The sequence below is a fragment of the Dictyobacter halimunensis genome (assembly GCF_036245075.1).
In genome coordinates, this window is record NZ_BSRI01000001.1 from 1440355 (window position 1) to 1498025 (window position 57671).

A 57671-nucleotide genomic window follows, 5' to 3' on the forward strand; every position below is an offset into this window, starting at 1 on the left:
TCTTATGAGCCCTCAGGCTGACACTGCTCTAGAAACATTTAGATTGGTCACAAATAAAATCATAGGGATGCCGTTTCACCCAACTGCTGTGATTGAAAGGCCTGATGATGCCTTTGATGCAGTTTCTAAAAGGCTTGTGGAAAGCGGAAAATATAGTGGAATATTTATAATCGCCGATGAGTTCACGCATTTATTACAAAATTTAGCCGAATCATCGGTAGCTGCACCAGATATCAAAGCGATAGACAACCTTGCTGAAACAGCCGCTCGCTCTGGCAAAAACCAGATCCACTTCTATGTTGTAAGCCTCCATGGCTTTTCTAGTGCTGGTAACCAGGCAAATACGGTTTCATCACAAACTGCACTAGAAAGAACTGGTGGACGTTTTATCCAGGGTCAGGTATCTTTACGATCCCAGTATATGGAGGAACTTATTAGCGCAGCTATCGTAAAAAAAGTTCCTCCCGCATCGCTTTTTGAAAAAGATATTCAACAGCAAGATGAGCTTCTTTCCTTAACAATGGGCCTATGGGGGCAGCATTCGGAAAAACGCGATCGAGAATGGATGAAGGAGACAATTGTACAGGGATGCTTCCCACTTCACCCCTTGACAGCCTACTGTTTACCTCTCCTCAATAATAGGTTGGCTCAAAACGAGCGTACAATGTTTAGCTTTTTATGGGATGAAAACCGTGGGCTTAAATCTTTTATAGACACGGCACATTTAAGATCTAATGATGGGCGGCTCAACTTACTTTCTTTAGATCAGCTATTTACGTACTTTGAAGGTAGCTTGAGAGAGAAAAACACCGAACTTTACTATCTCTATCAACAGTTCAGCTCAAAACTTACACCCGAACAAATACGTATAGGACTAGAAGGGCGCTTGTTAAAAGCCCTTATCTTACTCGACATGATTACTGGTGATCCCTCTAGTGTTTCATCGAATTTACGCACTAATCGGGAACTGCTGCGCCATGCTCTAAACCTTTCTCGAACGCAAATGACTGAACTCAATACTGCGCTTCAACAACTAGAGCAGGCGGGCATCGCTTACCCAAATCAAGCAGGATATTATCAATTAGTGAAACAGGGGCAAGCCAATCCCAGTGAATTACGAGGAAGAGTTGAACAGTATGCAAAAACCATGCCGTTCCTGACGCTCAATGAATTAAATAGCCAGCATCTATTAATAGATATAGATGCCACAACCTATAATAAGCGGCATGGCACAGATCGCAAACTCATAGCCAAATTCGTCAGTTCGGCTGATTTAACAAACCCCGCAAGCTTACTCAAAGATCTACCACAGACAGATGGTCTACTATGGTATGTTATCGCTTCTACAGAGGCAGAGCGTCGACAAGCCTGCATAGAAGCCATTCGATTAACAAAAACTTATGATCAATTAGTCATCGCGATACTACGCTCACCTACTGATATTATTGAGCGCCTTAAGCGAAAAATAGCCGTAGAGAAACTTTCCCATGATCCTGAGTATGATAAACCAAGCTACCAGGAGCTATTGAATGAAAATGGCCTGGTGGGCTCTGACTATTATTCCGCTTTCAACAAAGAGTCTCAACGATTTGAACAGTATGCAGAAATTGAATGGTATCAACAGGGGAGAGCAACTACAGTACAAACACGGCTACAGCTTGAAGATCTAGCGACAAGAGTGATGGAAAAGGTGTTTCCTTACACACCAACACACAGTACGAGGCAACATCTCTCAAAGGCTCCCCGCAACACCACCAAATTGAAAGAAGCATTAGATGCATTAATAAGTGCCCCATTTAATCGGCCAGCAAATACCAGCAAAAAATCTATCACAGATGCTATTTTGATTAACGGCGCACAAGAATTGGACTTAATAGAATATATTGACCAGAAAGGCGGTTACAATGTCTATAATGTGTGTGCGCCAGTCAATGATCACAGTAAAATAGTCTGGCAATATTTAGATAGCCAACTACAAAAGCAGGGAGTAAACTGGGCGGAGATTGTAGAGCATTTACAAAGTCCTCCTTATGGTTTGTACAAACCAGTCATACAGCTTTTTCTCGCAGCCTTTTTACGATTGAATCGGGACTATATAGAAATCTACACAACAACCAATAATTATGGAATGCGAAATTCTTATGGCCAACGTATAGATGTTACGGGAGAAACCATTATCAAAATGGTAGATAATCCCAAAGACTACCTGATCAACTATAAACCCTTACCTCCGCAGCAAAAAGAGTTTCTTATGGGGTTAAAAGACATTTTAACTTCAAGCGTAGCATTCGCCAATTATAGAGATATAGAAACAGAGTCATTACGCAATCAGGTTGCGACATGCCTACATAGAGGAATAAAAGCCATTCCAATTCTCACTCAAGTTCCTTCGATAAGTGAGCTAAGTAGTATATACTCAGACATACCAGAAAAAACTATCAAAATAGCTCTATCTCTAATAGAGCTAGCACAGCAACCAGATGAGAAATCAAGAGCAGCATCTCTGCTTGAAACATTGCCTCCCAAACTAGGATTATCTGCCAATTATACAGAGTGGACCAGTGCTACCATTCATCAAGCATTATCATTATTTGGAAGTGCTTATCCCCTACTTATCCAGGCGTCAAAGAGACTACGGCAATCAATCACGATGTCCCTCAGCCAATCTTTGGGCTTACCAGAACCAACAGAAATTGAGCAGGAGGTTTTTAAAGCTGCCCGACAATGGCGAAAAGAAAAAGTAGGCACAGTGCACACAACAGATATGGAATACAGATCAGACGCTCGCATGCTACTTCAGCTACTTGATGACCCTCATAATTTTGAGCAAGTCTTTCTTAATGCTCTGCCAGCCAACTGGGGATTAAATCCTGTTAGCCAATGGCAAGCACTTAGTACAAGAACGCTCTATTTAAATCGCCTTAAACAAGCAATACAAACCATTGAGCATAAAGCAGCTACCCAAAGAATACAATCAACAGGTAGGGTTCCTGCAACCAATGAGGGGCAGGTAACAAATCTACCCAAACCTACTCCGTCTCCTCAGCCTGATATAGCTAGAGGAAATTCATCAGCTATTAATAATTTACCACCTCGCACATCTTTGCCACCTAAACCAATAGCAAATGATTCAGCCATCAAGCAAAATCAGGTCAACCCACCACCAGCCAACTCAGCTTTCAATAATTATTGGGCGCCAAAAACGCAAATAATAATATAGAAAAAGGTCTAAGCAATATACAGCAAAGACATAATGGTAGTTCCATAGAAGATGCTTTTCAGGCGATACGAGCTATCGTTGAAAACCTTACTCCAGCAAACCAACGCTTGTTATGGGAGAAGCTAGTTGAGGAGTATGACCCCCGATGATCACCATTTACTCCGACTTCCATCAACTCAAACAGATAAAACGGACTGGATATACTTTCATTGCAAGTAGAATACAAGATTATGTGCCACTCCGACAGCAGCTACGCCGTGCACTCGACGAAACACATAATGATTACGATATATATATACAACTTCCAATCTTAATACATTGGCTGGAAGATCTCCGCGCCTATAACCCGCAGTTAATTGTCTGGCGGGAAATACGGCTGGATTCATACTTTGAACAAAAATTTGGTTTTTCTCCTCCAGAGGAATTAACCGAAACAGCACAAACAGACTTGCTAAATACACTAAAGCCAGTACGCACTGGAACTGTCACAGATCCCATAGGATGGATATTAGGAAGGAAAGTAAATCCCATATGGGAAGGTTCACCGTCAGATAAAGAGCATCTGGCCAATGTGGCAGCAAGCATTTTAAAAGGAAAAGCAATCCCAGCCATGCTCCTTCCGCTAGCCAGAAAACGTATAGCACAATGGGCTGAGCAAGACAACCGTTACCACATTTTTCTTGATGATACGCTGAAGGATGCGGCAGAAATGGTTTTCCTCGGCTGGGCTTTACGCAACTATCCATCCAACCCTCTAGGTGATCAAAATAGGAGTATAGCCTCAATAGAAGATTGCAGCCAGCATATAAGTATCTGCATAGAGTGCTTAAAGAAATACAATGCACAAATCAAAAGTTTTTGGTCTAATCAAATGAGAGCAGATATAAAGCCGGATTTAATGCAGATCTTGGGTTCAATGTCCGGTCTGGTTGATGCTGAACTGGAGTCTATTGACAGATCGGCCAGAAAACATACGGAACAACTCACGAATGCACTCATTGAGGCTATCAAAATACGCTTCTCGCATCTCCCGCGCACAGAAGACGTCATAGAAAAGCTAGAAAAAATTGTCACACCACCGGTTCCTGATGATCCGGTCGAGAGATGGCCAGCCGAACAATGGCTAGACTGGGTCACAGATGAATACATGCCTTATTTTGCGTGGGTACTCCGGACAAAGCATCGCCGTGATAAACAGATGCAATTGGCCCATCAATTTGAAGAGTGGTTAATAAGGGAATATCCCCTACTGTCACAAGATCCTCAAGCTCCATTTTCGCCACATCAGTTGGACAACATTAAAGAGTCCTTTAAGTCTCATAATGTTGATATTGTCTTCTGGTTTATCATTGATGGGTTAACATGGTGGCAAGGTAAAAAATTACTTGATTTTTGTACAGAACGAGGAATAAACAGCGTTCACATCCAACCAGCAATTTCAGCTCTTCCAACAATCACGTCAATCTCTAAAAACGCCTTGGTAAATGGCTATCTTGATGCATCAAAGATGAACCAACCAACAGTACAGAGTATTAAAAATCGTCTCACCAAAGAGATCACTAATATACAGGTATTCACACAGGTAAATGAGCTAGAGTTGGCATATGCAACGGATTTGACCCCGGGACTCTATACCTTGCTTTACAATGCGCTTGACCATCACAGCCATACGCTACAAGGCTTCACAGATGATGAAAGCATCAATGGACATCTCCGACTCATTGCTCGACTCATTAAGGAAGGGTTCGAACACTGTATAGAACAGGGGTTAAACCCACGGGCATTTGTTAGCAGTGATCATGGTAGCACCCTGTTGCCAGAGCAGGCTAGCGTGCTGAGAATTCCCCATTTTGCTTACTTGCTAGATGAAGAAAATGGCGCAGAAGAAATCTCAGCCGAGAACAAGCTAAAACCGTTCCAGCGCACACGTGTTTGTGCAACAGAGAATGTCCCCAGTGACGGTGATTTACGTCGCATTTCAGCCAATTGGTTTTTTTTACAAAAAGACATATTCAACTTACCAGAACAATTTTTAATCCCAAAGGGTTATAGTGCTGTGGAGAGGCGCCCTACAGGATGGACACATGGAGGAGCAACGCCCGAAGAAGTAGTGGTAGCAAGTCTTGAGTTACGGCCTTCATTAGAAGAACTGATTGCACCAGCACTACAAATAGAAGGGAACCTACGGCCAGGCACAACTAACGAGATGGAAGCAACAATCACAAATCCGAACAACTTTCCGCTCAAAATCGTACAGCTTTTCATAGAAAACGTACCAGTGCCCATAAAATTAACGCGTATAGGCTCCCACTCCACAATATCGACCCCTATCCGTGTACAGGTTACAAATAATCAATCAACCAAATACATTAAATGGCTTCTCTCATATGAAGCGAGAGGTCAACATTTAAGCGCAGAAGGATCAGTAAACATACACGTGCGGCTCTTGTATGCTAACACGTTAGACGATATGTTTGAGGAATAATAATGGCACTACAGTTCGAAGAAAAAGCACTCAAATATTATAGTGATGTGTGCGTAAACAAAGACCTTGTTCGTAAGGCGAGCATCGGAACCGAAAGCGTCCCTATGTATGTCAGTGAGTGGATCGTCTCACGTTATTTAACGGATGGGCAAGTCGATGCAGCAGCACGGCAAAAGATGAGAGATTTTGTTAATAAGCACTTGCCATCGAAGGATCAGAAAGAACAATTAAAATCTAAACTAAAAAATGGCGGAACGCTTCTCATTCTGGATACGTATAGTGTGGAGGTAAATCTTCGCACAGATGAATATATTCTCAAGATCCCCTGTCTGGATGAAAATAGAGCAACCATCGAATCATATATTGTTGAAAATTATCCTCTTCTACTCAATGGGGGTGTCTGGGGTGTTGGTCGCCTAGAATATCAATCCCCTAATGGGAAGGAGAATCCATTTGGTCAAATACGTATGGTTGACTTTCGTCCAATGCAAGCAGCCTCCATTGATCTCGACCTCTTTTGCGAGCAACGCAAACATTTCACACTAGAAGAATGGAGAGATCTGCTTATAAGCAGCATGGGATACAATCCCACATTCTACACACCAGAGCAGATGATGCTCCTGCTTACACGCCTCATCCCAATTGTGCAAGAACGAGTCAATTTAATAGAATTAGCACCAAAGGGTACGGGAAAATCGTTTGTGTACCTCAATTTATCGCGCTACGTACGCTTAATCTCGGGGGAAAAGTTACCGCCGCGGTTTTATTTCATAACAATGCCACCAATCAATCAGGGCTGCTGACAAGATTTGATGTTGTCGTTTTTGATGAAGCACAATCTCTTTCTTTTGATAATCCAAACGAAGTCATTGGAGTGCTTAAAGATTACCTGGAATCAGGGAGCTTTTCACGCGGAGGCAAACAAAAAAACGCGGCAACAGCAGGTATCGTCATGCTCGCTAATATACCGCTGGCAACCGATGGCAATCCGCGTTTTGAAAATCTTTTCTTAAATCTGCCGGATTTTTTACGAGAGACGGCTTTTATCGATCGCATACATGGAATAGTGCCTGGCTGGCAACTGCCAAGGATTGAAGAAGGCTCTATATCAAAACAGATAGGCTTTAAAGCTGATTTTTTTGGAGACATAATTCATACTTTACGGCATACCGCGGGATATGAAGACTACATCAAAGCACATGGAAAAATTATTGGGACGCATGATGTTCGAGATAGGAATGCTATTATTCGTTTAGCCACCGGTTATTTAAAACTACTCTTCCCCGATTTAAAGGTAAGTCAAGATGATCTGGTAAATTATTGTTTACGTCCAGCTGCTTCGTTACGACAGCTAGTACGTGACCAGCTAACCATCATGGATCCAGAATATAAACCCTCGTTCATTGATGTAGCAGCTATTTAGCAGGGGTGTAAACACTAAGAGTGTGTAACCCAGTCCTTATCGGAAAGAAGGAATATATACAAGCTGATTTTTTCGCTGATCGTCAGTCAGCTTTTTCAAGAGTATTCGCTACAAAAAATACGTATCAATAAAAAAAGGGAACTCAAACCATCATTTTTCTTAATGAAGGAGGAGCAGAAATCAAGAAAACTGCTCCTTGATATTTATATAGCTAATCTGTTAAAATAGCATCTGCCAAGAAAAGACGATCACTTGCATTCTTATTGAATTTATGGCAACTATAAATACTATACAATAAGCGATTAACAATGAATGTTGTTTCATTGTTAATCATCTTCCATGAATGAGTACCGTATTTTGCGGGTACTTTTTCTTATTCTTTCTACTTGAATGCTCCCTTATGATAAAAAGGAGACACAGATGTCTGCTGATGCGCAGTTGACAAAAAATCCCATACATATTCAAAATACTCTACTTGAAGATACCTCGCAAAAGGCAGATCTTTCATCCGCGGCGACGCAACATCCGCAGGCAGTATTTGCCCGTCACGAAACCTTTCACCCACGCTCTGGATGGATAAAGAAAGGTTTTGACCGCTCTCAACAGAATAGCAATATCTTTCTGAAAGACGATGCCACAACCATCCTCGGGGTTGGTAAAAATATGGTACGCTCCATTCGCTATTGGTGTGCGGCATTCAAAGTATTGGCAGAGATTCAGGAGAAGAATACGCGCAATAAAGAGATTGCACCCACTCCCTTTGGAGCGCACCTATTGGCTGATGATGGTTGGGATCCTTATCTCGAAGATCCCGCATCTCTCTGGTTGCTTCACTGGTATCTGCTCAAGCCATCCTGCATGGCGACGACCTGGTATTTTACCTTTACGTGCTTTAAACGGGCAGAGTTCTCTTCTGAGAGCCTCACCAATGCGTTAGATGAATACGTCCATCAGCAGTTTCCCAAAAATAATGTAGCGGTATCATCGCTACAAAAAGATATTTCTTGCTTGTTGCATATGTATGCTGGTGTCAAGTCACGTTCCAATTCGCTTGAGGAGACGCTCGATAGTCCATTTACCGCGCTTGGGCTGATCCAGCCCGAGAGCGATGGCAAGCATTATTCGTTCCACGTAGGCTACAAAAACACGCTCCCCCCTGAGATTATCGTGGCTGCTTGCCTGGAGTTTGCCGAGCAAGTTGGCAAAGGTGAACGCACGATCTCGATTCCTCGCCTCATGTATGAGGAAGGGAGTCCAGGTACGGTTTTCAAGCTTACAGAAAGCACTCTGATCGACGCCATTGAGCAGGTAGCGCAATCGGATCAACGCTTCTCGCTGTCAAATACGGCTGGCATTATTCAACTTGCTTTTACGCAGCACCCTGCCACTCTGGCTGAAGCGCTCTTAAATCAATATTATCAACACGATTAGCAAGAAGTAGAATCATGGAACAAAAACTCTCTGACATTATTTCTTTAAAGCGACGATATAATCGATCAATCAATCTGGAGCGTGATCTCTCACTGACCGAGAGTGTCCTTGGCTACATCCCAACGTCATGGGCTCTGGATACCAGCGAACACATTATGAGTGCATTGGTCACCGACAATGCGGTTCGGGCCTGGACCATTACGGGTGTTTATGGCACTGGCAAATCGGCGTTCGCCCACTTTCTCGCCGCCCTGGTCGCGTCCAAAAGTGATCCGCTTCAACACAACGCGCAATCGATTTTAGAACACTATCTCGGTCCACACCATTCATTCATCGAGACGATCATTGATCAGCTACCCGAAAAAGGATTGCTGCGCGCGGTGGCGACGGCCCAGCGGGAGCCTTTGAGCTACACCATTCTGCGTGCTCTACGCCGCGGCTGCGAACTGGTCTGGCCCCATGATTTCGAGCAGCAACCCATTGCCCACCTTCTGCAAGATCTAGAAGAGATCATGGAAGAAGATCAAAGGGTTTCTAATCAGGAAATCATCCAATGCATCCAGCAGGCGGCGAAAGAAACGCAGATGGGGATTCTCCTCATCATTGATGAGTTGGGTAAGGGGTTGGAATACGCGGCCTGGCACCAAGAGAGCGATGATCTTTATCTGCTGCAGCAACTAGCCGAGCTACCAGCTACCGAATATGCACCCAAGATCGCTGTGTTGGGACTCCTTCATCAGTCCTTCGCGGAATATGCTCAAAACCTCACCAAAACGCAGCGCAATGAGTGGAGCAAGATCCAGGGCCGGTTTGAAGATATTCCCTTCACCGCCACCAATGATCATATGCTGCATCTGCTCAGCCAAGCCATTGCCCATTCACATGACACTGATCTCTTGCCGTTTCTTGATAGCTGGGCGACCAGCTGGCAGAAGACCCTCCATTCGCATGATATCCATCAGGAACGCCTGACCATTGAGGAATTTGGCAACATCTATCCTTTACATCCTTTGGCCGCATTAACTTTGCCAATTCTCTGCAGTCGTTACGCCCAGAATGATCGCTCGCTTTTTACATTCCTGACCAGTCAGGAGCCCTATTCCTTCACATCATTCCTGCAGACAACGCCCTTGCAAGGGGAGCGGCCGACAACCTTAAAGCTCTATCGCATCTATGACTACTTTATGGAAGCTGCCAGCGTCTCGCATTCAGCCAAAGCATCAACCCAGCGTTGGGTGGAAATCCAGGGTCGAATCTCGGATGCCCAACATTTAGAGTCCGACCTGGTCCAGGCGCTAAAAACGATTGGTATTCTCAATCTAGTGGATACCGTTGGGATGCTGCGCGCGACTCCGCAGCTTGTTCTATTGGCATTATCGGAAGACCCCAATGATCTCCAGGAAGCGCAGCGCTGGACCCAGGCGATTGAGATTCTTGTTCAGCGTGGTCTGGTGACGCACCGCAAGCAACTCGATGAGTTGCGTATCTGGGAAGGTTCAGATTTTGATATAGAGCAGGCTACTGCCGCAGCAATCGAGAAGGAGCAGACATCGCTGGCCAGCTTATTAACTCAGGCCTACTCATTGTCACCCATCATTGCCCAACGCCACAGCTATACCACTGGTACATTGCGCTATTTCGAGCGTCGCTACATCAGTGATTACAACGAACTCGCCCAGATCAAGCCCACCAGTCCCGATAGTGATGGCGTCATCGCCTATTGGTTAGGCGAGCAGCTTCCCACCCAATGCCCACCGTCAACTACCAATGGCAAGCCGTTTGTATTGCTGGCTGGCAAAAATATTGAGAAGCTCGCCTCTGTCAGCCGGGAGGTGGCAGCGTTAGTCACCATTGATGCTACATCTCCGCAGTTGCAGAGCGATGGAGTGGCTCGTCGCGAGGTTCGCCAGCGCCTGACACAAACACGTCGGTTACTCATCGACTTGCTGGAGCAATCATTCCTTTCAGGTAAAGAAGAGGTCCCGTGCATATCGAATGGGGACCTGTTCCACCTGCGTACGCTTAAAGACTTTCAGCAACATCTCTCAAATCTTTGTGACCAGGTCTATCCAAAGACGCCTGCACTCTGGAATGAGTTGATCAATCGCCGCGAAATTACATCCCAGGGAGCTAAAGCGCGGCGCGAACTACTCGAAGCGATGTTGCGCAACGCCCATCTTGAGCGTCTAGGATTGGAAGGCAATGGACCCGAAACCAGTATCTATCTGTCCTTGCTGAATCATTCCGGCATCCATCGTTATAGCGATGGCCAGTGGAGCTTTGCGGAGCCCAAGGAACCGACTATTCTGGGAGTATGGAAGGCGATTGAACAGTTTTGTTTGGATGCACGTACGAAGCCAGAAACTCTCGATCAGCTCTACGCTATACTAGAAGCTCCACCTTATGGAATGAAAAAGGGGGCCATTCCGCTCTTGCTTGCCGCGGTGCTGCTTTACCATAAAGATGATGTCAGTGTCTATCAAGATGGTACCTTCATTCCATTGTTGGGTGCCGAGCATTTTGAGTTGCTGGTAAAACAGCCGGGCCGTTTCGCGGTCAAGCATTTCGAGATCGCCGGTCTACGCACGCAAGTCTTCAAAGAACTGGCCCTGCTCTTGCGCCGCCCACAGTCTTCTTCGACAGTATCGGCTACGCGCAATACTACCGTACTGAGTATCGTCAAACCACTGATTCATTTCGGCAATAGCTTGCCCGCTTATACCGTGAAGACCAAACAACTCAGTTCAGAGGCCATGGCGATCCGGGATGCCATCCGTGATGCGCGTGAACCCGATGAACTGCTCTTTACAACGCTGCCTCAAGCGTGCGGCTTAGAGCCGATTAGCGCACAAGAAGCTCATGACGATACCCAGGCTCAGCAGCTGAAAGAAATACTCATCCGTTCTTTGCAAGAGTTGCAGCTCGCATACGATCGCTTACTTGAAAAATGCAAATATTTGCTTTACAATACTTTTACCGTTCACAGCGATATTTCAAAAATCAGGGAAGACCTTCGTGTGCGCGCTCAATACCTAAAAGATAATTGCATTGAGCGGCAGATGCGCAGCTTCCTCTTTGCAGCCATCAATGATGCAGCTGACGAGCGAGACTGGTTAGAAGCACTCCTCATGGTTGTCGCAGATAAACCGGTGGCGTCATGGACCGACGATGATGTAACACGCTTTGAAGTTCGTTTAAGCGATCTGGCCCGTCGTTTTATCCACCTGGAAGCCATCAAAAAAGAAGTCTATCAGCAACCGGCTGGCTTTGAAGCCCGGCGCATTACCGTGACTCAACCTGACGGCTATGAGAGCAACCATATCGTCTGGCTCAATCATGAGCATCAAGAACAAATTGAAAAGCTTGTTGAAAGCATTTTGCACACCGACTTTATTCAAGACAATGAGCAGTTGCAGCAAGAACTTGTTGCCGCACTCGTTGAGCGCATTTATCAACCTACCACACAACAGCACAGTTCTTACCGTGCGCCTCAAACGGGAAAGGAAGCCTAACTCATGGGGACAAAAGAAGTTCGACATATCCTTGGCCTCTCAGGAGGAAAGGATAGTACAGCACTAGCGATCCTCATGCACAAAAAAGTTCCGCAAATGGAATATTTTTTCTGCGACACGCATAAAGAGCTCCCTGAAACCTATGAATACCTTGATCGCATTAAAGCTCGGCTTGGTATTAAAATCACGTATCTCAGCGCGGAACGCGGCTTCGACCATTGGCTCGACGTCTATGGTGGCTTCCTGCCATCACCGAAAATGCGCTGGTGTACGAAACAGCTCAAAATTATTCCTCTGGAACAATTTATCGGCGAGGATGACGCCGTGAGCTATGTTGGTATTCGTGCCGATGAGAAGCGTGATGGCTATATTTCTACCAAACCGAATATAAAGCCAATCTATCCATTTAAAGAGGCTGGTTTGGTTCATGCCGACATTGTACGTCTCCTAGAAGAGAGTGGTATTGGACTCCCAAACTATTATAAGTGGCGTTCACGTTCGGGCTGCTTTTTCTGTTTCTATCAGAGAAAATACGAATGGGTTATGCTCGCTGAAGAACACCCGGATCTGTTCGCGGAGGCCGTGAAATATGAAGAAGAGCACAGCGATGGCCGTAGCTTCACCTGGGTGCAGGGCGAGACGCTAACAGAGTTGCTGGCGAGAAAGGACCGCATTCTGGCCGACCACGAGAAGACGCTAGCTCGCAAGCAACTTCTGAAACCCAATAAGAACCTGGCTCAGGCGCTCTCAGACGTACTTGACGACGAGGACGACAGCCTTCCCTGCCTGACCTGCCATCTCTAAACATTCTTATTCAATGTATTGTATCGAAGTGGATGTAAAATGGTAAACGTTTTACATCCATGCTTATGTTGTGTGTATATTTGTATTTCTACCTTAAATACATAAGAAGACGAGGAATATGATGGCTTTTCATGACTCTGCATGGATACGCTTTCTCCGTCAATATGGCCCCGTACCAACTAATGACAATATGTATGACGAGTTTATTCAAAAAGCAGCTCGCAGCAAAAAGATGAGTCCCGTCTCTTTTACTGCAGAATATCTAGATGAACTCATTGATAATTTTCAATCCAATACACCTGTCTCGGTCATTCTCACCGGTACCGCTGGCGATGGCAAAACCTACTATTGCCGTCAAATTTGGACGGCCCTTAATGGCACCGAAGCTGCCTGGACGCAGAAGAGCAAGCTCCGCACCTTGCGCCTTCCCTCTGGTCGCACATTGATTGTGATTAAAGACCTGAGCGAGTTCTCTGCCGAAGAGGCACAGACGGAATTGCCCCAGATCGCGACATCCATCGATCGCCAGAATACTGAATATGTCTATCTCATCGCTGCCAATGATGGGCAATTAATGGAAAAGTGGCGTGATGTCACTGCAACCCCACAAATCGTCAAAGTACGTCAAGCTATTGAGGATCTGCTGGTCAATGAGCAGAGGGATAATCCAAACTTTGCGCTCCGGCTCTACAATCTGAGCCGCCTCCCGATTCGCCGCGTCTTCCCCCGCATACTTGATGCAGTGCTCAATCACGAAGGCTGGCAGACATGCGACCAGTGCCCTTTCCGGCAGGCGACCGCCTCTACCCAGCAGTGTCCGATCTGGGAAAATAAAGAGCGGCTGCAAAATGATGCCACGACGCGCGAACGCATCCTGCAATTACTTGAGTTATGCGAACTCAACAACGTCCACATTCCAGTCAGGCAGCTGCTTCTGCTGGTCTCCAATATGATCCTCGGTCATCCCAATACCAAGGACCATCTCATGACCTGTAAAGATGTTGTACAGATTATTGATAACGGCGATACAGCCCAAGCAAGTCTATATCACAATCTCTTTGGCGAGAACCTTGGGAAGCGTCGCCGCCAGTCCACTGAGGTCTTTGTGGCGCTCAATCGCTTTGGCATTGGCAACGAAACCAATAGCGGCGTCGATAGCATGCTGATCTTTGGGCAGGACGATCCAATGCAGAAAGAGAACTATCAGCGCTTCGTGCTTTCTGACACCTACTATGGGGCCGATCATTCATTCCAGAGCCAACAAAACGCTTATCTTGAAGGCGCCACAGCGGACAATGGAGAAAAGTTCCTGTCGATGCTGCGTGCGCAACGGCAGCGCTTATTCTTCACGCTCCCACCAGAAGCGGCGGCAGCAACCAAACTGTGGAGCCTGACCGTGTTCCAATATGCTGGCGAATATCTTGAAATCATTGAAAAGCTACGTCAGAGCGGCAAGATTACTTCAAAACAATCGCTCGCGCGCCTAGTCCAGGGCCTGAACCGCATCTTCACCGGGCTCCTCGCCCATGAGGCAGAGCATCTCATTCTGGCTACGTCAGGCAGCCATTCCCAGGCACGTGTTTGTCATGTCTTAGAAGACTATGTCTCCGTCTCCAAAAAAGCCGGTGTCTATGTCAACCTCGAACTTGACCATAATGAGCGTCCTCTTTTGACCGTTTCACTAGGGAAAGAGGATGGCCTCCAGGTGCCCCTACGCCTTCAATTAACACGCTTTGAATTTCTGTGTCGCGTTGCTGAGGGTGCTCTCCCAAGCAGCTTCTCACGTGAGTGCTACGAAGACATCCTATCGTTCAAAACCAACCTGCTACGCCAGCTCGATTATCGTCGCAGATTATACGATGACGATCCGGATGCTGAGCTAACATTGAACATGATCTACCTTGATAATGATGGGGATATCAAAGAGAGCTCGCTGGAGGTCCAATTTTCATGATTACATCGCCAAATACTTCCAACAATAAAAGTATCGATGTCGATATGCTGGTGGACGAAGAGATCTGGGGCCATCGCATCTATAACGAGCAAACACCCTGGCTCTGCTTCCTTGAGTTCCTAGGGGTCCTCTACGCCATTCAGCAAGATCCAAACCAGCAGGCGTTTGTCGAGGCCGAACCCAATACCTTGAGCTATCTTCCACAATACCGGCTCTACTTACGCAATATTCTCTTTAATAATCCTCGCCTGGTCGCTGTTGTGAAGGAAACAACAAACGAGGAGGGGCGCTGGCAGCGTTGGTTCAGCTATATGAAGGATAGCGGCGCTGGACTGAGCGAACAGCCTGACTTTCACTACTTACAGCAACGCTTCGAGAAATTTACCGATTTTGTGAAGGTGATCGATTTTCTCCGTGGAACAGCCATCGAAGGCGATAGCAACAAACGCTGGAGCTCAAAATTTGTCTTCCCTTACGGGCCTTCTTGCTTCTATGAAGATGTCGCCGTTTCTACCAAAGGATCGGTCACCAACGATAGACGGTTCTTTGCCCGTACCGGTGAAATTCTCTATCTGATGCTCTGCCGTAGCAATCGGGGATCGGAGTTACTGTCTGAGTTTGAAAAGATGCTCTTCACACCCAATAAATGGGATAAAATCGTCCGAGCGCTCCAGCCGGATGAATCTAAAGAACCCAACCCAAGCAAACCAAGGGAAGGAGCCTATCTCCCCGGCGGCACACGCCAGAGATACCAAAATCTCGCCGATGATTGGCTCAATATCTTCCGCTGCTCAATGCCGGGATATGATGCCCTTCCACACATCGTAACCATTATGGGTCTACATATGATCCTCTATATTCTCGAGCGCGCCTATGAAACCATCCAGCGCTCGGACCGCGTTACCTTTGTTCTGGAGATCATCAGTCCTGAAAAAAACAGTGTCCATCAGCTAGCCACCGCCTCTTATCAGGAAAATAACCGCCTGACGCAACAGGCCCTTGAAGCATACATCGATCAAAAAATCACGGCTGCCGACTGGCAAGAGGCGATCGCGAATAATGATATTGAAGCCTTACGAGAGCTGTTTGATGAAGATTTTGCGCTGAAAGATGCGGACAAAATTGATGCTAATCAGGACGCGGAAAAGGCCATTCGAGAATTTAAAACGCGCGTCTTCAGTCGACATCAGAAACACCTTGAGAAAGTCCATAGTGTTTGGGGCAGTGCGATCGGCCTCTCTTCCAGGCGCAACAGTCGCTACATCCGCTACACGCCAAAGGATATGTTGATCAAAACGCTTGTCCTATGCACTGTTTCGGGTCGCATGGAATTTCAAGAGTTCCTGCATCAGCTCTATGAGAAATACGGCTTTATTATTGGCCCTAAGCAGGCACTACAGTACTTCGATGCAAAAAAAGCTGAACAAGATGACTTTACGATGAATGCCAAGAGGCTGGAAGATCGTCTGGCGAGTCTCGGCCTGCTGAAACGGCTTTCAGATGCATGTGCTTACGTTGAAAACCCATTCGCCCAGGAGCGCCAATAAATGAATACACATCAGTTGATCGGTCTGGTCGCCGCTGATATCATCAAACAATCACTGGAAACGCGTGACGAGCAGGACACAACCGTTGCCCGCTTCCTGTTGGACCGCCTCACACACGCGCAGGTGGCGGAAATTTGTCGCCAGGTCCTAAGCGATTCTCGCCTGCATGATGTAGTAGAAATTAAGATCCCACAAGCCTTTTCTGCAGGGGAGCAGTTACCAGAGTCAATCTTAACCAATGAGCGTACCACTTACTGGCGCAATGCTCCCTGCGACAAACCCATTCTCATCCTGGCGAATAACGATGATGATCAGGGACAATCTTTAAATGAGCTCACCTCTCTCAATGCGAAAGAGCTCAAGTCCAGCATTAGTACCTGGATTATGGTTGCTAGCCGGATGCTTCCGTTGACTGAAGAGCAGAAAAAACAATGGGGTAAGGCCCTGACCGGATTACAGCAGGCGAACGAGTATACGCTGGAGATGTTTGCTGAATATGTGGTTCAAGTTCACAATTGCATCGAGCAAGAGCACCTCCCACTCGTTGATGCGCTTGGTTATGCTCTCCCTGTGCTGGAAATTCCAAGAGATACGGGATATTTCCAGGCCATCCCCGAGAAAAATCGCACCAATATCGCTAAGTGGCAGAAACTCTATCAGGAAGCCATCTCCAAGCGAGCAACCCTCCTGCGCAAGCATCTCCCCAATCAGCAACGCATTGAGGATGATGATCTCCAGAAACAGTTCAACAATGTAAAGGATGAGATCGTATTAGAGGCTCATCCAGTTATACAACGCTTCCTCACCGCGCCCGATGACTGGACTGAAGAGAGCGCTCAACTTGCCCAATTCGAGTGGGAGAAAGACGGCATCAGTGGACTCTTTACCGGTCTCAAAGTCAAGAAGTTAGATCTCGCCACCGAGACCAAGGAGTTCTTTGAAGACGAAAATCCAGATGAACTTACGCCAGACGATCTTAATTACCTGGAGACGCTCTCGAAACGGAAGACCCGTGAGCCAATTGATGAGGATAGAGAATTCTACGATCGGCACCATCTGACCCTGGATAAAAAACGTCAGCTCAAAGCGAAGTGGGATAAATTCGTCTATGGGAAACCGATCGAGTGTACCGATTTTATCGTTGGCCTGCTTGACTGCATAGAACGGCTGATCGCCCAAGCCGGCGGCGCTCAGGAAAAACGGCACTTCACAGTGAAAACCCAGTATGAAAAGGGGAAAAGCAAGTGGCTCAATGCACTCAATCAGGACGTTGGCCTCTATTTCTGTACCCGCTACCGGGGATTCGATACACTGACCAGTCCATTCATCGAGTGGCAAACCTTCTGGCTGTTTGAATATGATCAGCTCATTGAGGATCAAAAAAGCAAGACCAGCAGCAAAGGCGAGAAATTTACCCCGAATACGTCCGCCTCACGCGACGCCACACAGCTCAAGTTCCAGATCAGCCTAACCTATGTTCTGCATGGCAAGCAAGAAGTGGCAACGACCCAACTGATCTGGAAGTGCAATCCTGCCACCATTGGGATGGAACTCAATGATGACCTGAACCGCTTGAGCAAAAAACCATTCCTGCTGACATCGGTCAATCGCGAACCGGTCAGTAAAAAGGGACACCTGCAGGAAGTATCCTTAAGCGATGTCAGTACCCTTGAGGCGGCCTTCAGCCAGGATAGAGGCTCGCTGGTCAGCACTTCAACCAAGGCACAGGATGCGTCTAAAATCTTCCTAACCAGACTTCAGGAGGCAGAGAAAGATAGACGCCTTGCACCAGATGGGCAGAACATACTCAAACAAGCCTGGAACGCATTCGCCGCCAGTTATACCAGAGCCATCCAGAGCTTCGCCGATGCGGAAGGCATTGCCAGTGACGATATTCTCCATCAGGCCGATGCCTATTGTCATCTGCTTCAGATGCTGCAGCAGTATGCGAATGGCGATAAAAACCGTGTCGATCTCTGGCATCCCGTTTTAGAAATTGGCACCGTTCGCATTCAGGAAGGGAAACCGGCCGCCATTATTACGCCGTGGCATCCGCTGCGCTTGCTCTCAATCTCGGTGAAGGCGCGCCAGATCGCCCACTTTGTCAAATATCTCATCGGGACTCCTGATGTCGAGTTTGGCGATGATCGGCTCTTCTTCTTCCACCTGAAGAACGACATGAGCCATCCTTACTATCCAGAGGTGACCGTTGGCTTCCAGGGTGAGCAACCCAGGCTCCTTAGCCTGTCAGATACCGTCAACGACTATAGCTTGATGGAGATTCCATTGCGCGATGACACTGATCAAACGACCAACGAAAATCCGCAAGAAGCATCTGAAAAGGTGCGCGAGGTCATTCGCCGCTATCTCGAATTGCAACCCCATAAACGATCCAATATGGGGATCGTCCTCTACAATTGTGACTCCAAAGGTCTACCCATGGCAGTGGTTGATAAACTCTCATCGCTCTATGAGAATAAAAACGCGAATGAGGTGTGTTGTCAGATCATCCTGCGCCACCAGGACACGCAAAAGCTGAGCGAACTCTACGAAAAAATGATCAATGTCGTCGAAAGTGATCCCGATGCGTTTATTGCCAGTGAATCTGAGAATGATTTTATGTCACGTCTGCGCATCGGCATTATGGCGACCGATGCCGAGACCAACGGCAACTCACAGGAGAAAATGACCGACATCGTCTTCTTACAAGATGTCATTTCGCGACAGGCCCAGATTGTCTGGATATCGGTGGACAGCGACAGTGATGTTCCGCAGCCCTTACAGCACTTCCCGGCCCGCTGGTCGCGCCGCCATCCTACGTCATATGGAGATTTGCGCTCGATCGTCTATCTGGTCTGCCCCAGCCAGCCCGCCGTGGGCACAGCCTATCTAGATGCCATTCATGATGTGGTTGGGCAACAGTCAGAAAAAGGGAAGCACTTCATCCCATCACGCCAGGTTTCGTTTCAAGATAATAAAACTCAACACATTTTCCAGGAAGTTCATCAACTCGGTGAATGGGTGGTCAACTATGATGACCTGCTGGAGAGACGCCTGCTCCAGCATCAGGATGTCACCGTCATCAAATACCAGCAAAATCGCGCACAGGATCGCAACTTGATCATTTCTTCCACCTCATCATTCCAACTACTCCAGGTGCTTGTCAAACAACGCCTGGAGAAGCTAAGCCTCTCCAGTGAGATTGATATCGAGGCGTTGGCCAAACGATGTATCAATGAAGCCAAAACGCTCTCGGGAGACATCGTTCTACGTGCCGCGCGCCGTGGTGCGAATGCCAGTGAGTTGATCGGGCTGGTGCTCAGCAAAAGCCTCATTGCGTCCGAACTGCAATCCAACGAGCCCGTTGGCTGGTTCTTCCTGGATGACTATGCAAGTTGGTTGGGACAGGATGAACAACAAATCGCAGACATCATGGCCCTAGCTCTCTGTGAGTACAATGGTGTCCCCACCTTAAAAATTATTATCTCTGAAGCCAAATACTTCGAGGCTAACGTGGCCGATGCCCGCAAAACCTCGCAGAAACAACTAAAAGAGACAGTTCAACGCATTCAAGATGCCCTCTTCCAGAATCCCAGCCGCCTGGACCGTGATATCTGGCTGGCCAGGCTAAGCGACCTGTTAATTGATGGTATCCAGGTCAACTCTCTGCAGGCCATTGATATCCAGCAGTGGCGTGATAATCTGCGCAAGGGCAAACTGCAGATCGAAGTCAAAGGCTATTCACACGTCTTCTCTCCCATGCCAGACGTAGTGATCAGCGATGATCCTCAAGTCAAACTCGCAGGAGTCGATGGCTGCTATCAGGAAGTCTTTGGACGCAAGAACATCCAGGATCTTCTGCTGGCACTCTACCGCAACAAATCGAGCATGCCGGTCCGCGTTAGCTTGGGGGATGATCGTCCATGGGATGTACACACGCCGCGCTATCCGGCTCCAGACGCTTTGTGGACGGCACAGCCTGCCGTAGCGCGAGTGTCTTCATCCAATGGGCACACGCCTGGAGGACCATCCAATGATCATCAAACACCAGTGGCACCATCCAATGGTCATGCACCAACGACCCCAGACGTCATAGGCAGCAATGGTTCTGGCGGACACGTCGTAACAAGCAATGGAAACACTGTACCCAATCAGACGCCAGTTACGACCTCGGGTTCGGTTCTCACCCAGATCCACAACCAACTGTCGGGCACGAGCACACAAACGGCCCAGGTCGCGACCAAAACCGATGTGATCGAGAAGAATGAGCAATGGAACCAGAATATTCAACAAACATTGCGGAGCGCGCTTATCGGCTACAACCTTCAGGCCAAGATCCTGGGTTCGCGCCTGACGCCAAACGCGCTGCTTATTCGGCTCAAAGGTTCAGACCACCTGAAAGTTGAGGATCTTGAGAAGAAAAAATCGGTCTTGCTCACTACACATGGTCTCTCCCTCCTCAATATTACGGCTCAACCAGGCGAGATCGTCGTCTCGATTGCGCGTCCGCAGCGAGAAACCGTCTCCTTGCTCGACGTGTGGAAGGAACGAGAACACTTTGCTGCGCCAGGAGAGATGAACCTGTGCTTTATCCTGGGCATTAAAGAGATGGATGGCGAGATCCTCTACCTTAATGTAGGCAAGTCCAACGATAAGGTCCAGCAGCACGCGCCCCATACACTCATTGCCGGAACAACGGGCAGTGGCAAATCGGTGCTGATGCAGAATCTGCTACTCGACATCTGCCAAACCAATTCATCCAAACTTGCTCACATTTACTTGATTGATCCCAAAAAAGGTGTGGACTATCAACAACTGCTAGATCTGCCCCATCTACGAGAAGGCATCATCACCGAGCAAGGGAGGGCGCAGGAGATTCTGGCCTCGCTTGTCACCCAGATGGACCAGCGCTATGATCTTTTAGCGAAGGCGAGGGTTAACAACCTGGTCGACTACAACAAAAAAGTTGCCCCCGAGGAACGCCTGCCAGTCCTCTGGCTCGTGCATGACGAGTTCGCCGACTGGATGTTGGTAAGTGAGTATAAAGAGGCGGTCTCCGCGTCAGTACAGCGTCTGGGCACCAAGGCCCGCGCCGCCGGCATCCACCTCATCTTCGCAGCCCAACGGCCGGAAGCCAACATATTGCCACCACAGCTACGAGACAATCTGGGTAACCGTTTGATCTTACGCGTTGAAAGTCAGGGCACCTCTGAAATCGCCCTGGGAGAAAAGGGAGCCGAAAAACTGTTGGGCAAAGGACACCTGGCAGCCAAACTTGGTGGAGAAATCACCTATGCGCAGGTCCCATTTCTCTCCAACGATGATCAACTCCAAGTTGTGGAAGCAATTAGAAAGTACGACAATGAACGCTAATACCCGGCAAAAACCCATTTACATGGATTACCATGCCACCACACCTATGGATCCACGTGTAGTAGAGCGCATGCTCTACTACATGACCCAGGCGTACGGCAACGCCAGCAGCACCGACCACGCATATGGAGATGAAGCAGAAGCGGCGGTGGCGACCGCCGCTCGTCACATTGCGACTCTGCTCGGCACAGCCCCGCGCAACATCGTCTTTACCTCTGGAGCAACTGAGAGCATCAACCTGGCCCTCCAGGGACACTGCAATGCCCGTGGTATCCGCCAACGCATCGCCATCTCCCCGATCGAGCACAAAGCCGTCCTTGACACCTGCCAGGCCCTCGAGCAGCAAGAAAAAGCCACACTGACCTGGCTACGCGTCGACCAACAAGGGCGCATCAATCTGGACTATCTGAAAGAGGTCTGTCAGGAAGGTATCGATCTGATCTGTATCATGGCTGCCAACAACGAAATTGGCACCATCACCCCTATCCAGGAAATCGCCAGTATCGCGGCCCAATACAACGCCGCCTACTTCTGTGACGCCACACAAGCGGCTGGAAAGGTCCCTATTGACTTCGATGCCACCGGCATTACGTACATGGCACTCTCCGCGCACAAAATGTACGGTCCCAAAGGATCAGGCGCCCTCCTCGTGCAATCAGACGCTAATATCGTCCCCCTCATCCATGGAGGCGGGCACCAGAGGGGTATGCGCTCCGGCACCCTCAACGTCCCTGGGATCGTCGGACTCGGCGAAGCCTGCAAACTACGCGACCACGAAATGGGCCAGGATGAGGCAGCGATTCAAGCCAAAAGAGACCGTCTACAAAGCCTCCTGCAGGCCGAAATTCCCAACATCGTCATCAATGGAGATCTCAACCATCGTCTAGCGGGCAACCTCCACATCTCCATTCCTGACCTCGACAACAGCATCCTCATTGCCCACATCCGCCACCAACTCGCCATCTCTACAGGATCGGCCTGCACCTCCGGTGTGGAAGCCCCTTCGCACGTCCTGCAAGCCATCCGCCTTCCCGCCAACCTCATCGCAGGCGCGCTCCGCATCAGCATCGGCAAATTCACCACCGATGAGGACATTACTGTCGCAGCCCGACTTCTCGTTCAAACCTACCAAACCATCAGCCAAAAGAGCTAATATCTCAGAAGAGAGGCATGAATAAACTGCCTCTCTTCAACATCCCCTCTAACCTTATCTTTTACTAACGAACCGGGAACTTTCTTCGCATCAGTACCAAGCACAAAGCCAGCCGACCAGGTAAAAGGAGACGATCTAAGAAACCCAGGCGACGAGCTGCGCCTGGCCAGCGAAGATCACGTACCCGTTCAAGACGGCGGTAGCTCACGCAAGGATGAGGAAGGCTGCACCTGGCCAGCGAGGTGGTAGTCGTACTCCAGCAGTATCGACAGCCTTCCTTTAAAAAAGCGAATGGACGGCTCACGCACACTCCAGAGTGGGCATTGCGGAATGGGTTCAAAAAAAGCGAATGGACGGCTCACGCACACTTCTACTTGGGTGCCAGTTAACGTTCCCACAGCGAACCAACGCCGCTTCGCTGCTTTGTTTGTGAACCCCTCCCTTCCTTTCCCTAGCCGGACTATACCGCTTCGCATCTTCTGTACAGGTCCCTTTGCGTTTCAGTCGCGAACACCCCGCTTCGCCACTTTTTTCTTGTACATTCCCTCCCCTTTTTCTTTTCCTGTTTCCCCAGTCCTGCTTCGCACCTTTCCTATTGAAACTAACAGTTATGCAAGGAGGATTCCATGAGCATTCATGTGCACACCATCATCTCACAACTGCTGCAGCTGGTTGTATACGCCCACACAGCAGTAATCTACGCCAACCCATTTATAGAGTTCATCATACACTGCAGGCAGGCCGGAAACTTTGTGCGTTTACTAACCTAGTAGAAGGGAGACGGCAACCCATCGGTCTCTAAGCAGTATAAGAAGTCAAGAATAAGTGTCCAATCACCGTATCGCGCTACCTCCAGCAGCATTCCACGTGCCTCATACTTTAAAATCAGGTTCCACTGCGAGCGCTGCAACTTCCCCAGGCAAACATTGTCATCTTCTGCCACTGCCGCTTGTGCCACCTCTTCGTCGGACAACGCCTCAACGTTTCCCAACAATTGGGAGCGCAATCCAGCCGACCATACAAGTTGATGCTTTCCCTTAAACCACTGCGCATATTCTAAGAAAACAGACTCATATTCAGTTTCCCCTTGCGCAATACGCTCTAATAAACCAAAGGGAGTCAGGTGTTCATCACCCCGCCCCTGCTTCAGATGCGATTTTGTGATCTCAGTTGCAGCGCTCCAGACAGTATCTTGCGGCTCTCGTCCAAATTTGGCAACGTAATCGGCTACCGCACCAAAGGTACGATCAAATTGAAAGCCTCGCTCATTCATCTGCAAGCCAAACTGCTCAGCACTCTTCTGCCACTGCAGACGAGCCACACGCTCATATTCAAATTCATCAATATCGCCAGCAAAAAAAATCAGCTCATGGCAATGAGGATGCCATCCATTCACCTTTGACCAGGTCACTTCTCGAACGCTCACCGTCCCTAGAACCCCAAACTCTTTACGCAACGCCTGTGCAGCGCGCCCTTGCCGGGACTTCTTTCGCGCCGCTAGGAAAGACGCCAGAAGATCTGACAAAGTATCAAAACGATCATGAGAAACGGTATATGTCGCCAGATAGACTGCGCCACCATTTGCCACGCAGCGTGTCACTGCCTGCTCTAACTCATCGCGACGCCGCTCCGAGATCCGAGACGCGCACATCGGACATACCCATACAGATCCGCATGTCATCAACCCATTGAAGTGGGCTGAACATCGTTGTGGGGAATACATCACATCTACAGTCGCGCTCTGCGGCCTACGCATACAAAATGCGACACGCTCGTCAGGCAATAATACCTGAGCCGCACGCTGCAGCCGCCATTTTGCCAATCGCTTCTGTTTAAGCCGCCCTTCATCCTCCACCTCAACAGCAACTTTATGCTCATTTTCTCCAACGGGTACATTGTTCATTAATTTCATACTAAAACCCAAATGCAACAATACATAGTTAAAGAAATTCAAATCAAAAAAGCAATATTAATAACCATTTACCTCTATAGGATTAAACACATCATTTATATTAACTCGTCAATAATGAATTAGTAACGTCATAAAGAGGTGCTTTTGGCACAAAAAATAGGATCATAACCATTTCTCTATACAAAGAAAAAAGGTCATGATCCCTGGTGCATTTTTATTTATCGCGCTGGGAGTAGAATGCTACTGCTCCCAAAACAGTACACAGAAGCCCAAAAACATCATGGCGCTGGCCACTCGATTCAAAAGGCCATTAGGATCAGCGACAAGAAGGATATAGCCGGGCATAAAGAACAGAAACATGCAAGCCATATAAAATATCAGACGTCCAGATCTTTTCATTTTTCGCTCTTTCAATATATTCGTGTGAATTTGCTTCTTATACGTGCGTGCATATTCGTCCGTTTGTTGAGGTTGCTTTATTCTGTGTCACACGTCACTGGCCCTATGTTATCATGGGTGGGCCTGCTCCACGAGTTCGGAGCGCACGAGTTCGAGGATGCGGCTGAGCCAGTTTCGTCCTTGGCCGAGCAACCCCCCAGTAGCGGCTGCTGTCCTAGCCGTTGACGAGGCGTCCGTCACCGGTGACGAGGAGCTGTGCGGCCAGGTCGGGATGCTGCTGGAATTTAGCGTGTACCAGGCGCATCATGCCAGAGAGGCGCTCGATGTTCTAATCGGGGCGCAGCTCAGCCAGAGCAGGCCCCGCTGCGCCCCGACTGGAGTCTGGGCGTGGATGATGCGCTCGCGCGCCTCTGCATCGGTGGTGGCCATAGCCCAGTAGGCATACTGCACCGTCGCGTACGTGCGTCCATCTAGCGTGAGGGGGGCTGGATAATCATTGGCCAGATACCCCCGAATGCGTTCCCTATTCACTACCCCATATGTAACATTCCTGTACGGCACATACAGCACTCCTAACCTACAAACATAAGTCAGACATTCATTTTTATTGACCGATTTACCACGATAATAAACTTACCCTTCACATCCTGCATCATAAACGGCATCGAAAAAGCCTCAGGAGTTGTCCGCATTGACAATCGTTTCAATCACCCTCATCCACACTTCATCTTTCTCGTGTGTAGTCATCTTACTCAACGGAGTAGATGGGTTATTCACGGCCTGAAAACGCGCCAGGTTGGTGAGCCGAAACAGACACGGACCAATAATAACGGGAAGGATTGTCACACCTTCTTCTTCTGAAGCTCCCAATAGCAGAGAAAGTTCGTTGTCTAAAATAAAATCTGAAGCCAGGTAATCGACGCTTATAAGCAGCACGGCGACCCGGGTGGCATCGATCGCTTTTCTGATAGCATTCTGCCAATCTTGCCCTGGGTTGATCTGAGTATCATCCCACCACTCAATCCGGCTATTTACCTGGGCCGCTTTCAGATGGACACGTAGGCGCTCCAGTTCATCTCTGTTTTCGTGGCTATAACTAATAAAAACCTTCGTACGATTACTACTGGGAGGTTCAACGAATTCAGGTTGTTCCTTCGAAGGAGTTTCAGGAAGAGCTGTCTCAACAGGAGCGGCAACTCCTTTTTGAGGAGGATGATTCTCATACAGATACACCATCATCTGAAACGTATCAAAACCATCAGACAGGGCCTGCGACCGCAAGAAAGTTAGTAATTGACGATTCAATGCCATGAGGTCGCCTTGCGGCTCTTCTCCAAACTGGCGTAAGAAATACCGCAGGTGCTCAGGATTGGCGATAGGCAGAAAATGATCAGGGAAGTAAAGATAGAGGGGTTTCGCCCGCAGTGAATAACGTCGTGCGCCAAGCATTTTGGCCCCCACAGCATCGAGGGACGCAAACTGTTGTGCTTCTGTTGCATCAATCAGGGCACATATACCAGACTTCATCGCCGCCAAAGCATCCTCTTCATCCTGATATGCGCTATTCCAACGCCAACGATTCTCGCTTTTACTCCACCAGACACCAAACTTGGCAGAACTACCACCACTGATACTTCCCAAGACTTTGGTCTTGAATTCTAACCAATTGCAGAAACTCTCGGGTTTCCCCATGGCATACTGGTCAAGCGTCATGTTTCTCAGGTTTTCGCTGGGGAAATGCCGCACAAACTCCTCGCGCAACGCCTTTAGTTGAGGAGGAATGGTTTTGGGATGCTGCCGTAACCAGGAAGTATTAAAAATCGAAGATTGCCCATCATTTTGAAATATCATATGCCTTACCTATATTATTTACTTTGTAGAGCATTATAACGCCAACAATTCCTCTTTATACTGTATTATATAGATATATTTCATAATAGACAATTGCGATAGTAAATAATACGCATGGAAAATAAAATTTCCAACGACATCTCTTTCAGAAGGAATTGCTTCATAGAGGCAGTAATCCACTCAACCCCAACCTGCAATGCCTCTTTTACCCAATGAACCAGATAGCTTATTGGAGCAGCAAAGACCTCGGAAAGCCTTTGCTTGAGAAAAAACTTGAAAAGGAGAGCGAATGGACGCAATTCAACACAGTTGGTGCCGCATTGAGACCTGGATGCAGCATCATGCGCCCTATACCTGGCCCAAGTTTGTCCCTGGAATTTCTGACAGGGATATACAACTAGCAGAAGAAATCCTGGGTATGACATTACCTGCCGACTTTACGGCCTTCTACCGTATACACAACGGCCAATTCTGGCTGGACTTTGTCTCACACATGCAACTTCTTCCATTGCAGAAGGTCGTGAAAACATGGATGGAAATGCAACAGTTATGGAAAAAGGGTGTATTTGAAAGGCGCAAACCTTATTATTTCTTTGATCGCCTGTGCAAAGATTGGGAAACAGGTCCGATTCAACCCGTCTGGTGGCATCCGCAGTCAGGGACCCCACGCATACATGCGGGGGCTTGTGAAAGCAAGCCCACACCTGACCAGTCTCAGCCTTGAAATACAGGCTCCGTTCGGGAGGAAATAGGTACGGCAGGGTGCATGCCAGCCCTGCCCGCTACGGTCAGCCGTTAAACATCTGTACGGGGTGAAGGACGTGCGGTTGACGCCAAACCCTCTCGAACATTGACGAGGCACACATTACCCCGGCAACGGGAGGCTCTGAAAGGAGCAATTAACGATGTCACAGGTATTCCTGCTTGATACCACAAAGAAGCCACTGAACCCGGTTCATCCGGGAGAGGCACGACGCTTATTGTCACAAGGAAAGGCCGCTGTGTGGAGGCGCTTCCCCTTCACGATCATCCTGAAAACCGACGTGGTTGAACTGGTTGTCCACCCGTTGCGTCTCAAGCTCGATCCAGGCTCCCGAACGACGGGGATCGCGCTTGTCAACGATGCGTCAGGCCAGGTGGTCTTTGCCGCTGAACTCTCGCATCGGGGACAGGCCATCAAAGCCAGCCTGGATGATCGCAGAGTCGTTCGACGCTCGCGGAGACGACGTAAGGCCCGCTATCGCAAAGCGAGATGGCAGAATCGTCGAGTCCCCAAAGGGTGGCTTCCCCCATCCTTGTTCAGCCGTATCGCCAATGTGCTGACCTGGGTCAAGCGCCTCTCCCGACTCTGTGCCATCACCGCGATGAGTATGGAGTTAGTCCGCTTCGACATGCAACTGATGGAGAACCCGGAGATCACAGGCGTTGAATACCAGCAGGGGACGCTCATGGGCTTCGAGGTGCGAGAATACCTGCTCGAGAAGTGGGGTCGCACGTGTGCCTACTGTGGAGCGACGGATCGTCCTTTACAGGTTGAGCACATTCACCCGCGTGCCAACGGTGGCACGAACCGGATAAGCAACTTGACCCTGGCCTGTGAAAAGTGCAACACGGCCAAGGGGACCCAGGATATTCGGGTCTTTCTCAAAAAGAAGCCCATCGTCCTGGAGAAGATTCTGGTGCAGGCACGCCGTCCGCTTAAGGATGCTGCCGCCGTCAATGCGACGCGGTGGGCACTGCTAGATCGGCTCAAAGCGACGGGGTTGCCGGTAGAAACTGGTTCGGGTGGCCTGACCAAGTTTCATCGCTTCCAGCGCAAGATGGCCAAGACGCATTGGGGTGACGCCGCCTGTGTAGGCAAAAGCACCCCGGAGGTATTGAAAATCGATCAGATCCATCCATTGCTCATTCGGGCGACAGGACATGGGAGACGACAAATGTGCGTCACCGATAAGTTCGGTTTTCCCAAGCAACACAAAGGCCGAAAAGGGACGTATCTCGGGTATCGGACTGGTGATATGGTCAAGGCGGTCACGCCAAAAGGGACGTTCCAGGGGCGTATCGCCATTCGCTATCGACCATCATTCATTCTAAGGAAGATCGATATTCATCCGAAATATATGCGCCGTCTGCATCGGGTAGACGGTTATGAGTACCGATAAGAAAGGAGTGCGCGATGCTCCTCCCCATGGGTCAACCGAGGGGTACCCGCATCACGCGAATTGTTAGATGGATCCCCTTTGCTATGGATCGAGCTGGCAATTTTTGTTGCCTGGACATGGCTCCTGATGTGGGGGTGCTATTGGTCAGATCATCGATTGGGATCACGAGTGTGGCCCATCGCGAACGCTTTTTCCCAGTTTTGGGCACTTGCTCTCTACTCTGGCTGACCAGGTAGAATCTGGCGACTATGTTGATACGGACGATGGCCTGGAGCTTCGTTCAAACAGGTAATGTACAAAGGCAAGGCATGTATCATGGATCATACACCGAGCGTTCTACCTCATGATGTCCTAATCCATCTGCTCCAGGAGACCATTACTCGTCACGTTTCAGCAGAAGCGCAGATAGAGCATGTTGCGTCAGTGCCAATTACGCCAGGGCTCTCAGGTGCCAGAATCCAGCGCCATCAGATCACACTCAAAGCACCACAAGGGCCGAAACAGGCTTCATTGGTAACAAAGGAGGCAGGGCTCCTTGAGCGAAGCATCCTCACTATCTTAAACGAGCAAGGTCAGCAAGCAATCCCATTCAGCCATACTTTGGATCTCACAACAGATGGCCCCGCTCTGCTCTGCTTGCAAGATCTCAATCCGCTACCAGAATCTGCATCCGAGCAAGCCTCTCCGCCAAGCCTGCTTCTGCAGAAAGCACAGGGATTAGCTGCTATCCATGTTGCCAATCGCGGTCAACGAGAGGCATTTTCCTGGTTACCTCGTGCCGATCGCTCATACGTGACAACCTACATTCAACAGCGCTTCTGGCGTCCGGCCTGGGAACGTGTCGTTCATAACTCGGTATTTATCCAGCTTTTTGGTACGGAGATTCCCCAAGTTGAAGCCGCAGCTGCTATCATTGCCGATGAGATGGATGCCCTCTATCAAGAAAACAACATGCTAACGTTGGTCCACGCTGATTTAAACCCCAGCAATGTCATGATATACGAGAACACCCCATACTTTATTGACTGGGAACTTCCCCGTTATGGATCGTTCTATCTGGACCTCCCTCATCTCTTTCCAACCCTAGAGCAAGCAGAATATTATCGGCAAGCCCTGGGAGAGACGGAAATACGCATTACACCTGAAGAGTTTGCGGTACGCTATCGCATCGCAGCACGTTTTATCGGGTTAAGATACATCTGGCTTCCTTTAAAGGCCTGGCAGGAGGATCACACAAGGACAACGCGGATTCGTCATTACCTCTCCATGATCCTTCAATAGGAAACTGTAAGAGTTCAAGCACGAGTAAAAACTGAGTACTGAACCAGTGTACCTTCTGTCGCTAGCCGCTACCTGGTGATCAATAAGTTAACTATGCTGACTATGGGCAAGATTGATTTGCAATCAGAGTTAGTCAAACAGACGCTGTTGCTGTATCCCATCAGTTCGCAGCGAGCTAGATGGAATATCCTCTAACGCGCTGTTACGAGATTTGGGTGGAACAAATAAGCCAATGATAATAAATGGATTGGAAGCAATTTTATGGTACAGCTGGGTCGTTCCCAGAAAAAAGTAGATGTCCTTAGTCCGAAATTCGTCGAGATATTTTTCTCGGACCAGGGCGTTTGCCTTTTTCTCATCGTGATTATATTTGTCATAGCATCGCCAGTATAAGGCCCCTAATTCCCAGTTCTCGATCATGAGTCTGTGAGGTCTGGTATCTCCATCAGAGGTAAACTTGTAAAAATACTTGTAGGGGAGTTTACGAACAATTCTGCGTGTCTTTCCCTGTCCCTGCTCATCCAAATCAAACAGGTTGTACTGGAGCAGTTGATCCCTCCATTCCTGCTTCCATTCACGCTCGTCTGGTTCGATAATCAAGTCCTCAATCCGGCGCGGTTTGAGGGTGGCCAGAGATTTGTTGGCATCGCTCTTTGCCAGCCTGATAATCTCTTCCATAAAGGTGAACACTTCGTTCAGGACATACTTCTTTCGTTCTTGCCAGTCACGATTTTTGCCGGTGTCGATCTTCTCCCCGACGTGCAGGCTCTCTACATCATGCTTCGGGCGATAACTTTCCGGGCGAAAATCTTTTCTATTACGAACCAGATCCACCCTCACCCAATGATATTTAGAATACTGGTTCCCATAGGGAAGGGCTCTAAACGGAACAGGATAGATGCGAATCCATTTCCCATCAGAAAGAAAACCCGCTGTACATACTAATTCATCATACTTGCTCGAAGGTAAAGGGTACGTTTTTACGGTGATTAACACGTTCGCGCCGGGTATCTCTTCCGGTAGATACACGTTGCACCCCCAATGAACTAGCAGAGAATACATTATACAGATGAATATAATGTATTTCTATCCAAAAGTCCATTGCGGGCATTTTTGCTCTCTTGATTGATAGTGCGTGCATCCTCACTGTGCAGATGAATAATTGGTACGTGAAAATCAGGTTCATTGGCCAGATATGCTGCGATTCTATGGCGATGGCAATGCATATGATCAGCTTCAAAACAGGTGATTGCAACACGCTTATCGTCTTTAGCGATCTGTTTAAGCCTGGTAAGTTGTTCCGATTGCTCAGGCAAAATATGCTCAGAGTAGAAATTAAAGAGTTGACGATAATCAGATTCACTCTGCAAGTCGTGTCGAAGATTGGAAGGAATACCAAGCTCTGGCACATGTATATATGTGATACCTGCATCACTCAGAAAATACGAGAGTTTCTTTTTCGAGAAACCATATTTCATCGAGATAGGATTTTTCCGTACATCAATCAAGGCAGCGACATTGTTGGAGATCAGCAAGCCAAGATATGCGTCGATAGAGAGACCTTCATACCCAATAGTGAAAAACGTGGGTTCCTGGGATTCGGTCCAGTTGGCAGAAAGATATTCGTCCCTCGGGTTAGAAAATAGCGGTTTTCCAAGTGGACCATAAGAAAAGTAGTGGGGAGCTTCTAGAGCAGCCTTATGAAGGAGTGCTTCACCACGTAACGCCCCAATCTCTGCAGCCAATGCATATAAGACAGCGCGATCTTTCGCCTGCACCTGATCAATATATGGGCCGGCAGCGGCTAAGTGAAAATTATCCTGCGCTGCCAACAAGCCCAGATCAATGAGCCTGTTATGATCTTGTACCAGAATAAAACTCTTGTTCCCGGTGGCATGAGGGAAAAAATCATAATACTGTTTCCCTCTACGCAAACAGAGCAAGAGCAAAAGTTTTTGACAATCCAGCATATCTAAAGAGCCACCAAAGGCCTCAAGAAGAGCTAGCAATATCTTTCTTCGGTAAAACATCCTACAACTCCTCGCCAGAACATAGATCTCTCCAACCACTATAAACGATCAACGCCCGGAAAGAAGCACTACAGTACTATTAAGGCGGGTCATAACAACCAAAAGTATTACTTCTATATTTTAGAACATATGATCTCATCTGTCTATGAGGGAAATGGCAGAGAGGTGAATAGAAACATCCTAATTGTCCTTTTATGGGAACGTATGAAGCTGTTAAAGCCCATACTGATACAGAAACAATGCCTAACATTATGCTTGCTCTTAGAACAGACACGTATACGAAGGAGACAGAACGAAAACTTGCTTCGCCAAATAAACATTCAAAATATAATTACGCGTATATCTACACTTACTTATCATATGCAAATATGCTATGATCTTTTACAACAAAATCTAAAAAGCCGAGAGATAAGTATGAATGTCGAATTACAGCACCCTCTCCATGTCTTTTTTTGTTATGCACGCGAAGATAAAAAACTCCGAGATGAACTGGATCGTCACTTGACCAGTTTGAAACGTCAGAAGGTAATCGAGACATGGAATGAGTACGAAATTGTAGCAGGCGTCAACAGACAGCAAGCCATTGATGCCTCTTTAAAAGATGCCGACGTCGTTCTGCTCCTCATTAGTTCAGACTTTATTTCCTCTGATTATTGCTATAGTTATGAAATGAAACAGGCCATGCAGCGTCATGAAGCAGATTCGGCGACCGTGCTTCCCATCTTGCTCAGGCCGGTCGACATTACTGGTGCACCGTTCAACCATCTCCAGATGCTTCCACGCGATACTATTCCCGTCACACTTTGGAAAAACTAGGATCAGGCATTTTTCTATATTACGCAGGACATTCGCCAGGCCATTGATACCAGAGCCTCTAAACTTATCCAGACTCAACCAACCATCACGAACAAAGAGATAACTAATTCTTCTACTGCCAACGATCTTAAGCACCTCTCAGATCCACAGACGCAAGAAAAAGGATATGTAGTGGATGGCATTGAGGATTTCGCGGCGGAGATTGATACAGTGCCTGCAGCGACGCGAGATCTTTTTGTATATATTTGCGACTGGGCGCGCAACCTTGAGAGGATCGCACCTGTAAAGCTACAAACATATCATGGAAAATCGCACCGACTCACCCTTTTACCGCGGCTCCGCGACGATATGGCTGGCTTAATTAGCATTTACAACGTTAATGGTACTCTTTCACTGCAATGCTGGAGAAGTGTATTTGTCCGCCACGCTCCTCAACACCTCACGCTTATCGAACAACACTATGGAGAAGTGGGACAGGGAAATTATCTGCACAAGATCGACCAGAACTTATTTGACATTCTTACCAATGCTTATCTAGAGGCAGCACATCTACCTGTTGCTACATCTGGAGAAAAACCAGCAGGAGAATATCCACCATCCATTCAGCAAAAGAGCGATAACAGCAATAAGATCGATCTTATTGTTGAGGCAGCCTTCAAAATCGGCGCAGATAAACAGGCGGTATCCTTAGCAAATCTATATGATGAATATATGAATTCTAACCCAGGTATTAGCAAAGGGTCTAACCATGGCAGCTTCGACGCCACAGTAAACTATCATTGTATCAATATGCGCTCACGCTTCTATGATGTAAGAAAGCGATATCAACAAAATGCATACTGGATTACCAAACCCTTATTCAAGCGAGTTAGCCGTGGACGTTACATGCTACTTTCCCAAGAAGAGATTACGGCATTTCAAAAATGCATCCAAATTAACGTTCCACTGATTTATGAAGACGATTACAATATTACTATGATGATTAAAGAGAGCCACAAACTATAACAATATGGGCAATATCTATAACAATACTCTCATTTTCTCGCAGCATGAGGCTCGACGTGTAGTTTCCAGCCTCCAGTCATGGTAGAATGCATCTATGTTTACACTTGAGCAACTCAATGAGATACATGATCGTCTTGGCACTATGGAGAGTTTCTCTCAATACGTGCGAGCACTTCGGGCTGTTGGTGTTGAAAAATATGATTCATATGTCACTGATGGCCACTCAGAGTTTTTTGGTAAGAATGGGCACAAGGTTGTCTCGCCTGCCGTCCACGATATTCTCCCTATTCATGAAGTGAGCGACAGTAACAAAGCGCAAGCACATCTCGATCTGCATAATCAGGGAAAGACAAGCTATCTGGAAATGTCCAAAGGACTAGCGGACAGCGGCGTCGAAAAATGGACCGTGGATACGCACCGTATGACGTTTGCTTGTTATGATAAACAAGAATATGAATTGCTAAAAGAGGAGATAGACAGTAACTAGATTGTCCTCCTAAAAGCGGCCAAATAACGCATCGTACCAGATCCAGGGGTCAGGAACGCCGAAGAACTGCCACAAGCAAACACATAGAGCACACAAAAAAGATGTTGACCTGATGTATTTTATTCATAGCGATTCTTATTATCACTGAACTTATTGAAACAAATAGAAATGCTGCACTTTCAATAACTCAGCGCCCAGGCGAGCGACATCAGGGCTATTCTCATATCGATAGTCATGTATCAAAGCCGTATGAATGTTGGCGATCCGTGTGATAAACACAAACGATTGGATATCGTCCAGCAAGCTCAACGCATTCCCCGCGCAGGCAACGCACATCTCTATCTGGCCCTGTGCCAGGTACGCATCAGCCTCGACAATATCGGTATAGACATAGCGACGTCTCTTCTGGACATCGCTGCGATCAACATGGTGGATCTCTCGGAGCGCTTCTTTCCCCCACTGGACCGCCACATATGCTTCGGCTTTATCGATGTGATACCATTCGGCATTCACATTCATGAATTGCCAATCCCGCTGAAAATCGGATCTCCCTATACAGGAGCTCGCATCATCGATCGTTTGTAACGCCTGTTTTTTCTCCGTTCCTGATTGAGCCGTATAGGCATGCACTAATCCCGCTTCGGCCAGAACGGCACTCCATAACGGACCATGAAATCCGTTTTTGTTTTGGCTCCCTTTCGCAAGCGAGAGGGCAGCTTGAAACGAGGTTTGCGCTCGATACAGATTGGCGCAATCTTCCAGACAATCGGGCTGGATACCCCACTTATCAAACTCGGCGTACCCTTTTTTTAAGTAATAGGCCTTAGCACCAAGCTCAGTATAGCCTCTTTCATTGGCTAACGCGATAGCTTTGTCCAGAAAGGTAATGGCTGTATCAGAATATCCCTGATCGCGACGAATATTGCCATATAAAACGGGGTACTGGCACAGCAACAGCGCCACATCAGCATGGGTATGCATCTTTCCATACAGCAGTTGATCTTGCAGCAATGTGATCTTCGTCAGTATCTCTCTCAGTGTAACTGGAACGTCTCCGTATGATCAGAGATCCTGGAGCCGACTCTAAAACACATTACAATGTTTTCAAACGCCATGTCTGCATAGGTCTATCACAATAAATAGAGGCAAAAATGAAGCGCCATAGCATATGAACAAACGAGAACACCGAGTACATTCTGGCCTCTATATTATTTGTTCTGATCGTCATTTTTCTTTTTTGAACGTTGTTTGTGCTTGGATAAAGCAGCTTTATAATTTTTGAGCAGAGGCAAGTTTGATTCATCGACATCTAAGTGATATATATCTCGCTCCGCATGCTTACCAATATATTCGAATCCAGCTTGCTTCAAAATGTTAGCACCATCAACAGTTCCAGCACAAGCATCAACAGTTGCTATATCCACTCCACTGTTTGCCCATTCAATCATAGTTTTTTGAGCAAAATTCTTTAAAAGATATGCGGCATATCGATCCCTTTGCTCTGGTATAACCTTAGTGGACGTCATCATGTCAATGATAATACACTCAAGCCTTTGGCCTGATTGAAATTGCATAATCCTATGGGATCCTAAAGCCCATCCCCTTTGACCTTGTTTGAATTCTAAAATGGCATCATGCGTAAAAGGGATAAAATTAATTGAAGATACCAAATCCCTATCTCGATATAAATAATGGGTTATCTCAGGATTAGCTTTCAGAAATTCCAGTCGCATTTCTCTCGTTTTTTCAGCGTTCTTCCTTGAAAAATTAAGGGCTGCTAATTCCATTTCATCTTCGAGAGTTTCGAGCGTTGCTACCTTATATTCGAATCTCGCTTTCCCTCCAGCTATTAGAAATGCCTCTATTTCTTCAGCAAGGTCATCTATATCCGCTTTGCGATAATATCCATACCCTCCAAGGAATGGTATCCGCTCAATTTTCCTGGTTTTGATAGTGTAATTAAATTTATCTCTATCCATGCCCAACTTTTGCTGGGCTTCCTTAGCTGTATAATATACTTTTGCAATTTCCTCATCCAGGTTCTCAAGTTTCTTTCTCCTTGGCATAAAACAAGGCTCCTTCTAGATCGGCTACCTTACTAGTATACACCAACATATGTGTAATTTGTGTAATTTATTAATATTCAGGAAAATAAGTGCCTTAACACTTGACAGTTACCCTTTTTGAATTTAAAATAAATGTGTAGATTGTGTAAATTATGTTTATTGTGTAGGAGATGAAGCCGAATGATAAAGCTGGAAGGAGAAATATATCTTAACGCATCTGAGGTAGCAAAATCATTAGGTATCCCTAGACATTTGTTTTATGCAAATGTAAAGCCGTCTATCAAGGCACATAAGATAAAACCGAGGAAACAACTGCTGTATAAGCAATCGGATTTAGGTGAATTTAGAGGAATAGAGCTTGCAAGAAAAGTATAATCACTAGTTTCAATAACAACAGCAACAAACTAAGCGGCACCGAAATGACGGTCCAGGTCAGATCGGCGCCTGACCAACGACAGTAGAATGTGTACTGCGTTGGCTTCGGACATTATCGCACATTGTCTGCCAGTCCTGAAGCCATGCAGCTATCTGTAGCCAAATATGGCGAAAGGACCAGGTTATGTCCCAATCTCATGCTGCCCCGTCACGTGCGGATGCAGCTTACCATGATGACTTTTCTCCCCAGCAAACCCTGCACAGCCAGGCCCGCCATGGCGGCATCCAGGCACGGCACGCGCTGATCACCCAATACCACGCGCCCATCGCCCGCTATGCCACCCGCCTCACCGGTCGCCTGCAGCATTCGAGTTGCGAAGACCTGGTCAGCGAGGGCATGCTCGTCGTCATCGAGCGTCTGGAAGAGGCGCTCTCCAAACCCAACCCGATCGCCTGGCTGCTGGTCAGCGCCCGCTATCACATGCAGCGCTACAGCCTCCTCGACGAGTCCGACACGGTCCCATCTATCGAGACACAAACCCCGAGCCAGCGCCACCCGCTCCACAAAGAACTGAGTGTGGCGAAAAAGCTGCTGGCCAAGTGGATGACGCAGACCGTTACCACTGAGGCGAAGATCGGAGGTGTCGCATGAGCATTCTCCTGGACACCCCGGCCGTCTATGGCCTGCACCTCATCTGCGCACAGAACCAGTTGCTCAGCCTCGTCGCCGGCCTGGAGCAGGCTCGCGCGGCGCACGCCCCCGGGACACTCACCATTCTCGACTGGGGCTGGTCCTGCAAACAGCACACCGGCTACGTCGTCCTCTCCTGGGCAACCACCTTCGAGGGCGACGAGGCCTACCAGGCCTACGCCGACGAACTCCAGCGCATGGAGGTCATCATCGACATGTGCACCTATGAGCTTCCCCCACCGGAGCACGAAGAGGAAGATCCACGTAGAACAACGGACTAAGCAGGCACAACGAGGATCCTCGCCTCCAGTCTCGGCCACCAGACAAGGCACCTGTAAAGCGGCGTTCTACAGAGCGGGAGGCCTCTATGTCCTCCCACCATACTGCACCTGTATCGAGCGGTCGGCCGGCCAGCCAGTTGAAAGCAGGAGGAGCCAAGCAGGCTCCCGGTTGAGACAACGAGCGGCTCCTGGCTCGCGACCAGCTGAAATACACCCAAACAAGAGCGCATTCGTCAATGAGAGGACCAGGAGATCACCTTGCTGATCCCATCCTTGTGAGAACTGATACAAGCAACGGCGACCAGGCACACGAGACAGGGAGTCATCTCCCTCCAGGAAGCGAATTGTGGCATCACTACTCAGGGAGAAAAGAAAGGAACAGGCAGACACGATGCACGGGATACAGACACGACAATCAAGGCGAAACGCGCAGGCAGCCGCACCATCCCACCAGCCGCTGTAACGTACCTGGTACAATAGACGGTGAAAGAAGAGAGGTACGGAAACATGGCAAGCAAGCGGAAAACGTATACGCCGGAATTTAAATTTAAAGTCGTCATGGAAAGCTTTCAGCGCGAGACCACCCTGGAAGAAGTGTGCCGAAAGTTTGGCCTGGCCAGCTCGGTGATCAGCCGATGGCGTCAAGAATTTCAACAAAAAGGGCCAGAGATTTTTGCCGATCAACGCGATCCCAAAACACGGAACCAGTCACAGGGCCATGCACCAGGAGAATCTCCTGAAGAATTGAAGCAGCTCATTGGTGACCTCACCGTGCAAAATGATCTGCTAAAAAAATCCCGCGGGCTACTGGGCAATTAAGCGCACATGAGAAAGTGGAACTTGGGCGAACCCTCTGCGCTTCTGGTGGTCCGATCAACAAAACACAACTCGCCCGTGCTCTTGGTATCGCTCGCAGTAGTCTGTATCTGCAGCTTAAGCGACCGCAGATGGATAAGCAGCTCGTCGTCGCAATTGAGGGTTGGCAGGAACTCGATGACACACTGGGGCATCGCAAACTAGCGAAGCTCATCAACACCGGAAAGAATCGCGTCAAACGAGTGATGCACAAATATGGCATCGCCGCTCGACGCAAAAAGAAGAAGTATGTCTATCCTGGCAAGGCGACGCAGACGGCTCCAAATCTAGTCCGAGACATGAGCGAGGAGGACACGCACCAGGTGATTTTTTCCGACATTTTTGAAGTGCATCTCGCGGATCAATCACGCGTACGAGGCTGTTTTGCCCTGGAGAAACAGACGCGCCAAATCTTCGGGTTAGCTTTTGATTATCATATGCGCGCCGATCTGGTGACCAGCGTCATTGAGACCATGACCTTTCCTACGGCTGACGCCATTTGGCATAGCGATCAAGGCAAACAATATGGAGCACAATGTACTCGAGATCTGTTGTTGCAAAAAGGATTCCTGCAATCGATGAGTCGTGCCGGCACGCCCACGGATAATGGCTATGCCGAGCGTTTTGTGGGCACCTTCAAGCTCGCAGTAGCTGACCGCCGTTCGTATCACAGCCTGGGCCACTTTCTCGGGGCGGCAGAGGCATGGATCAATTTTTACAATACGTTACGTCCCCATGAGGGCGTCGGCAATTGTTCACCCCTGCGCTATGCGCAAGATCATCAGTTGCATGGTGCTCCCTTGATTTCCTTATGAGAACGTCTTTTTTACTGGGTACTTTACACGCCATAACGCTCCGCACCCCCGTAAGGCGTCGCTACCCATCACCTTGAACGAGCACGAGTAGCGGCTTACAGCACACGGGCGCGCTTCACCCCCTCTATCACTGGCCAGCGAGCAACTGGCAACCAGACAACCCATCACCTGATCGCGGCATTCCAGGCAGACATGACAGCTGCCACGAAGGTCGCGTCAGGGGCGCGTGTTGTCTTTTTCCGAAGGAAACACCTCCCTCAAATAAGGGAGCGTGCCCGTGCCAGGATCCCGCGTGAACGGCAGAACCACATCACGGCACTAGCGAGTATACAAGCAGCAAGAAGAAAGGATGAACATACCGATGCAACAGAGAGCACTCCAGACCGCAGAACGATCGACAAGGGCCGTGGGCTGCCTCCCAGATCCCGGCGCGAGTTGTGAGCCGTTTACCCCTGATCCCATGACTATTTTCCTGAAGCTCAAACCGAGTTTCCTTATCCTCACCCAGGATGAAACGGCGGCCAAGGTCCTGCGCATCATAGAGGCCTATACCGAGCGCGCCATCGCGGCGTACCACGCGCACCCCGACGTGTGCCTCTGGGTCTCCATCTCGCATGAGGGATTGCTGGATGCGCTGTGGGGAACAGTACAGAGCAAAACCACGCTCGTCACCGCACTCGATTCCCTGAAAGCGCAGTTCCTGGTCTTTGAGCGCCCCGGCCGAGGACCACACCAGGCCAATGCATACCTGTTGAATAAACCCCTCATCGCTCTGCTGTGTTCACGCATTCCCACTAGAATGCGCGACATCGATATGCGAGCGATCATGCGCAAACCACGCGCCACCCGAAACGCAGAGGGTCAAACATTGACTCCCTCAATAATTGACCCTCTGGTCCAACACTTGCGGGATACACTACATGACCCCCACAACCGCCAATTATTGACCCCTCCACCCACAATTTTTGACCCCCCGGTTAAGCCCGCAGAAAGCCAAAAATTGGCCCCAGAAAGATATACGAAAGATACTGGAAAAGAAAAAAGAGAAGAAGCTGCTTGCGCGATATCCACAGCAGCACAAAAAGACACCCAACCAACACAGGCTGTTGCTCCTGCTGGCCATCTATGTACCGATGTTCGTCATATGACACGAGATGTACTCCTTGACCTTCAACAGTGTGTGCACCGCCTGCTAGCCATAGCAGACGGAAATGCAAATGAATCCCCTATGGCTTGTGCTCCCATGCACATCTCTAAGGAGGTCAGAGAGCCATCCCCCGACCTCCAGGCGCGGGAAGCAAGGAAGGAAGATGGGCAGGCGTCGGCCCCTCCTGCAGAACATGTCACGCCAGCATTCCCTGAACGTTCGGCACCTGCGGTCGTGGAACTCATCGAACAACTGCGCGGACGCCCGTATACCACCTCCGAGCGGCCGCGTGAACTCAAAGCCGCCTTTGCGCTACTGAACCTCGCGGAAACACCACAGTTGAGCCTGGAGGAGATACGCGAGTCGTGGAAGCACGGGTCCGACGACTGGTGGCGCGACCACTATGGGGATGATGTGCACGTCCACGACCTGGTGCAGAAAAACGCGCAGGGCAAACGCCGTGTGCTGGCCTTCCTGGAACACAAGCGCCGGTGCGCCCGGTTCGCACCCACCTCGCATCGCGTCGAGACGCCCTATGTTCCCGTGCAGGACACCCTCACGACCCTTTCAGATGAGCCAGAGACGTACGAGTTCCTCGCGTGTGAGGCGGATGCGGCAGCGCTTGCCGCGTGGATTGAACACGAGGTGCAGGCACAGGGCTACGACGCCGTGGCGCGCGTCGAGGAGGACGAGTATCATCCCGGCGTCTGGTATGTTCAGGTCGAGTGGTGGGCCAGCACTGAGGCCGTCAAAGCACACCGGGTCAGCTCGCATGAGGCATGGGAGCGCTATTTCGCGCAGCAACACGCGATCATCCAGTACAACACAGTGTCCGCATAGGAAGCTGCAATATATGACGACGCGACGACATATATTCACATATGCGATGGCGACGCGGCGCCCCCTTTGGAAGCGCGTGTGAGAAAAAGGAGAGGTAATAATGCAAACAGAGCAGTTGTTGACCGCGAAGGAAGTCGCTGATCACTTCCGGGTCTCGGTACGTACGGTGGAGCGCTGGATTGAGAAAGGCTTGCCGGCGCACAAAGCCACCGAGATCCAGGTAGGAGAACTTCTGGTGCAAAAACGCATCGGAGGCCTCCCGCCAAAGGGGATCTGGGTAATCCCGCAGTCCTCCCTTACCGATGTCCACGGCATTCGAAAATCGGTGGGCTACCCGGCGGAAAAAAAGCGGAAGCAGCAAGGAACGTGCTGATCAGGCAACACCCGGAGCCATTCTGCCCGGCTCAATCCGGGCGAATGCTCAGAGCCGAGTAAATCTCGTTGAGATAGCGGCTGGGGGCGCGTTCCAGCAGGGTAGTGTGCGCAAAGCCGTTCTGCCGTGCCAGCGCCTCCCAGGTACGATAGGAAAGCGGATAGGGAGCCCAGAAGTTGCCGCGATCGGCATTGTACTCGACCAGCAGCAGGCGCCCTCCGGGACGCAGATACCCGCGCACACGCTGCAACAGATCGTCCTTCTTGCGCACATAGTGCAGCGAGTTGGCCATCACCACGCCATCGAGTGGGGGTAGGTCCAGATGGCGCGTAAAGTCAGTTGCCTGGTAGGCAACCTCGACGGTCGGAAAGTGCTCATGTAGTGCCTGCTCTTGCTGCCTGAGCGAGGCGCGCTCTTTGTCTATCGAGTAGATACGCGCCGTTGGCCCGAGCAGGTCAGCCAGGGCCAGCGTAAAGGCTCCCCAGCCCGAGCCGAGATCGGCCCACACCCCACCAGGCCCCACCACCCCCTTGCGCAACAACCTGACATGGTCGTTATGATTCATTCTTTGTCCTCGCTCATTCTGTAGCTTTTTTTGTAGAAGCATTCACCCTCATTGTAGAGCATAGCAAGAGAGCCCGACAAGGCAAAGTATGCCTCCTAGACGCCGATTTCCTCTCTTTCACCTCGGGCATCGTCGATTATTCGATTCTATCCCAGACTTGGGAATACAATCGCATCAGCAGGGCAGGAGAAACATGTTCATCCACTTCAGCAGGCCTCTCCCTAAACCTCCCTGTAGTTCTATGTCAGGACCACAGCGTTATGAAGAGGTGCTACGGAGTTATGACGAAGGGCTACGTTGGGCGCCAGGTTCTTTACCCCTATTACAGGGAAAACGTGCCGTCTTTTTAGGCACAGGAAAACTAGCGGAAGCAGAAGCACTAAATGCAGCAATTGAAACCTACAAAATCCAGATAAAAGCGACTGCATCTCTTCTGTAACTGACATGTGTAAAGAAAAAAGGCATTGGGCCAGCTCAAACAGAGGTGTTCCATTGCCACAAGAGAACATCAGATTGCTGATACGCAAACCAGGGGTTTATTCCACCTGTTTGTTATCGACCTTCTCATTGATGACATCGTTCAATGTCGCAAGGATAATTTCCGGCGGAACGCGATTCTTGGGAGGATAGAGTTCAGGCTCATACAAAACATGGACTTTGTATTTCCGGAGTAAACGCAGACTTCTCTTAAAGGCTGGATTGGTATCCAACCCACCACCCGTTTTAAAACAGGGGACGGCTACAATTGGCTTATTTAGACCTGTATACTCACTGAGCAAACCCACGGCCAGCGTATCGCTGATCCCTAGTGCCCATTTATTGATGGTGTTAAAGGTAGCAGGAAATACGACAATAGCATCGGCTCGCGGGAGCACATCTGGCTCTTCCGGCTTTTTGTACTCGCTCCGTACAGGGTATCCCGTGAGTTGCTCGAGTGCCAGCATATCAATGAAATGTCTGCCAGAGGGCGTCGTGATGACACATACGGTCCATCCTGCTGCTTGAGCACATTGTACTAGATCCGGAACGAGGAACGCCGATGAACTGCCGCATGCAATCACATAGAGCACACCAGCGGAGGGCTGATCCAATGTGTTCATAGTGCTCCTTGAAACTGGATAGAGGGCAAGACACTTTCTATGCGCGCATCCAGGTTTTTCACATGGGTAGTATTCTTCCGCCGTTCGAGCTGATGGCGATGCGCGAGGACGCGTTGAAAGACTCGCGCGGATCGCGTTTGCTCAAGGATCGCCAGAGCCTGCTCAACATGCTTGCAGGCTGCTTCAACTTCGTCCATCTGAACGAAAGTTGTCGCCAGGTCAACAAGCGTGATCGATTTCTTATGAATACGCGTTTCATCCATGGATGCGAGCCGCTCATTCAAAAATCTTTGTGCTTTGCGCGGCTGCTGCAGGCGTACAAAACACGCCCCCTTATACCCGAGCAGGTGCGATTGTGTGAATGGGGAATACGATGGGTCGGCAAAGGTGTAGGAAACCTCACCCGATCGCCCTCGTTCTATCAATCGCTCGGATTGGTGTAACGCTCGCTGACAACCGTCTGCATTTTTCAGACGAGCCTGAACTTCCGCCTCGACCGCCCACATCCAGGCGGTCACCACATCTGCCGCAGTGCCCGCTGCCTGAGTACGTGCCTCTTGCAACAGTGGGAGCGCGTTCTCAGCATCTCCTCCATAGAGAGGAATAAAGCTCTTTCGGCCAAGGATAACGGCGTGGAGCACCGCATGGTTGCATTCTTCCGCTGCCTGCAACGCAACATCATAATAGCGCTCAGCCTGGGCATTGTTACCCGCATTAAATAAAATATCGCCGATAAGCTGGCTGGTTTCGGCTGCGAATCGGCACAGCAGATGGTTGGCATCTTCTGGAGGAGAAGATTCCAACAGGTGCGTAATGATTTCTAAGTGCCTGGAAACATCGTGTAAAAGGAGTGTTGACTTTTGGGAACGAATAAACCGTTGCCGATTATTTTTGGTGATCAACTCAAGGTGCGCCAGCAGTGACATATCGACCCCTGCGGGTTTCTTCAACGCTCTGACCAACCTCGCAAGGATATCAGTGTCAGGGATGAGAGAAGAAGCGACAGTCGCTCCCAATGCCTGCTGCATAAATTGCCGTCGTCGTGCATCCAAGTGTCTACCCTCTTCTAGCTCTTTTAGCTCTTTCACTGCAGTTATTATACCGTGCGAAACAGCCTGTGAGATGAATGGAAGTACACCTTGCGTGTCAACATCTGGCATCAAAAACGAACGATCAGTGCACGCAGAGGGTGTGGTTTCTTGTTTGGAAGAAACTACGAATCCTAATTCTTCTGCCGAGCGATCAAATAGCGTGCACAGTTTTGCCTGATAATACGGACTCGGGCTTCTCTCTCCTGTTTCCCAGCGACTGATCATGTCCTTACTGGTATCAATTTCCAGCCCCACTTTCTTCTGGGACCAGCCGCGCATCTCTCGCTGCATGCGGAGTTTTCTGTTGGGCTTTTTCTCCTTGGGTGCATGCATGGCCTACGCTCCTCCTCGCGATGTCATTTTCTACCCATGAATTATAACATAGAACATACTATCTTATAAGCGGCATCTTTTGTCATGCAAACAACATGTGATCCGGGCTGCAATCAGGGTACCCTTATTCTTACACAATCTCATAAGAAAGAGGTGAACCATGAAAAGCGAAGTTGCAACACTCCTGCGTCAAATTGAGTTGGAATGCGAGGCGCTCCGGCGTATGATGGCTGACTTCCAGGTGACTGGCGCTCATGACATCATCAACCATAAATTTGAAGCGATGACGCCATTGCAGGAACAGCTGGCCACACATATCGGCGAGGAGGAAGCGGCGCGCATTACCGTCGAGACCTATATCCACATCATCGGGTAGGAAAAACAAATGGGGAACATCCAGCAGTATGATTTCGGGGATATTGAGTTCGTCACCACCATACGCACATCCAGACCCTATGCGGATGTCGAGGCCATCGTGAAGCGCATCCTGATAGACCATGGAGCCACGATAGAGGAAAGCGAACAGCATTGGACCGTGCACTTCCCCGAGGGGACCCGGCGTATCGAGATCTGGCCACGTGCCGATTCGACCCGCTTTCGCATTACCTTTCCCGATCGCTACCAGATCTATGAAACTGTCACCCGCTATGGCATAAGTACCCTGCGCTATCCATCTGACGAGTTTCCACAGGCGATCCTACAGAAGTATGGATACGCCAACCCGCCATAGACATGGCGGCCGGGGCCTTGGCCACACGCCCCATGGCTCCCGTCGCGATGCCTGTGGCTGGTACGCTCGTCGGCGCTGCCGATGAAAGGTCAACCCTGTCACAGGAGGAAGGTCGGGATCGCGGCTATTGTGCTGCTTCTTTCCAGATGCCGGCCTTCTCGATTCCGCATTGCATTACGTCAGTCATGTATCCAATAAAGAAGGAGGAAGAACGATGGAACCTGAAGATGTTGCCATGCCGTTTAGTTTCTTGTACACAACCCGCCAGCCGCTGACCCAGCGAGGGGATGAAACAGCGGGGGCCGAAACGGAAACGCAGACGAGCCGCGATGGCATCGTCAGAACCGATACGGAAGAGGACGGTGACGAAGAATAGCACAAACCGAAGGTTTGAGGCGCCCTCCACTGCGCCTCATGCTGCACCCATCACGCGCAAAACAACAAAGGAGAACAATACCAATGGAGACTCAACTGATTCCATTCAGTTTGCTCTATGCCCAGACCCCTCTTCAGGAGGAGAACCTGGTCGCGTCCCCCACCATCATCGTCCAGACTTCAATTGATGGCAAAACGATACAAGATACCGAAGAGGATGAGGAGTGATGAGAAACGTGCTCATCCTCACCAAACCGTATGATCCGCATACGCCGCCGGTCGTCGAAGAAATACAGGCCCGAGGTGCCCGGGTCTTCCGATTCCACACCGCGGATTTCCCTGAGCAGAGCAGCCTTGCCATGCAGTATATGCCCCACAGCCCCGCCTGCACGGGCACGCTTTCCATGGGCCAATGCACCATCGAACTCGAAGGGCTGACCAGCATCTGGCGCCGCCGACCGCAGAAATATCGGGCACCTCACTCATCGTCACCGGGTGAAGCGACATTCATCGAGGAGGAGGCCGAGAAAGCCTTGACCGGCGTGCTCGAAAGCCTGGCACTTCAGAACACCTGCTGGGTCAGTCGCACCCACAGCGTGCGCCGCGCGGATTTGAAAGCACTCCAGCTGGCGATGGCCCGGGATGCCGGATTACGCATTCCCGAGACCCTGATCACCAACGATCCCGACGCGGCACGCGCGTTTTATGAGCGTTGCCAGGGAAACGTCATTCTCAAAGCAGTCTCGAAAGGCTCGCTGGAAGATGCGCAGGGACAGATCGAGCGATTCATTTACACCAGCCAGGTGCAGCGGGAGCACCTGGCCCAGTTCCAACGCGTCCGGGCGACGGGGCATATGTTCCAGGAGCACATTCCCAAGCGCATCGAAGTTCGCGTGGTCGTCATCGGACGACAAGTCTTCGCCGCCGAAATTCATTCCCAGCACAGTACGCGGGCCAGGGTCGATTTTCGCCGGGGCTACGACGACTTGCGCTACGACGTCCACCGCTTACCCGATGACATCCGGACGAACGTGCTCGAGATGGTCCGCCGCTTTGAACTGCAGTACTCGTCCATCGATTTCATCGTGACCCCGGCGGGAGAATATGTCTTCCTCGACCTCAATCCTAATGGCCAATACTACTGGCTCCAGCTCCGTTTAGCCGGACGCTTCCGGTTGAAAGAAGCCATGGCCGATCTCTTAGTCTTTCCGGAGGACTATCGCCTATGACACCCATCCCAATCCGTTCAGCACAGTTGCGCCAGCAGTTGGTGACAACACTCATCAACAGCGGCGCGCTCCACTCGCCAGCCATCACGCAGGCCTTTCTGAGCATTCCGCGTGAGGCCTTCATCCCGTTCTTCCTTGAACAGTCAGAGAGTCCCAGGCTCGACTGGGTACGGCATGAGGCAGTTATGTCAGAGCCAACCGCGTACCTGGAGCAGATCTATACAGACCAGCCGCTGGTCACCAAACTCGATGATCGCAAGATGCCCGCAAGCTCCAGCTCCCTGCCCTCGATTATGGTCAAGATGCTCGAAGCACTGGACATGCAACCAGGGCACACCGCCTTAGAAGTTGGCACCGGTACAGGATACAACGCGGCCCTCCTGGCGCAGATCACGGGCAGTCCAGCACACGTTTCGACCATTGATGTCGATCCCATACTGACAGCCAGCGCTATTGCCGCCTTGGAGCACACCATCGGGCCGGGCGTCACCGTCATCATCGGCGATGGCTTTCAAGGCTATCCACTAAACGCCCCCTACGACCGCATCATAGTCACAGCCAGTATCCCAACCGTTCCGCCCCCTCTTATTGACCAGTTAGCTCCGGGCGGCAAGCTCGTCATGGATCTGCAAGGGTCGCTAGCCAGTGGCTTCCTCGTCATCGACAAAACGGAGGATGGGATCGTCGGGCATTTCCGCCCAGAACCCCTCCACTTTATGCCCCTCTTCAGCGATGCCATCGCCGCACCTGATGTCCCGCGCATCAAAGATTTGCAGCAGCATGATCCATGCGCGCTGCCAGCACACCATCCCTTTCCGGACATCCTCAATGATTATGCTTTCCGCTGGTTCCTCCAATGGCGCATCCCTGGCTGCCAGGTCACACAAACCCGACCGATTCAGCGTCAATCCGGCACGCCAATTCCCACCATCTCCGTAGTCGATCCCCACCACCGCACAATCGCTCGCTTCCAACGCCATCCCGAGCACCAGGAGTGGACGCTGACCACCTATGGCAGCCAGGCCTCATTGTGGGATACGCTTCTGCAGGCCTATCATGAATTTGTCAGCCTGGGAAAACCACAACCCCATAACTCTATCCTGACCGTTGAAGACAAACAGCCAATGATTACGATCGGAAGTTTGAAGCTGCCAGTAAGAACATCATAATTTGAATCAGATGCCCATGAGAAAATCAAGAGATGGCTGGTAGAAAGGGGTATTCCTATTGCGGTCAGACCACACCGATGCATTGTAGCGCAATCTGTTCTTCGTATGCTGTGGCAGGTGTTACCTTACCGCGCCTGCCACAAAACAGATGTGGTCCTCACCATAGAACCATGCACGTTTATTGTTTGATGCCCCATGCAGTGAGGAGAAACCAGATCCCCATATACGTATTTTCCCAACCAGCGATGACGTTCTGAAGGAGTTCGTCGAAGGCCTCTTCCGATGGGAGAAGTCGTAATGGCACAAGAAATGGCTTGAGTAATTGCAGTGACATGGTAAAATCTTGTTGAATAGCTTTGGCGTACTCACGCCCGGTGCTGATGTCAATGGCCTGAGGATAAATATTGACCTGTTGGAAGCCAGCATCGCGTAGAAAATTGGGAAACCTGTTCACGATGCCAAATGTCCCGGTTGCATTAAAACCGCGCCCCGAGAGATACATGGTCTGCGTCACCAGCTCTGCCATCTGATTTTGCGCCTCGTTGTTGGTAACCGCTGATTCGCATTCCGTCAGCCGTAAGATTCCACCGGGCCGGAGTAGCCGCTTGCACTGCTCGACCAGTGGCCTCCACGAGTCTCTCAACAAGAGTCCGCTGATAAAGCGAGCGTTAATGAGATCAAAGGACTCCTCGGGAAAATCAAGTGGCTTCGTGATATCCATTTCGTAAAATTGGGCGTTGGCGCGCGTTGAGTGGGCCTGCGAATTGACAAACGCGATCATGCGCTGACTCAGATCGACGCCAACCAGATGCATATGCGGATAGTTCTGAAGAAGTTGCAATCCCCACCCACCTGGCCCGCACGCGAGCTCCAATACATCAGTCATGTGAGTAATGGTTTCAGGAGGTTGTTCAGGAAGCGGCCGCCCTTGCGTGATGATCGCATCCTGCTCCAGTAATCGAGCCATCTCGTCGACGCGTTCAAGGATCAATGAAATACTTTTCGTCTCTCTCCATAAGAACCTTCTTTCGTTTCTTCCTTAAACGCTTGAATGTCAAATACAGGATAATATGCTTCATTTGAAACACAAGCGCAAAAGCAGCGTACTCAAAAAAAGGGGAGCATGTCTACATGAGACACGGCTCTTCCTGACAGATCACATGTTCTTTGGGTCACCTGGATGCAGGAGGCTCTCGACAATCGAGAGGCTGCCTGCCCAACGCAGAATGTGCTCTTCGTGTTCCAGAAGAAGGTCTTCGGACATCAGCTGACACCGTTCATACATGGGTTGGTTATGAAAGGTGGGGCGAGCCAGTTCACATTGAATGCGCTGAAAGCGTTCGGGGGGAGCCACAATACAGAGATATTGAGCATGCTCACACAGCGATCCCAAATCATACAGGCGCAGCAACCCCCCGGCGATATTGGTGGTATGCTCGATTTCATAGGCGGCGACAATCTTTTCCTGGAAGATCCAGAGCACATCGATCCTGCGAATAATGTGTTGCACTGGCGAGTCCGTAAAAAACGGGAGCGTCGGAAGGCTCAATGCGCCTAACCGCTCATGCTTCCAGGTTTTTTGATGATCATTGATGGCAATCCACACCGTACACCCGATTTTGTGCCCAATTTTCGCCAGCAACCACTGCACATGGGTATGTACCTCGCGCTCATGTTTGATCAGCTGTTCATCCTCAGCTACGAACTCTTCATCTGTCTTGGGTAGAACGACGGGATGGGAAACATGTTCTTGCTCGTGCTTGCGTAGGAGTGCCGGAACACGCTGGAGCGCAGCATCTCGCTTCTCTGAACGCGCTTCTTGCTGGCGTCCATACCAGGTCAACAGATGTTCGAGGTCCCAGGCGGAGAGTTCGAGTGCTTTGGACAACTCAAGGAATCGCGCACGAAACACAAAATAGGCATCAATGACATGCGCCGTGGATGACCGTTGTGGGTCATCCATCAACACCTCATGGACCAGCGGAGTAAACATTGGCCAGCGCTCACTGTCTTGCAGATACCACCATGCACTCAAGAAAAACGGGACACGGGCCGGTTGTATCTGTTCTCGGTTGATCCGCTGCTGAGCAATCATGATATCCAGGAAACGGAAGAACGAGAGCATCGCCCGCTTCCCCTCGCGGGTTCTCGTTGGGGCAGGTAAGACCGATCGGAGCCGACGCACCAGCAGTTCATCATCGGGAACATCATTCAAAAGTTCATGAAAGCACATACCTCCAGACGCTCCTTTGAGATTGAACACGTTGTGAGCATCCTGCGTCTGCTGTTGACAGAGGGCATTGAAATCCCTGAGCGTCATAGTCCCGTCCAAGAAACGCTGCAATATCTGGACCAATGTTTGCCGAACAATCTGCCGCCTCCGATCTCTGTCTTTATCCAACTTCACAGCATCCGTATCAGCACAGTACTCGTGCCACTTCAGCCGCCACTGTGCCACACGCGCACCCCAGCAGTCGTTCGTCTCCTCTTCCTCTCCGTCCACGAAACTTTGGGCCATGTCTCCATTCATATGCTCACCTTGTCTTCACTCCTGACCACCCATGGTCGATACCACTACTAACCAGTGTGCTTAGTATTTTTTATAAGTATACGCATAAGTTTAATAGATAAAGCTAAAGCTACGTAAAAAAGTGAAGTTTACAGGAAAGTCTCAGGGTAAATAGACTACATGTATGGCAGAAAACGATAATAAACTTACAATTCCGGGATATGTCTCAACCAGTGAAGCGGCAAAAATGCTCGGGGTCTCAAATCATCGCATGTATCAGTATGTCAAAGCCAATCGTCTCCCAGTGGTACGTGTTGGCCGGGCCTTCATGCTGCGTGTCGAGGACGTTGAACGCTTCAGGCCCAATCCTTCGGGAAGAATGAGGAAGAAGGCTCCCGCCTGGCGTGGGTACCGCAGCCGTGGAAAGGTGCTCATCACCGATATTGTTGTTCCTGTGCTCTCTCACCAACAACAAGCGGTCGTCGATAAGCTTATGGCCATCCAACAAACGAACCAGCATACTTTTCCAGGCACCATCGCACGTTATATCATTAAGGGCGATGACGAGCTGACCAGTATCCACATGTTGCTGATCTGGAAAGATATTGAAATGCCTGATCAGAAAATACGACAACAGCACCTGCTAGCATTCCAGGAAGAGTTTACAAACCTTCTTGACTGGAAGAGGGCTCAATATACCACAAACGAGTCCATTATTCACACATGACATGAAGAAGTCGTTACTTTCATATTGTATTGCTCTTCTATTTTTCCCAACCTCAAACTTTGCTCCTGCTTATTATGCCAATACTCAAAACACTCTTCTATGCTATTAAAGAAAAAGCCTTCGGCTGCTCAGCATCTGTGAGAAAGAAATGATCTTGTGATATATCGTGCCAAAAAGTGGAAAAATAGCCTCTGTCTTTACTATGCAAAAATTTTTACATTAATTGTTTTTTTATTGTTTTTGCTTTATATCACCTTATTTATCTTTGTTAACCCCTTCATGGCTACATTGGGAACACACTACATATGGAACATCATGTTGCTGGCAATAGTCCGCGACCTGCTGATGTTGTTCCGGCGTAATCCACCACTCCTGCTTATTACGTATTGCTTCTGCTTCGCGCTGATAGATGGTTAGATTTACCGCATGAAGCATATGCAACTTTTTCAGATCTGAGAGTTTGATCTGATGCAATTGGGCAAATTGTACTAACCGCATAGTTCCTTCTGGCAGGCCGCGCCTTGCTAGTAGCTCTTGTCCTGAGTGGCTATGCAGGAAATGGGATGTAGCAGGCAGCAATAATGATCCATGCCCATGTGCTGTTGACTCACTCACGCGCTCCTGCCGTATCACATCGATTTGCTGTTGAAGGTCGTTGCATTTCTGGTCTCGCGCCTCATTCTCGCGTTTCAGACGTTCAACGCACTCAAACAGCGCCTCATTCTCGCATTTCAGACGTTCAACGCACTCAAGCAATGCCTCAATTTGTTGCTGGGGAGAAGGAACAACTGCACCCCGTTCCTGGACAATCAGCTCAACCTCATCGAGATCGAGACGAACAGAACCCGACACATCACGGATAGCGTGGAGTTTGTCCTTCTCGATCCAGCGGCGAACGGTGCGCTCTACAACCCCAAGGCGCTCAACGGCATCTTGGACGGTAATGTAGCGCGCGATGCTTGATGAGCCTCGTTTCTCCACTTTCATAGGAGCCTCCATACTTTATTTTTAATGTGCAATGCTAATGGCTTCAATCTAAAAGTTCTTATCTACAACGCCGATATCCTTAGTTTTCCCCATAACGAGATCCGGACTCTGGTGAAACATGGAACAAGTGACAACCGGCGGTGTTTCCATCGTATACTTAGAGACACAATAAAACCGGGGACTGCTTCCTAATCGTAAGGAAACGCTCCTCGGCCCTATTTACTCGTTATGGATAATCCAGGTGGAGACGATAGCACTAACTAGATACTCTAGAGTACCTATCACTCCTTATATATAATCATACACAATATTTACCGATTTGTCAAGTCCCTCACGTGTTAAACCCGCTCCCCAGGCGGCTAGAGCGTTATTCTCGCTTCATCCAATGCAATCAGGGATAGATTGGTCTATCTTCGCACAATCGATAGCAAAAAATATTTTACAGCGGGAATATATGGAAACATACAAACTGAGAGGACGCTTTCCTGGTCGCGAATCGACGTATAAACAGTAAATAACTCACAATAAAATTATTACGGCAGACATCCCATTGCGCTCTGAACAAGAGACTATATAATGCAGTACACCGTACAGACCTGTAAGAGTGACTCCATAGAGCCGAGCAGCTATATCCGCTATTGGACCAAATCGGGCAGATAAAAGGGGTATCCTCATCTCTGGATAGGAAAAAAAACGCGGTGGAGTGTCAACAGGTTATCGAAGATAATTGCGCAACACAACATCCTTTCGGTTATGGCCTAATGCCCGGCTCACTCGAAGTACAGCCTCTTCATCATAATCTGAACGCCGGAGACGCCGATGGGTAGGAGGCAGTTCTCGGCCTGAAAGATGTCGATAGTAGGCCTGCGCATAGGCCCGCCGGTATTTTTGGGGATGCAAGCGACTGGGGATACGAGGAAATACGAGATCTTGTGGGTTACGCCCATCGAGCAAGGGCAACACATCCGTTTCATGCCCCGGCAGCACTGGTACCTGACGTGGACGCCCTCCCTTGGCATGACCTTTTTTAATGGTAATCTCTGGGCCTCCCGTAGTAGGTCCGTATACAAGAATATCTTCGACCTGGAGCTGTCTAAGTTCGTTAGCACGTAAACCAGTGGCCTGTATAAAGGCAATGAGGGGCGCCCAGTTGGCGGGCTGAAATTGCTGTTCGCGTATCGTCGTCTTACGTGACCGTGTAATATTTTCTCGTTTTCGTTCGGGAATACACACGCATTCGGCCAACAGCCGAATGCGAAAGAACAAGCGAAGGGCCGAACGCTCAGTCTGAAGAGTATCCGGGCTTTTACCTGCATCAAGATGCTCATTGAGGTACTCTGTCGCCAATTCATCGGCACGTCGATCCAGGACCTCCAGGCGGCGCACCTCATAGTTGGACCTGGCCCACTGGATAAAGGCCATAACATGTTGCTGATAGGTATTGCGCGTCCCATGAGAACGAATAACGCCATCCGAAAAGGCCCAGAGGGACTCTCCCGCCTCTCGGCGTGCTTTCTTTGCGGCATAACGGCTCGTGTTGAGTCCCTCGTGCATAAGTGCATCCAGACGTTCGTTCGCTTCGTAGATAATCCCCTTGCGGTTACCCATAGCGCTGAGTGCTTTCTAATATGAGAAAGACAATAGGAATGGTAAATCTTGTACGAAGCTTGAACTTGCGCCACAGTGTCTCAGTGCACTCCGAGACCTCTGAATTCACTGTGTTTACTGTTTATGCGTCGGTCTTTTGAACGCACTATCAGTAAACTATCTCCTCTCAACGATAAAAGGATCAGGCGACACACACTCCGGGTTTACATGCCCTATCGAGATCACGCTACGAAAAAACGTTCCTGTTCCTGCCAGCCGGACTCTCACCGCCAGCAGGGGACGCACTATCAAAATTTCCACGCTACTAGAGAGAATAGGTACTTTTTCTCACTTTTGCCGCTGAGAGCAAATTGGAGCGTCGATCAGGCGTACAGGGCTGAGAACTTATCCCCTCAGATTTTGCTGATCAGTGGAGTGACGCATACGCGTTCCTCGACAGCATGCCAGCAGGGACTGTTATTCCCCGTCGTTTGGATTGACACATATCAACCCAGGAGACCGTTGCCTCATCGCTTACGGCGACCACTCGAGCATCTAAACAGAGATGCCAGCTGTTTGCCCGCCCTCTGATGAGGGGCATTATAGGGCGCTCGTAAGGTAACAAGAACACTATATATGACCGTTATGTTGCATGTCAATGGATCAAAAACGTATTCCCGTTATATGCTTACCATTCGTAGACAGATCATGACAGAGAATCACCCACACAAGGAGACAGCCAGAGAACACGTCATGACTGAGGGCGAAACAACGGAAACATTTCACAGAACAGATCATGACCATCCTCAATTACTGCGATTCCCGCTTAAAAAGACAAATCATGCCAACAGGAGCCAGAGAGGGTGATATGGCCAGGCATATCATGACAACATAAGAGAGGAGGCTATAGACAAATCATGACCAACAGAACGCGCTTGAGAAGGCGATTGGGGGACAATTCGCCTATTTTATACGGACAAATCATGACTCTTCCCAACTATCATTTAATGCGCTTCCAGATAAGTCATGAACACGGGAGGATAATCATTCAAATTTGCTGAGATAGATCATGACAATGCATACACGATAAGCAGATTGGCAAACCAGACAGGTCATGCCAACAGAAGGTCAAATACGAGGTTCTTGAGTGATAGATCATGTTCATAGGTTTATGCAGAAAAAAATTATCTCAGACAGATCATGTCACTTTTCTACCGTCAAAAATTTTCGCTCTTCCGCAACAGTGGAGTAGCACCAGAAATGTGTACCAATCCCCAATTCTTCGCTGCGCAGATGAATAATTGGTACGTGAAAATCAGGTTCATTCGCTAGATAGGCTGCGATTCTATGGCGATGGCAATACCTATGATCGGCTTCAAAATAGGTAATCGCAACGCGCTTATCATCCTTAACGGCCTGTTTAAGCTTGGTAAGATGTTCCGATTGTTCCGGCAAAATATGCTCAGAGTAGAAATCAAAGAGTTAGCGATAATCAGATGCATTCTGTAATTCATGCCGAAGATTGGAAGGAATATCGAGCTCTGGCACATGCATATAGGTGATACCTGCCTCGCTCAGAAAAAACTATCGTATTTTCGAGAAACCATACTTCATCGAGAGGGGGTTTTTCCGTACATCAATCAGGACGGAGACGTTGTTGAAAATCAGCAAGTCGAGATATGCGTCGATAGAGAGGCCTTCATACCCAATAGTGAAAAACGTGGGTTCCTGGGATTCGTTCCAGTTGGCAGAGAGGCCTTCATCCCTGGGGCTAGACAATAGCGGTTTTACAAATAGACCACAAAAAAGGAGTGGGGTGCTTCTAGAGCAGCCTTTCGGCAAAGTAGAGTGCCGCCTGTCCCGCTGAATTGGTCCCACCAACCACGAAGACCTGTTTCCCCTGGCAGGCTGCAGCCTCGGTCATCGCGGCGCCATAATACACGCCACCGCCAGTCAGTCGATCTAGATCAGACACGGCAAGCGTGCGATAAGACACACCGGTTGCCAGGACGAGCGCATAGCATCCAAGCTCACTACCGTCAGCAAGGGTGACATAGCGATAGGAATCAGCCACTCGAATTCCAACAACCTCTTGCGGAGAAAGGATATGCGCTCCCAGACGCACCGCCTGGACACTTCCACGAATGGCAAACTCTGCCTCCGGCAGGCCAATCGGAAAGCCAAGGTAGTTCTCACTACGAGAGCTCATGCCATCCTGAACTCCCAGAACATCTCGTTCGATGACCGAAGTGCGCAATCTTTCTGACTTTGAGTAAGAATGACTATGCTCACAACAACCTCAGTCTACAACATGCATCGACATCTGATATGGTAGAGAAAAACAATACAAAGAAGCGTTCCAACAAGAAGGTCGAGAGGTAAACATGATTTACGCGCGATACGTTCGTGGAGAGCGCATACGACTGCTAGAAAAATGGAGCGTCAGGAAGGGTGGGGTGAAAATCTTCGTCGACATACCCTTGTTCCACAAGGGCTTTGGTGGCCAGGGAAAAGTTCCCACCATATTCCAGAAAGGTATAGGCGGCGAATTTACTGATCCCGACGCGTGGTTCAAAGAGCGTTGAAGTGGAGAAGACATAGAGGTACCCACTGCCCTGGTAGTTGGTGGTGGCGCTGATTCCACTCGTTTTCCCGGGCCGGCGCCAGAAATCCTCTTTGCCAATCCTGCGCACCCATGTCCACTCATGCGGAACCAGAATGTCAGACCATGTCGCCCGCTCATTGAAGATGGTGCCAGGCTGACGTATCTCCTCAAGGCGCGGTCGGAATGGCTTCTGTGATCGGCGTCCCTTGCCTGCGGTTTTTTGCTCAGCAGGCGGCATCTCATCCAGGGTGCGAGCAACAGCGAGCAACAGTGTACGATCCTGGGGATCAATCATTTGAATTGTCGTGAGATGTCCACGCTGGACAACATACGGCAGACCGCTAGGATGCACCATGCCATGAGAGGGGGCACCAAT

Annotated in this window: 45 protein-coding genes and 4 pseudogenes (2 of these 49 only partly in view); 31 read left to right on the forward strand and 18 right to left on the reverse strand. The window is 49.2% G+C overall.

The features are described from left to right. From AABA21_RS05770 to AABA21_RS05820, 11 genes and pseudogenes are all read left to right on the forward strand, one after another. A protein-coding gene (locus AABA21_RS05770; protein WP_338248038.1) for a hypothetical protein crosses the window boundary here: on the forward strand, positions 1-3220 show its 3' portion. It extends 599 nt beyond the left edge of the window; 3220 of the gene's 3819 nt are visible here — the last part of the coding sequence; its start codon lies off the left edge, out of view; the stop codon is at positions 3218-3220. Between the two features lie 145 nt (positions 3221-3365). Continuing rightward, a complete protein-coding gene (locus AABA21_RS05775; protein ID WP_338248039.1) occupies positions 3366-5705 on the forward strand; it encodes a hypothetical protein in 2340 nt (779 codons plus the stop codon). 2 nt (positions 5706-5707) lie between these two features. Beyond that, a pseudogene (gene brxL / locus AABA21_RS05780) lies at positions 5708-7128 on the forward strand (BREX system Lon protease-like protein BrxL). Positions 7129-7548: 420 nt separating this feature from the next. After that, positions 7549-8559, forward strand: coding sequence for a DUF4007 family protein (locus tag AABA21_RS05785; RefSeq protein ID WP_338248040.1), 1011 nt, complete (start codon positions 7549-7551; stop codon positions 8557-8559). 14 nt (positions 8560-8573) lie between these two features. Continuing rightward, positions 8574-12071, forward strand: a complete 3498-nt coding sequence (locus tag AABA21_RS05790; protein WP_338248041.1) for a hypothetical protein — start codon at positions 8574-8576, stop codon at positions 12069-12071. A 3-nt stretch (positions 12072-12074) separates the two neighbouring features. Beyond that, entirely contained in the window at positions 12075-12875 is an 801-nt protein-coding gene (locus AABA21_RS05795; RefSeq protein ID WP_126601675.1) for a phosphoadenosine phosphosulfate reductase family protein, read from the forward strand. Between the two features lie 118 nt (positions 12876-12993). Beyond that, complete coding sequence (locus tag AABA21_RS05800) at positions 12994-14829, forward strand: hypothetical protein (protein WP_338248042.1); 1836 nt, start codon at positions 12994-12996, stop codon at positions 14827-14829. 44 nt (positions 14830-14873) lie between these two features. Then, positions 14874-16376: a hypothetical protein gene (locus AABA21_RS05805; RefSeq protein ID WP_338248043.1), complete on the forward strand. Its 1503-nt coding sequence runs from the start codon at positions 14874-14876 to the stop codon at positions 16374-16376. After that, on the forward strand, positions 16377-21749 hold the full coding sequence (locus tag AABA21_RS05810) for an FtsK/SpoIIIE domain-containing protein (RefSeq protein WP_338248044.1): 5373 nt from the start codon (positions 16377-16379) through the stop codon (positions 21747-21749). It abuts the gene before it with no gap. Further along, complete coding sequence (locus AABA21_RS05815) at positions 21739-22902, forward strand: cysteine desulfurase family protein (protein WP_338248045.1); 1164 nt, start codon at positions 21739-21741, stop codon at positions 22900-22902. The genes AABA21_RS05810 and AABA21_RS05815 overlap by 11 nt, the downstream gene beginning before the upstream one ends. Positions 22903-23528: 626 nt before the next feature. Further along, positions 23529-23672, forward strand: a complete 144-nt coding sequence (locus AABA21_RS05820; RefSeq protein ID WP_338248046.1) for a hypothetical protein — start codon at positions 23529-23531, stop codon at positions 23670-23672. Here the strand turns inward: AABA21_RS05820 and AABA21_RS05825 are convergent. The 3 genes from AABA21_RS05825 to AABA21_RS05835 all read right to left on the reverse strand — a co-directional run bounded on the left by AABA21_RS05825 (position 23669) and on the right by AABA21_RS05835 (position 27064). Continuing rightward, on the reverse strand, positions 23669-24814 hold the full coding sequence (locus tag AABA21_RS05825) for a protein rep (RefSeq protein WP_338248047.1): 1146 nt from the start codon (positions 24812-24814) through the stop codon (positions 23669-23671). The two genes, AABA21_RS05820 and AABA21_RS05825, sit on opposite strands and share 4 nt — an antisense overlap. A gap of 702 nt (positions 24815-25516) precedes the next feature. Further along, positions 25517-25774, reverse strand: a complete 258-nt coding sequence (locus AABA21_RS05830) for an NADAR family protein (protein WP_338248048.1) — start codon at positions 25772-25774, stop codon at positions 25517-25519. 114 nt (positions 25775-25888) lie between these two features. Next, on the reverse strand, positions 25889-27064 hold the full coding sequence (locus tag AABA21_RS05835) for a toll/interleukin-1 receptor domain-containing protein (protein WP_338248049.1): 1176 nt from the start codon (positions 27062-27064) through the stop codon (positions 25889-25891). 289 nt (positions 27065-27353) lie between these two features. Between AABA21_RS05835 and AABA21_RS05840 the strand changes: the two genes are divergently transcribed. The 3 genes and pseudogenes from AABA21_RS05840 (at position 27354) to AABA21_RS05850 (ending at position 30507) form a co-directional block, all read left to right on the forward strand. Then, positions 27354-27788 carry an SMI1/KNR4 family protein gene (locus AABA21_RS05840; protein ID WP_338248050.1) on the forward strand — a complete coding sequence of 145 codons (435 nt, stop codon included), beginning with the start codon at positions 27354-27356 and terminating at the stop codon, positions 27786-27788. 181 nt (positions 27789-27969) lie between these two features. Continuing rightward, a pseudogene (gene iscB, locus AABA21_RS05845) lies at positions 27970-29293 on the forward strand (RNA-guided endonuclease IscB). Positions 29294-29541: 248 nt separating this feature from the next. Beyond that, positions 29542-30507, forward strand: a complete 966-nt coding sequence (locus AABA21_RS05850; RefSeq protein WP_338248051.1) for a phosphotransferase — start codon at positions 29542-29544, stop codon at positions 30505-30507. Positions 30508-30636: 129 nt separating this feature from the next. Here AABA21_RS05850 and AABA21_RS05855 read toward each other — a convergent pair whose 3' ends face one another. Beyond that, entirely contained in the window at positions 30637-31536 is a 900-nt protein-coding gene (locus tag AABA21_RS05855; RefSeq protein ID WP_338248052.1) for a hypothetical protein, read from the reverse strand. 32 nt (positions 31537-31568) lie between these two features. Then, positions 31569-32537, reverse strand: a complete 969-nt coding sequence (locus tag AABA21_RS05860; protein ID WP_338248053.1) for a DUF488 domain-containing protein — start codon at positions 32535-32537, stop codon at positions 31569-31571. Positions 32538-32951: 414 nt separating this feature from the next. Here AABA21_RS05860 and AABA21_RS05865 point away from each other — a divergent pair, with 414 nt between their 5' ends. The 3 genes from AABA21_RS05865 (at position 32952) to AABA21_RS05875 (ending at position 34845) form a co-directional block, all read left to right on the forward strand. After that, entirely contained in the window at positions 32952-33353 is a 402-nt protein-coding gene (locus tag AABA21_RS05865; RefSeq protein ID WP_338248054.1) for a toll/interleukin-1 receptor domain-containing protein, read from the forward strand. Positions 33354-33524: 171 nt separating this feature from the next. Further along, positions 33525-34358, forward strand: coding sequence for a hypothetical protein (locus AABA21_RS05870; RefSeq protein ID WP_338248055.1), 834 nt, complete (start codon positions 33525-33527; stop codon positions 34356-34358). Between the two features lie 94 nt (positions 34359-34452). Further along, positions 34453-34845: a DUF1398 domain-containing protein gene (locus AABA21_RS05875; protein WP_338248056.1), complete on the forward strand. Its 393-nt coding sequence runs from the start codon at positions 34453-34455 to the stop codon at positions 34843-34845. A gap of 150 nt (positions 34846-34995) precedes the next feature. Here AABA21_RS05875 and AABA21_RS05880 read toward each other — a convergent pair whose 3' ends face one another. After that, complete coding sequence (locus AABA21_RS05880) at positions 34996-35856, reverse strand: hypothetical protein (protein WP_338248057.1); 861 nt, start codon at positions 35854-35856, stop codon at positions 34996-34998. Between the two features lie 197 nt (positions 35857-36053). Beyond that, on the reverse strand, positions 36054-36911 hold the full coding sequence (locus AABA21_RS05885) for a hypothetical protein (RefSeq protein ID WP_338248058.1): 858 nt from the start codon (positions 36909-36911) through the stop codon (positions 36054-36056). A gap of 180 nt (positions 36912-37091) precedes the next feature. Here AABA21_RS05885 and AABA21_RS05890 point away from each other — a divergent pair, with 180 nt between their 5' ends. The 7 genes from AABA21_RS05890 to AABA21_RS05920 all read left to right on the forward strand — a co-directional run bounded on the left by AABA21_RS05890 (position 37092) and on the right by AABA21_RS05920 (position 42288). Continuing rightward, complete coding sequence (locus tag AABA21_RS05890) at positions 37092-37286, forward strand: hypothetical protein (protein WP_338248059.1); 195 nt, start codon at positions 37092-37094, stop codon at positions 37284-37286. 184 nt (positions 37287-37470) lie between these two features. Beyond that, positions 37471-37938 (forward strand): RNA polymerase sigma factor, encoded by a 468-nt coding sequence (locus AABA21_RS05895; protein WP_338248060.1) that lies wholly within the window; start codon positions 37471-37473, stop codon positions 37936-37938. Beyond that, positions 37935-38258: a hypothetical protein gene (locus AABA21_RS05900; RefSeq protein ID WP_338248061.1), complete on the forward strand. Its 324-nt coding sequence runs from the start codon at positions 37935-37937 to the stop codon at positions 38256-38258. The genes AABA21_RS05895 and AABA21_RS05900 overlap by 4 nt, the downstream gene beginning before the upstream one ends. A 507-nt stretch (positions 38259-38765) precedes the next feature. Next, complete coding sequence (locus AABA21_RS05905; RefSeq protein ID WP_338247664.1) at positions 38766-39077, forward strand: transposase; 312 nt, start codon at positions 38766-38768, stop codon at positions 39075-39077. A gap of 14 nt (positions 39078-39091) precedes the next feature. Continuing rightward, a complete protein-coding gene (locus tag AABA21_RS05910; RefSeq protein ID WP_338247663.1) occupies positions 39092-39928 on the forward strand; it encodes an IS3 family transposase in 837 nt (278 codons plus the stop codon). A gap of 361 nt (positions 39929-40289) precedes the next feature. Continuing rightward, positions 40290-41915 (forward strand): hypothetical protein, encoded by a 1626-nt coding sequence (locus AABA21_RS05915; protein ID WP_338248062.1) that lies wholly within the window; start codon positions 40290-40292, stop codon positions 41913-41915. A gap of 97 nt (positions 41916-42012) precedes the next feature. Then, positions 42013-42288, forward strand: a complete 276-nt coding sequence (locus AABA21_RS05920; RefSeq protein WP_338251004.1) for a helix-turn-helix domain-containing protein — start codon at positions 42013-42015, stop codon at positions 42286-42288. A 31-nt stretch (positions 42289-42319) separates the two neighbouring features. Here the strand turns inward: AABA21_RS05920 and AABA21_RS05925 are convergent, their stop codons facing one another. From AABA21_RS05925 to AABA21_RS39285, 4 genes and pseudogenes are all read right to left on the reverse strand, one after another. Further along, the gene (locus AABA21_RS05925; RefSeq protein ID WP_338248063.1) at positions 42320-42853 is read right to left on the reverse strand and encodes a class I SAM-dependent methyltransferase; all 534 of its coding nucleotides are present in this window, start codon (positions 42851-42853) and stop codon (positions 42320-42322) included. Between the two features lie 536 nt (positions 42854-43389). Then, on the reverse strand, positions 43390-43953 hold the full coding sequence (locus AABA21_RS05930) for a flavoprotein (protein WP_338248064.1): 564 nt from the start codon (positions 43951-43953) through the stop codon (positions 43390-43392). After that, a complete protein-coding gene (locus AABA21_RS05935; RefSeq protein WP_338248065.1) occupies positions 43950-45005 on the reverse strand; it encodes an NsdA family TPR-like regulatory protein in 1056 nt (351 codons plus the stop codon). The genes AABA21_RS05930 and AABA21_RS05935 overlap by 4 nt, the downstream gene beginning before the upstream one ends. Positions 45006-45188: 183 nt before the next feature. Then, positions 45189-45377 (reverse strand): annotated as a pseudogene (locus tag AABA21_RS39285) (helix-turn-helix domain-containing protein); the annotation flags it as partial. Between the two features lie 160 nt (positions 45378-45537). Between AABA21_RS39285 and AABA21_RS05940 the strand changes: the two are divergent. The 6 genes from AABA21_RS05940 (at position 45538) to AABA21_RS05965 (ending at position 48880) form a co-directional block, all read left to right on the forward strand. Then, positions 45538-45753 (forward strand): hypothetical protein, encoded by a 216-nt coding sequence (locus AABA21_RS05940; protein ID WP_338248066.1) that lies wholly within the window; start codon positions 45538-45540, stop codon positions 45751-45753. 9 nt (positions 45754-45762) lie between these two features. Beyond that, positions 45763-46107, forward strand: coding sequence for a hypothetical protein (locus AABA21_RS05945; RefSeq protein ID WP_338248067.1), 345 nt, complete (start codon positions 45763-45765; stop codon positions 46105-46107). A gap of 214 nt (positions 46108-46321) precedes the next feature. Continuing rightward, the gene (locus AABA21_RS05950; protein WP_338248068.1) at positions 46322-46483 is read left to right on the forward strand and encodes a hypothetical protein; all 162 of its coding nucleotides are present in this window, start codon (positions 46322-46324) and stop codon (positions 46481-46483) included. An 83-nt stretch (positions 46484-46566) separates the two neighbouring features. After that, on the forward strand, positions 46567-46710 hold the full coding sequence (locus AABA21_RS05955; RefSeq protein WP_338248069.1) for a hypothetical protein: 144 nt from the start codon (positions 46567-46569) through the stop codon (positions 46708-46710). After that, positions 46710-47711 carry an MvdC/MvdD family ATP grasp protein gene (locus AABA21_RS05960; RefSeq protein ID WP_338248070.1) on the forward strand — a complete coding sequence of 334 codons (1002 nt, stop codon included), beginning with the start codon at positions 46710-46712 and terminating at the stop codon, positions 47709-47711. Before AABA21_RS05955 ends, AABA21_RS05960 begins: the two co-directional genes overlap by 1 nt. Beyond that, the gene (locus tag AABA21_RS05965; RefSeq protein ID WP_338248071.1) at positions 47708-48880 is read left to right on the forward strand and encodes a methyltransferase domain-containing protein; all 1173 of its coding nucleotides are present in this window, start codon (positions 47708-47710) and stop codon (positions 48878-48880) included. The genes AABA21_RS05960 and AABA21_RS05965 overlap by 4 nt, the downstream gene beginning before the upstream one ends. Positions 48881-49058: 178 nt before the next feature. Here the strand turns inward: AABA21_RS05965 and AABA21_RS05970 are convergent, their stop codons facing one another. Together AABA21_RS05970 and AABA21_RS05975 are read right to left on the reverse strand one after the other, a co-directional pair. Next, the gene (locus AABA21_RS05970) at positions 49059-49871 is read right to left on the reverse strand and encodes a class I SAM-dependent methyltransferase (RefSeq protein WP_338248072.1); all 813 of its coding nucleotides are present in this window, start codon (positions 49869-49871) and stop codon (positions 49059-49061) included. 165 nt (positions 49872-50036) lie between these two features. Beyond that, positions 50037-51410, reverse strand: coding sequence for a hypothetical protein (locus AABA21_RS05975; RefSeq protein ID WP_338248073.1), 1374 nt, complete (start codon positions 51408-51410; stop codon positions 50037-50039). 163 nt (positions 51411-51573) lie between these two features. On the opposite strand from AABA21_RS05975, the gene AABA21_RS05980 reads away from it, so the two are divergent. After that, positions 51574-52116, forward strand: a complete 543-nt coding sequence (locus AABA21_RS05980) for a helix-turn-helix domain-containing protein (protein ID WP_338248074.1) — start codon at positions 51574-51576, stop codon at positions 52114-52116. 255 nt (positions 52117-52371) lie between these two features. On the opposite strand, the gene AABA21_RS05985 is transcribed toward AABA21_RS05980, so the two are convergent. From AABA21_RS05985 to AABA21_RS06005, 5 genes and pseudogenes are all read right to left on the reverse strand, one after another. After that, positions 52372-53103: a helix-turn-helix domain-containing protein gene (locus AABA21_RS05985; protein ID WP_338248075.1), complete on the reverse strand. Its 732-nt coding sequence runs from the start codon at positions 53101-53103 to the stop codon at positions 52372-52374. A 714-nt stretch (positions 53104-53817) separates the two neighbouring features. Next, on the reverse strand, positions 53818-54711 hold the full coding sequence (locus AABA21_RS05990; protein WP_338248076.1) for a site-specific integrase: 894 nt from the start codon (positions 54709-54711) through the stop codon (positions 53818-53820). Positions 54712-55893: 1182 nt separating this feature from the next. Continuing rightward, positions 55894-56154 (reverse strand): annotated as a pseudogene (locus AABA21_RS05995) (DUF488 family protein); the annotation flags it as partial. Between the two features lie 358 nt (positions 56155-56512). After that, positions 56513-56899 carry an NAD(P)/FAD-dependent oxidoreductase gene (locus tag AABA21_RS06000; protein ID WP_338248077.1) on the reverse strand — a complete coding sequence of 129 codons (387 nt, stop codon included), beginning with the start codon at positions 56897-56899 and terminating at the stop codon, positions 56513-56515. Positions 56900-57116: 217 nt separating this feature from the next. Further along, positions 57117-57671, reverse strand: the 3' portion of a protein-coding gene (locus AABA21_RS06005; protein WP_338248078.1) for a bifunctional DNA primase/polymerase. Its footprint extends 480 nt past the window's final position; 555 of the gene's 1035 nt are visible here — the last part of the coding sequence; its start codon lies off the right edge, out of view; it ends in the stop codon at positions 57117-57119.

Bases quoted from the DNA above. Each gene is read 5' to 3' on its own strand.
- AABA21_RS05890 (WP_338248059.1), top strand. From the start codon at position 37,092: ATGATAAAGCTGGAAGGAGAAATATATCTTAACGCATCTGAGGTAGCA.
- AABA21_RS05775 (WP_338248039.1), top strand. From the start codon at position 3,366: ATGATCACCATTTACTCCGACTTCCATCAACTCAAACAGATAAAACGG.
- AABA21_RS05835 (WP_338248049.1), bottom strand. From the start codon at position 27,064: ATGATATTTCAAAATGATGGGCAATCTTCGATTTTTAATACTTCCTGG.
- AABA21_RS05820 (WP_338248046.1), top strand. From the start codon at position 23,529: ATGAGCATTCATGTGCACACCATCATCTCACAACTGCTGCAGCTGGTT.
- AABA21_RS05905 (WP_338247664.1), top strand. From the start codon at position 38,766: ATGGCAAGCAAGCGGAAAACGTATACGCCGGAATTTAAATTTAAAGTC.
- AABA21_RS05990 (WP_338248076.1), bottom strand. From the start codon at position 54,711: ATGGGTAACCGCAAGGGGATTATCTACGAAGCGAACGAACGTCTGGAT.
- AABA21_RS05865 (WP_338248054.1), top strand. From the start codon at position 32,952: ATGAATGTCGAATTACAGCACCCTCTCCATGTCTTTTTTTGTTATGCA.
- AABA21_RS05825 (WP_338248047.1), bottom strand. From the start codon at position 24,814: ATGAAATTAATGAACAATGTACCCGTTGGAGAAAATGAGCATAAAGTT.
- AABA21_RS05955 (WP_338248069.1), top strand. From the start codon at position 46,567: ATGGAGACTCAACTGATTCCATTCAGTTTGCTCTATGCCCAGACCCCT.
- AABA21_RS05925 (WP_338248063.1), bottom strand. From the start codon at position 42,853: ATGAATCATAACGACCATGTCAGGTTGTTGCGCAAGGGGGTGGTGGGG.
- AABA21_RS05790 (WP_338248041.1), top strand. From the start codon at position 8,574: ATGGAACAAAAACTCTCTGACATTATTTCTTTAAAGCGACGATATAAT.
- AABA21_RS05815 (WP_338248045.1), top strand. From the start codon at position 21,739: ATGAACGCTAATACCCGGCAAAAACCCATTTACATGGATTACCATGCC.
- AABA21_RS05985 (WP_338248075.1), bottom strand. From the start codon at position 53,103: ATGAAAGTGGAGAAACGAGGCTCATCAAGCATCGCGCGCTACATTACC.
- AABA21_RS05950 (WP_338248068.1), top strand. From the start codon at position 46,322: ATGGAACCTGAAGATGTTGCCATGCCGTTTAGTTTCTTGTACACAACC.
- AABA21_RS05930 (WP_338248064.1), bottom strand. From the start codon at position 43,953: ATGAACACATTGGATCAGCCCTCCGCTGGTGTGCTCTATGTGATTGCA.
- AABA21_RS05800 (WP_338248042.1), top strand. From the start codon at position 12,994: ATGATGGCTTTTCATGACTCTGCATGGATACGCTTTCTCCGTCAATAT.
- AABA21_RS05965 (WP_338248071.1), top strand. From the start codon at position 47,708: ATGACACCCATCCCAATCCGTTCAGCACAGTTGCGCCAGCAGTTGGTG.
- AABA21_RS05915 (WP_338248062.1), top strand. From the start codon at position 40,290: ATGCAACAGAGAGCACTCCAGACCGCAGAACGATCGACAAGGGCCGTG.
- AABA21_RS05860 (WP_338248053.1), bottom strand. From the start codon at position 32,537: ATGTTTTACCGAAGAAAGATATTGCTAGCTCTTCTTGAGGCCTTTGGT.
- AABA21_RS06000 (WP_338248077.1), bottom strand. From the start codon at position 56,899: ATGAGCTCTCGTAGTGAGAACTACCTTGGCTTTCCGATTGGCCTGCCG.
- AABA21_RS05960 (WP_338248070.1), top strand. From the start codon at position 46,710: ATGAGAAACGTGCTCATCCTCACCAAACCGTATGATCCGCATACGCCG.
- AABA21_RS05900 (WP_338248061.1), top strand. From the start codon at position 37,935: ATGAGCATTCTCCTGGACACCCCGGCCGTCTATGGCCTGCACCTCATC.
- AABA21_RS05975 (WP_338248073.1), bottom strand. From the start codon at position 51,410: ATGAATGGAGACATGGCCCAAAGTTTCGTGGACGGAGAGGAAGAGGAG.
- AABA21_RS05940 (WP_338248066.1), top strand. From the start codon at position 45,538: ATGAAAAGCGAAGTTGCAACACTCCTGCGTCAAATTGAGTTGGAATGC.
- AABA21_RS05840 (WP_338248050.1), top strand. From the start codon at position 27,354: ATGGACGCAATTCAACACAGTTGGTGCCGCATTGAGACCTGGATGCAG.
- AABA21_RS05875 (WP_338248056.1), top strand. From the start codon at position 34,453: ATGTTTACACTTGAGCAACTCAATGAGATACATGATCGTCTTGGCACT.
- AABA21_RS05810 (WP_338248044.1), top strand. From the start codon at position 16,377: ATGAATACACATCAGTTGATCGGTCTGGTCGCCGCTGATATCATCAAA.
- AABA21_RS05785 (WP_338248040.1), top strand. From the start codon at position 7,549: ATGTCTGCTGATGCGCAGTTGACAAAAAATCCCATACATATTCAAAAT.
- AABA21_RS05885 (WP_338248058.1), bottom strand. From the start codon at position 36,911: ATGCCAAGGAGAAAGAAACTTGAGAACCTGGATGAGGAAATTGCAAAA.
- AABA21_RS05980 (WP_338248074.1), top strand. From the start codon at position 51,574: ATGGCAGAAAACGATAATAAACTTACAATTCCGGGATATGTCTCAACC.
- AABA21_RS05945 (WP_338248067.1), top strand. From the start codon at position 45,763: ATGGGGAACATCCAGCAGTATGATTTCGGGGATATTGAGTTCGTCACC.
- AABA21_RS05850 (WP_338248051.1), top strand. From the start codon at position 29,542: ATGGATCATACACCGAGCGTTCTACCTCATGATGTCCTAATCCATCTG.
- AABA21_RS05795 (WP_126601675.1), top strand. From the start codon at position 12,075: ATGGGGACAAAAGAAGTTCGACATATCCTTGGCCTCTCAGGAGGAAAG.
- AABA21_RS05805 (WP_338248043.1), top strand. From the start codon at position 14,874: ATGCTGGTGGACGAAGAGATCTGGGGCCATCGCATCTATAACGAGCAA.
- AABA21_RS05895 (WP_338248060.1), top strand. From the start codon at position 37,471: ATGTCCCAATCTCATGCTGCCCCGTCACGTGCGGATGCAGCTTACCAT.